The 56392-nt window shown below is 71.2% G+C and carries 51 protein-coding genes and 2 tRNA genes (1 of these 53 cut by a window edge); 32 read left to right on the top strand and 21 right to left on the bottom strand.

Features of this window, described 5'->3' with window-relative positions:
• From AC3RX1_RS00265 to AC3RX1_RS00250, 4 genes are all read right to left on the bottom strand, one after another.
• Positions 1-295: the 5' portion of a Fe-S oxidoreductase gene (locus AC3RX1_RS00265; RefSeq protein WP_491499226.1), read on the bottom strand. Its footprint begins 164 nt before the window's first position; the window shows 295 of its 459 coding nt (coding positions 1-295); its start codon is at positions 293-295; the stop codon falls past the left edge of the window.
• Entirely contained in the window at positions 292-1110 is an 819-nt protein-coding gene (locus tag AC3RX1_RS00260) for an arginase family protein (RefSeq protein WP_491499225.1), read from the bottom strand. The genes AC3RX1_RS00265 and AC3RX1_RS00260 overlap by 4 nt, the downstream gene beginning before the upstream one ends.
• A gap of 90 nt (positions 1111-1200) precedes the next feature.
• Positions 1201-1986: a PspA/IM30 family protein gene (locus tag AC3RX1_RS00255; protein WP_491499224.1), complete on the bottom strand. Its 786-nt coding sequence runs from the start codon at positions 1984-1986 to the stop codon at positions 1201-1203.
• Between the two features lie 56 nt (positions 1987-2042).
• Positions 2043-4034: a TPM domain-containing protein gene (locus AC3RX1_RS00250; protein WP_491499223.1), complete on the bottom strand. Its 1992-nt coding sequence runs from the start codon at positions 4032-4034 to the stop codon at positions 2043-2045.
• A 132-nt stretch (positions 4035-4166) separates the two neighbouring features.
• Between AC3RX1_RS00250 and AC3RX1_RS00245 the strand changes: the two genes are divergently transcribed.
• The 5 genes from AC3RX1_RS00245 (at position 4167) to AC3RX1_RS00225 (ending at position 8428) form a co-directional block, all read left to right on the top strand.
• Complete coding sequence (locus AC3RX1_RS00245) at positions 4167-5000, top strand: DUF3097 family protein (protein ID WP_491499222.1); 834 nt, start codon at positions 4167-4169, stop codon at positions 4998-5000.
• Positions 5001-5106: 106 nt separating this feature from the next.
• On the top strand, positions 5107-5832 hold the full coding sequence (gene trmB / locus AC3RX1_RS00240; RefSeq protein WP_491499221.1) for a tRNA (guanosine(46)-N7)-methyltransferase TrmB: 726 nt from the start codon (positions 5107-5109) through the stop codon (positions 5830-5832).
• A 42-nt stretch (positions 5833-5874) separates the two neighbouring features.
• A tRNA-Arg gene (locus AC3RX1_RS00235) sits at positions 5875-5947 on the top strand.
• A gap of 143 nt (positions 5948-6090) precedes the next feature.
• On the top strand, positions 6091-6678 hold the full coding sequence (locus AC3RX1_RS00230) for a PadR family transcriptional regulator (protein ID WP_491499220.1): 588 nt from the start codon (positions 6091-6093) through the stop codon (positions 6676-6678).
• A gap of 109 nt (positions 6679-6787) precedes the next feature.
• Positions 6788-8428 (top strand): ABC1 kinase family protein, encoded by a 1641-nt coding sequence (locus AC3RX1_RS00225; RefSeq protein ID WP_491499611.1) that lies wholly within the window; start codon positions 6788-6790, stop codon positions 8426-8428.
• 1 nt (position 8429) lies between these two features.
• Here AC3RX1_RS00225 and AC3RX1_RS00220 read toward each other — a convergent pair whose 3' ends face one another.
• On the bottom strand, positions 8430-8993 hold the full coding sequence (locus AC3RX1_RS00220; protein WP_491499219.1) for an NADPH-dependent FMN reductase: 564 nt from the start codon (positions 8991-8993) through the stop codon (positions 8430-8432).
• Between the two features lie 79 nt (positions 8994-9072).
• Here AC3RX1_RS00220 and argS point away from each other — a divergent pair, with 79 nt between their 5' ends.
• From argS to AC3RX1_RS00175, 9 genes are all read left to right on the top strand, one after another.
• On the top strand, positions 9073-10737 hold the full coding sequence (gene argS / locus AC3RX1_RS00215) for an arginine--tRNA ligase (RefSeq protein WP_491499218.1): 1665 nt from the start codon (positions 9073-9075) through the stop codon (positions 10735-10737).
• A 39-nt stretch (positions 10738-10776) separates the two neighbouring features.
• The gene (locus tag AC3RX1_RS00210; RefSeq protein ID WP_491499217.1) at positions 10777-11835 is read left to right on the top strand and encodes an LmeA family phospholipid-binding protein; all 1059 of its coding nucleotides are present in this window, start codon (positions 10777-10779) and stop codon (positions 11833-11835) included.
• A 156-nt stretch (positions 11836-11991) separates the two neighbouring features.
• Positions 11992-13413 carry a diaminopimelate decarboxylase gene (gene lysA, locus AC3RX1_RS00205; protein WP_491499610.1) on the top strand — a complete coding sequence of 474 codons (1422 nt, stop codon included), beginning with the start codon at positions 11992-11994 and terminating at the stop codon, positions 13411-13413.
• Complete coding sequence (locus AC3RX1_RS00200; RefSeq protein ID WP_491499216.1) at positions 13410-14726, top strand: homoserine dehydrogenase; 1317 nt, start codon at positions 13410-13412, stop codon at positions 14724-14726. Before lysA ends, AC3RX1_RS00200 begins: the two co-directional genes overlap by 4 nt.
• Position 14727: 1 nt before the next feature.
• On the top strand, positions 14728-15816 hold the full coding sequence (thrC, locus tag AC3RX1_RS00195) for a threonine synthase (protein ID WP_491499215.1): 1089 nt from the start codon (positions 14728-14730) through the stop codon (positions 15814-15816).
• Positions 15813-16781, top strand: coding sequence for a homoserine kinase (gene thrB / locus AC3RX1_RS00190; RefSeq protein ID WP_491499214.1), 969 nt, complete (start codon positions 15813-15815; stop codon positions 16779-16781). The genes thrC and thrB overlap by 4 nt, the downstream gene beginning before the upstream one ends.
• Positions 16782-16965: 184 nt before the next feature.
• Entirely contained in the window at positions 16966-19137 is a 2172-nt protein-coding gene (gene rho, locus AC3RX1_RS00185; RefSeq protein WP_491499213.1) for a transcription termination factor Rho, read from the top strand.
• Between the two features lie 22 nt (positions 19138-19159).
• Positions 19160-20239, top strand: coding sequence for a peptide chain release factor 1 (prfA, locus tag AC3RX1_RS00180; RefSeq protein ID WP_491499609.1), 1080 nt, complete (start codon positions 19160-19162; stop codon positions 20237-20239).
• Between the two features lie 637 nt (positions 20240-20876).
• Positions 20877-21443, top strand: coding sequence for an endonuclease domain-containing protein (locus AC3RX1_RS00175; protein ID WP_491499212.1), 567 nt, complete (start codon positions 20877-20879; stop codon positions 21441-21443).
• A gap of 136 nt (positions 21444-21579) precedes the next feature.
• On the opposite strand, the gene epsC is transcribed toward AC3RX1_RS00175, so the two are convergent.
• From epsC to AC3RX1_RS00155, 4 genes are all read right to left on the bottom strand, one after another.
• Positions 21580-22149, bottom strand: a complete 570-nt coding sequence (gene epsC, locus AC3RX1_RS00170; protein ID WP_491499211.1) for a serine O-acetyltransferase EpsC — start codon at positions 22147-22149, stop codon at positions 21580-21582.
• Position 22150: 1 nt separating this feature from the next.
• The gene (cysK, locus tag AC3RX1_RS00165; protein WP_491499210.1) at positions 22151-23089 is read right to left on the bottom strand and encodes a cysteine synthase A; all 939 of its coding nucleotides are present in this window, start codon (positions 23087-23089) and stop codon (positions 22151-22153) included.
• A 191-nt stretch (positions 23090-23280) separates the two neighbouring features.
• Positions 23281-23637 carry a histone-like nucleoid-structuring protein Lsr2 gene (locus tag AC3RX1_RS00160; protein WP_491499209.1) on the bottom strand — a complete coding sequence of 119 codons (357 nt, stop codon included), beginning with the start codon at positions 23635-23637 and terminating at the stop codon, positions 23281-23283.
• Positions 23638-23670: 33 nt separating this feature from the next.
• Positions 23671-24543 (bottom strand): LuxR C-terminal-related transcriptional regulator, encoded by an 873-nt coding sequence (locus tag AC3RX1_RS00155; RefSeq protein ID WP_491499208.1) that lies wholly within the window; start codon positions 24541-24543, stop codon positions 23671-23673.
• Positions 24544-24622: 79 nt separating this feature from the next.
• Here AC3RX1_RS00155 and AC3RX1_RS00150 point away from each other — a divergent pair, with 79 nt between their 5' ends.
• A complete protein-coding gene (locus AC3RX1_RS00150; RefSeq protein WP_491499207.1) occupies positions 24623-24976 on the top strand; it encodes a DUF485 domain-containing protein in 354 nt (117 codons plus the stop codon).
• Entirely contained in the window at positions 24973-26586 is a 1614-nt protein-coding gene (locus tag AC3RX1_RS00145; RefSeq protein WP_491499206.1) for a monocarboxylic acid transporter, read from the top strand. The genes AC3RX1_RS00150 and AC3RX1_RS00145 overlap by 4 nt, the downstream gene beginning before the upstream one ends.
• A gap of 71 nt (positions 26587-26657) precedes the next feature.
• Here the strand turns inward: AC3RX1_RS00145 and AC3RX1_RS00140 are convergent, their stop codons facing one another.
• Positions 26658-27194 carry a methylated-DNA--[protein]-cysteine S-methyltransferase gene (locus AC3RX1_RS00140; RefSeq protein WP_491499205.1) on the bottom strand — a complete coding sequence of 179 codons (537 nt, stop codon included), beginning with the start codon at positions 27192-27194 and terminating at the stop codon, positions 26658-26660.
• Between the two features lie 217 nt (positions 27195-27411).
• Here AC3RX1_RS00140 and AC3RX1_RS00135 point away from each other — a divergent pair, with 217 nt between their 5' ends.
• Both AC3RX1_RS00135 and AC3RX1_RS00130 read left to right on the top strand, forming a co-directional pair.
• Positions 27412-31116, top strand: a complete 3705-nt coding sequence (locus AC3RX1_RS00135; protein ID WP_491499204.1) for an AAA family ATPase — start codon at positions 27412-27414, stop codon at positions 31114-31116.
• Positions 31106-31282, top strand: coding sequence for a hypothetical protein (locus AC3RX1_RS00130; protein ID WP_491499203.1), 177 nt, complete (start codon positions 31106-31108; stop codon positions 31280-31282). Before AC3RX1_RS00135 ends, AC3RX1_RS00130 begins: the two co-directional genes overlap by 11 nt.
• Positions 31283-31288: 6 nt before the next feature.
• Here the strand turns inward: AC3RX1_RS00130 and mscL are convergent, their stop codons facing one another.
• Genes mscL through AC3RX1_RS00115 form a run of 3 tightly spaced genes read right to left on the bottom strand, consistent with a single transcriptional unit; the run spans position 31289 to position 32695 of the window.
• Positions 31289-31729, bottom strand: a complete 441-nt coding sequence (mscL, locus tag AC3RX1_RS00125; RefSeq protein ID WP_491499202.1) for a large conductance mechanosensitive channel protein MscL — start codon at positions 31727-31729, stop codon at positions 31289-31291.
• A 34-nt stretch (positions 31730-31763) separates the two neighbouring features.
• Entirely contained in the window at positions 31764-32087 is a 324-nt protein-coding gene (locus AC3RX1_RS00120; RefSeq protein ID WP_491499201.1) for an FmdB family zinc ribbon protein, read from the bottom strand.
• A gap of 11 nt (positions 32088-32098) precedes the next feature.
• The gene (locus tag AC3RX1_RS00115) at positions 32099-32695 is read right to left on the bottom strand and encodes a 5-formyltetrahydrofolate cyclo-ligase (RefSeq protein ID WP_491499200.1); all 597 of its coding nucleotides are present in this window, start codon (positions 32693-32695) and stop codon (positions 32099-32101) included.
• 32 nt (positions 32696-32727) lie between these two features.
• On the opposite strand from AC3RX1_RS00115, the gene galU reads away from it, so the two are divergent.
• From galU to AC3RX1_RS00095, 4 genes are all read left to right on the top strand, one after another.
• Positions 32728-33612, top strand: a complete 885-nt coding sequence (galU, locus tag AC3RX1_RS00110; protein ID WP_491499199.1) for a UTP--glucose-1-phosphate uridylyltransferase GalU — start codon at positions 32728-32730, stop codon at positions 33610-33612.
• A 45-nt stretch (positions 33613-33657) separates the two neighbouring features.
• Positions 33658-34287: a GNAT family N-acetyltransferase gene (locus AC3RX1_RS00105; protein WP_491499198.1), complete on the top strand. Its 630-nt coding sequence runs from the start codon at positions 33658-33660 to the stop codon at positions 34285-34287.
• Positions 34288-34345: 58 nt separating this feature from the next.
• Positions 34346-35452 (top strand): SepX/GlpR family protein, encoded by a 1107-nt coding sequence (locus AC3RX1_RS00100; protein WP_491499197.1) that lies wholly within the window; start codon positions 34346-34348, stop codon positions 35450-35452.
• Between the two features lie 91 nt (positions 35453-35543).
• Positions 35544-35619, top strand: a tRNA-Ala gene (locus tag AC3RX1_RS00095).
• A 101-nt stretch (positions 35620-35720) separates the two neighbouring features.
• On the opposite strand, the gene AC3RX1_RS00090 is transcribed toward AC3RX1_RS00095, so the two are convergent.
• On the bottom strand, positions 35721-36269 hold the full coding sequence (locus AC3RX1_RS00090; protein ID WP_491499196.1) for a helix-turn-helix domain-containing protein: 549 nt from the start codon (positions 36267-36269) through the stop codon (positions 35721-35723).
• Between the two features lie 36 nt (positions 36270-36305).
• Between AC3RX1_RS00090 and AC3RX1_RS00085 the strand changes: the two genes are divergently transcribed.
• Complete coding sequence (locus AC3RX1_RS00085) at positions 36306-37214, top strand: alpha/beta fold hydrolase (RefSeq protein WP_491499195.1); 909 nt, start codon at positions 36306-36308, stop codon at positions 37212-37214.
• Here AC3RX1_RS00085 and AC3RX1_RS00080 read toward each other — a convergent pair.
• The 3 genes from AC3RX1_RS00080 to tdh are packed head-to-tail and all read right to left on the bottom strand — an operon-like array spanning position 37198 to position 40294.
• A complete protein-coding gene (locus tag AC3RX1_RS00080) occupies positions 37198-38019 on the bottom strand; it encodes an MBL fold metallo-hydrolase (RefSeq protein WP_491499194.1) in 822 nt (273 codons plus the stop codon). The genes AC3RX1_RS00085 and AC3RX1_RS00080 overlap by 17 nt on opposite strands.
• On the bottom strand, positions 38016-39254 hold the full coding sequence (locus AC3RX1_RS00075) for a glycine C-acetyltransferase (RefSeq protein ID WP_491499193.1): 1239 nt from the start codon (positions 39252-39254) through the stop codon (positions 38016-38018). The genes AC3RX1_RS00080 and AC3RX1_RS00075 overlap by 4 nt, the downstream gene beginning before the upstream one ends.
• Entirely contained in the window at positions 39251-40294 is a 1044-nt protein-coding gene (gene tdh / locus AC3RX1_RS00070) for an L-threonine 3-dehydrogenase (RefSeq protein ID WP_491499192.1), read from the bottom strand. The genes AC3RX1_RS00075 and tdh overlap by 4 nt, the downstream gene beginning before the upstream one ends.
• 178 nt (positions 40295-40472) lie before the next feature.
• Here tdh and AC3RX1_RS00065 point away from each other — a divergent pair, with 178 nt between their 5' ends.
• The gene (locus AC3RX1_RS00065; protein WP_491499191.1) at positions 40473-41867 is read left to right on the top strand and encodes an APC family permease; all 1395 of its coding nucleotides are present in this window, start codon (positions 40473-40475) and stop codon (positions 41865-41867) included.
• Positions 41868-41911: 44 nt separating this feature from the next.
• On the opposite strand, the gene AC3RX1_RS00060 is transcribed toward AC3RX1_RS00065, so the two are convergent.
• From AC3RX1_RS00060 to AC3RX1_RS00050, 3 genes are all read right to left on the bottom strand, one after another.
• Positions 41912-42865 carry an alcohol dehydrogenase catalytic domain-containing protein gene (locus tag AC3RX1_RS00060; protein ID WP_491499190.1) on the bottom strand — a complete coding sequence of 318 codons (954 nt, stop codon included), beginning with the start codon at positions 42863-42865 and terminating at the stop codon, positions 41912-41914.
• A gap of 71 nt (positions 42866-42936) precedes the next feature.
• Entirely contained in the window at positions 42937-44529 is a 1593-nt protein-coding gene (locus tag AC3RX1_RS00055; protein WP_491499189.1) for an AMP-binding protein, read from the bottom strand.
• Positions 44530-44669: 140 nt separating this feature from the next.
• Entirely contained in the window at positions 44670-45737 is a 1068-nt protein-coding gene (locus tag AC3RX1_RS00050; protein ID WP_491499188.1) for a Glu/Leu/Phe/Val dehydrogenase family protein, read from the bottom strand.
• Between the two features lie 177 nt (positions 45738-45914).
• On the opposite strand from AC3RX1_RS00050, the gene AC3RX1_RS00045 reads away from it, so the two are divergent.
• The 3 genes from AC3RX1_RS00045 (at position 45915) to AC3RX1_RS00035 (ending at position 48417) form a co-directional block, all read left to right on the top strand.
• Positions 45915-46955: a putative endonuclease domain-containing protein gene (locus tag AC3RX1_RS00045; RefSeq protein WP_498238917.1), complete on the top strand. Its 1041-nt coding sequence runs from the start codon at positions 45915-45917 to the stop codon at positions 46953-46955.
• 144 nt (positions 46956-47099) lie between these two features.
• The gene (locus AC3RX1_RS00040) at positions 47100-47900 is read left to right on the top strand and encodes a methyltransferase domain-containing protein (protein ID WP_491499186.1); all 801 of its coding nucleotides are present in this window, start codon (positions 47100-47102) and stop codon (positions 47898-47900) included.
• Between the two features lie 40 nt (positions 47901-47940).
• Positions 47941-48417: a YbaK/EbsC family protein gene (locus tag AC3RX1_RS00035; protein WP_491499185.1), complete on the top strand. Its 477-nt coding sequence runs from the start codon at positions 47941-47943 to the stop codon at positions 48415-48417.
• A 75-nt stretch (positions 48418-48492) separates the two neighbouring features.
• On the opposite strand, the gene AC3RX1_RS00030 is transcribed toward AC3RX1_RS00035, so the two are convergent.
• Positions 48493-49278 carry an IclR family transcriptional regulator gene (locus AC3RX1_RS00030; protein WP_491499184.1) on the bottom strand — a complete coding sequence of 262 codons (786 nt, stop codon included), beginning with the start codon at positions 49276-49278 and terminating at the stop codon, positions 48493-48495.
• A gap of 52 nt (positions 49279-49330) precedes the next feature.
• Between AC3RX1_RS00030 and hutH the strand changes: the two genes are divergently transcribed.
• Genes hutH through hutI form a run of 5 tightly spaced genes read left to right on the top strand, consistent with a single transcriptional unit; the run spans position 49331 to position 56263 of the window.
• Positions 49331-50872 (top strand): histidine ammonia-lyase, encoded by a 1542-nt coding sequence (gene hutH / locus AC3RX1_RS00025; protein ID WP_491499183.1) that lies wholly within the window; start codon positions 49331-49333, stop codon positions 50870-50872.
• A 19-nt stretch (positions 50873-50891) separates the two neighbouring features.
• Positions 50892-52550, top strand: a complete 1659-nt coding sequence (hutU, locus tag AC3RX1_RS00020) for a urocanate hydratase (protein WP_491499182.1) — start codon at positions 50892-50894, stop codon at positions 52548-52550.
• Between the two features lies 1 nt (position 52551).
• Positions 52552-53787: an allantoate amidohydrolase gene (locus AC3RX1_RS00015; RefSeq protein WP_491499181.1), complete on the top strand. Its 1236-nt coding sequence runs from the start codon at positions 52552-52554 to the stop codon at positions 53785-53787.
• Positions 53784-55073 (top strand): formimidoylglutamate deiminase, encoded by a 1290-nt coding sequence (locus AC3RX1_RS00010; protein ID WP_491499180.1) that lies wholly within the window; start codon positions 53784-53786, stop codon positions 55071-55073. Before AC3RX1_RS00015 ends, AC3RX1_RS00010 begins: the two co-directional genes overlap by 4 nt.
• Entirely contained in the window at positions 55070-56263 is a 1194-nt protein-coding gene (gene hutI, locus AC3RX1_RS00005; protein ID WP_491499179.1) for an imidazolonepropionase, read from the top strand. Before AC3RX1_RS00010 ends, hutI begins: the two co-directional genes overlap by 4 nt.
• Positions 56264-56392: the final 129 nt, after the last annotated feature.

Below are 56392 nucleotides of genomic sequence, written 5' to 3'. Positions count from 1 at the left end.
GTGTCGGATCGTCGTCCCCGGTGAGGAAGCACGAGCCCACGCACACGCCGCCGCGGCGGAAGGTGAGTGACGGCATCCCGCGGAAGACCCAGAGTCCCTCGCGTCGCTCGATGCGGCCCGTGCTCCACAGCGCGCCCCACGCCCACCCCAGCGCCGTGCCGTACCAGGCGCCGGCGCGGCTGACGGGGGAGTCGAGCAGGAACGGGGGGATCGCGCGGTCCCACCGGCGGCCGCTGGAGACGCGCCGCTGCGCGCGCTCGCGCCAGCCTGCGGGCGGTTCGGGGATCGGGCTCATGCCAGCGCCCCGACGACGCGGAGGATCGCCCCGAGATCATCGATCGCGGCGGCCGGTGAGCCGGGCGCGAATCCGGCGATGCTCGCGCCGGCCAACGGCACGTCGGCGCGCAGCCGCTTGAGCGCGGCGACGAGTTCGGCCACCTGCACCCCGAACGGGACGGCAGCGGTGACGCCGGTCATCGCCGACGGGTCGAGCACGTCCAGGTCGACGTGGACGTACACCGCGTCGGCGCCCGTGGCGGTCACGGCGTCGACGAGGGCGGATGCGTCGGCCAGGGCGGTCGCCTCGACGGCGGTGAGGCCCAGCCGGGCCGCGGCATCCTCCTCCGCGTCGTCGTAGTCGCGGGCGCCTGCGAGCACCACCCGCTCCGCCGGCACGGGTGTGCTCAGGACGAGGTCGTGCGATCCCTCGCCGAGCACGGCGCGCAGGGCCATCCCGGCGAAGGCGCCGGACGGCGAGGAGTCGGGGGTGTGCAGGTCGGGATGAGCGTCGAGCCACAGCACAGCGAGGTTCGCATGGCGCGACGCGGCGTGCTCAACGGCGCCCACCGCCGCGCCGCAGTCACCGCCGACGACGAGCGCCGGTCCGTCGTGCGCGGCGAGCTCGGTCCGGAGTGCGTCGCGGACGCGGCGCAGCGCGCTGTAGCGATGGATGCCGGTGCCCGCCGCGTCGCCCGCTTCGAGCGGCACCTCGAGGGTCGTGCACGACGCGCGGGGAAGGTCTCCCTGGATCGCGAGCGCGCCGTCGACGAGGAGCATCGCCCGCGGCGACGGTGAGCCCTGCCACTGCGGGACGACGAGAAAGCGGGTCATCGTGATCTCCTCCGCTGCTGACCAGGACTCTACCCGTGCGGCACCGCTGCGGAGCCGGGCACCGCCACGATGTCCGGCTCCGCATCCGGCTCAGGAGCCGGGCGTGTACGGCGCCGAGGGCGCGTCGATCGCGCTCTGCTGCGCGGACGCGCCGACGGCGGGCTTGCCGCCGGCCTTCAAGGCAGCCAGGCGGGCTTCCACCTCGGTCAGCTCGCCCATGTCCTCGAGCTGGTTGAACTGCGCGTCGAGGGTCGACGCCGCGAGCTCCTGCTTGCCGGCGGCCAGAGCCTCTTCGCGACGGATCTTGTCCTCGAAGCGGCCGAGCTCGCTCGTCGGGTCCATCACGTCGATCGACTTGACGGCGTCGGCGACCTTGTTCTGCGCCTCGGCGGTCTTCTGCCGGGCGACGAGCTCGGCCGACTTGGCCTTCAGCTGCTCGAGCTTCTGCTTCATGCCGTTCAGGCCGTCCTTGAGCTGCTGGACGGTCTTGTTCTGCGCGGCGATCTGCGGCTCGGCGGTGCGCGCCTCGTTCTCCGAGGAGATCTGGCGCTGCAGGGCGACCTTCGCCAGGTTGTCGAACTTGTCGGCCTCCTCGGTGTGGCCGGCACCGCGGAGCTCGTCGGCCTTCCGGCTGGCGGCCAGCGCCTTGCTTCCCCACTGCGACGCGGCCTGCACGTCCTCTTCGTGGTCGCGCTCGAGCAGGCGCAGGTTGCCGATCGTCTCGGCGATCGCCGACTCGGCGTCGGCGATGTTGTTCGTGTAATCGCGCACCAGCTGGTCGAGCATCTTCTGCGGGTCTTCCGCCGAGTCGAGCATCGCGTTGATGTTCGCGCGCACGAGTGTCGTGATCCGGCCGAAAATGGACTGCTTTACCATCAGGGGTTCCTTCCTGTCAGGGTGTGATGAGTCGAAGGGTCAAGTCGTCAGGCGGGTCAGAACCGTCCACCCCCTCGTCGGCTGCGGGTCCCGCCTCCACCGAAGCTGCCCGGGCTCATGCCACCGCCGAAGCCGCCTCCGCCGAAGCCGCCGCCCCCGCCGAACATGCCGCCGAAGCCGCCGCTCGAGCGCGAGCCGCCGCCGCTCAGCAGCGAGTTGATGAGGATGCCGCCGAGGACGGCGCCCATCATGTTGCCGCCCGATCCGCCGCCGGCCGCCGGCACGCCGAACTGCCCGACATCGGACTGCGCCGCGCTCAGCGCCTGGCCGGCCAGCTGGTCGGCGCGCTGAGCGTGCTGGAGAGCCTCGTCGGGACTGCTCGCCTGCAGCTGCTGTGCGCGCGCGAGCTCGGCTCCCGCCTGAGCCAGCCGAGTGCGGGCGTCGCTGCCGATCGCGCCGCGTCGTGAGGAGATGAAGTCCTCGGCGGCCGACACCTGTGCCTGCGCCTGCATCAGCGTCTGCCCCAGGATCTGGGTGGCACGTGCGGCCCGCTGCTGGGCGTCGCGGACGCCCTGCACGACCTGGTCGATCTGCGCGTTCACCGCCTGCAGCGCCTTGAGGGTCGCAAGCGGATGCCGCTGCGTGCCGGCGATGTCGGCCTTCGCCGCGGAGATCTGCGCCTTCGTGGCGGCGATCACGCGGGCGACGGCACCGTCGGAATCGGGGAGGGCGGTGGCGGTGGCGACGTCGCCTTCGAGCTCCTGGATGAGTGCCGCGGCCTCCTTCTCTCCCGCGGCGAGGTCGCCCCCCAGCTTTCCGATGGCGTCTTCGAGTTGCCGCGCCTGCGCGGCCGACTGCTCCGCAGCCTGGATCGCGACGGCAGCGGCCCCGCTGTCGCCTGCCGTGATCGACGTCTGGGCCGCGGTGAGCTGCTCGTCGGTGAAGGCCAGTCGCTGTCGCGCCTGATCGACGTTGTCCGCGATCGTCGCGAGCGCTTCGGGGGCGTACTCGGTCGTCAGCTGTCGGAGGCGGGCGGCAGCGTCGTCGAGGCCGGCCGCGGCATCCTGACTCTCCTTCTTCACCCGCCCGAGCGCCTCGGGTGCGTTCTGCTCGAGCCCCCGCAGTTCGTCGAACTCCGCCGCCTTCGCGTCGAGGTCCTTGTTCGACGCGGTGCACAGCTCGATGATCTGGGAGTTCCAGGCCCGCTTCTCGTCTTCGGTGTCCTCGACGGCGTCGTCGAGCTGCTGCTTGAGGGCGAACGCCTTGTCGAGGTTGGCCTTCGCAGCGGTGAGTGCGGCGGCGAAGGAGCCGGTCGCGTCGTCGCCGAACTGCGCACGGGCGAATCCGAGCTCCTGCTCGCTGGTGCGGATCGCGTCGTCGGTCTCGACGAGCGCCGATCCGGCGCGCCGCGCGAGCTCCTTCGCGTCGAGCTGCTGCAGCCCCGGCCCGGCCGCGGTGGTGCTCTTCCTGCGCCGACGTGCGCGGACGACGAGCAGGATCACCACGACGATCGCGGCGATCACCAGCACGGCGATGAGGATGCCCCCGAAGCCGCCGCCGGAGGTGCCGTTCGATCCCTTGAGGGCCGCCTGGAACCCCCCGGCGGCGGCGGTGACCGCACCGAGGTAGTCGCCGTCGCTGAGCTCCGGCTTGATCTGAGCCTCGATGCTCCGCAGCTGCTCCTCGCTCACCGGGCCGGTGTCGAGGGCGGAGATCGTGTACTGGCGCGACTGCGTGGCGACGGCGAGCAGGTACTGCGTGCGTCCGAGGCCATTGCTGTCGGCGACGGTGTCGGCCCACTCCTGCCGGTCGGACGGGTTCGTGAACGTGTCGACGAACACGACGTACAGGTCGACGCCCGTGGAGTCATACAGGTCGCCGAGTTTCGCCTCCGCCGCCGCCGTCTGGCCGGAGTCGAGCACACCGGCGTCGTCGACGACATAACCGGCCCCCAGCTGCACCGGGTCGGTGGCGATGGCCGCGCCCGCGGTTCCGATGATCAGGGCGGCGCTCGCCGCCACGACGGCCACGAGTCGACTCAGCCTCATCGATCCCCCTGTTCGGCGGGCGCCAAAGCCCTTCCCGTGAGTCTATTCAGCGCGGCCGACGCTGGGTACCCGGCGCGTCACGCGGCTGAGGGGGCCGCGCCGACGGGTAGGATCGCCCCTTCGGGAGGCGGCATGGAAGACCGATACGGCACCGATGTGCTGGCAGCGGGATGGCGCGACCGGCACCGCCGCGAGCTCGCCCGCGTGCCGGCCGAGCGCGACACGGTGATCGAGGTGGCCGAGGACGGCTTCTGCGGAGCTGTCACGTCGTGCGCGGGGGGCCTTGTCGAGCTCGAGGACCGCAAGGGCCGCCGCCGGATGTTCTCGCTCGGGCCGGGGTTCCTCGTCGACGGCGAGCCGGTGATCCTCGTGGCGCCGAGCGCCAGGCCCGCGACCGGGCCGAAGCGCACCGCATCCGGTTCCTTCGCCGCCGACGACGCTCGGGCGCGGGTGGCCCGTGCGAGCCGGATCTTCGTGGAGGGGCGGCACGATGCCGAACTCGTCGAGAAGGTGTGGGGCGACGACCTCCGCGCCGAGGGCGTCGTCGTGGAGTACCTGCAGGGCGTGGATCTGCTCGAGGCGGTGCTGCGCGACGATCCGCCGTCGGCGTCGCGGCGCTACGGAGTGCTGGTCGACCACCTCGTGCCCGGGTCGAAGGAGGCGCGCATCGCGCAGCAGATCGAGCGCGGTCCGCACGGCGCGCATCTGCGAATCGTGGGGCACCCCTTCGTCGATGTGTGGCAGTGCGTGACGCCGGCGGCGCTCGGCGTCCCCGCGTGGCCGACGGTGCCGCGGGGGATCGAGTGGAAGGTCGGCATCTGCCGGGCGTTCGGGTGGCCGGCGCGCGACCAGGCCGACATCGCGCGGGCGTGGCAGCACATCCTCTCGAAGGTTCGCACGTACCGCGACCTCGAACCGGCGCTGCTCGGACGGGTCGAGGAGCTCATCGACTTCGTGACGGTCTGACGCGCGTTCGGGGCGCGTGCCTGCGTGTGGGGCGCGTTCTTGCGCGTCGATCCGCAGAAACGCGCCCCACATCGGCCGGACGCCACGGCGCGGCTACCCTTGGGAGGTGCCCGAGAACGACCAGCCCCGCACCTTCCGTGACAAGCCCGTCTCGTTCGTCCGGCGCAGCGGCCGGATGTCCGACGCGCAGGAGCGCGCGTGGACCGAGCTCGCCGGGCGGTACGTCATCGAGGTGCCGCGGGATGTGGCCTCCACGAGTGTGGCGCGCGACGCGAGAATCGACCCGGCCGCCGTCTGGGGGCGACAGGCGCCGCTCGTCGTCGAGATCGGCTCGGGGCAGGGGCATGCGATCGTGTACGCGGCGTCGACGCATCCCGGTCTCGACTTCCTCGCCGTCGAGGTGTTCAAGGCCGGGCTCGCGCGAACGATGCGGGATGCGGATGCCGCCGGAGTGGGGAATCTGCGTCTCGTCGAAGCCAACGCCCCGGAGGTGCTGGAGCATCTGCTGCCGGCAGGCTCGGTCGACGAGCTGTGGGTGTTCTTCCCCGATCCGTGGCACAAGAAGCGGCACACGAAGCGGCGGCTGGTGACGGAGGAGTTCGCCCGGATCGCGCATGCCGCTCTGCGCCCGGGCGGGATGCTGCGGCTCGCGACCGACTGGGAGGATTACGCGCTGCAGATGGTCGAGGTGATGGACGCCGCGGCAGGGTTCCGCCGTGCGTTCGAGGGAGAGTGGGCGCCGCGCTTCGACGGCCGCGTCATGACGGCGTTCGAGCGGAAGGGCATCGCCAAGGGGCGGGACATCCGCGACCTCGCATACGAGCGGGTGTGATGTCTGAGATGTCTTCCGCTCACTGATAGTCTTACTCGGTACGCCTCCGTAGCTCAGGGGATAGAGCGTTGGTTTCCGGTACCAAAGGTCGCAGGTTCGATTCCTGTCGGGGGCACGAGAATCCGAAGAGGGCCGATCCGTCAGGGTCGGCCTTCTTCGCGTCTGCAGGCGGAACTCACCCCTGTCCAAACTGGTCGTAACGATATATCGTTATATATCGTCAGGACCCGATCGGGGCCCTTCGTCAAGGAGGTCGACATGAACGGTTCACAGTCAAGCGGCGGCGAGAGCGGGCACGGCGGCGGGTTCGGCGGATTCGCCTCCCAGGCCTTCGGCGGCGGGCGCCCGGGTGCCGGGCTCTTCGAAGCCTTCGATCAGCTGCGCTCGATGTTCGAGCAGCGCGTGAACACGCGGATGTCGCGGGGCGACGTGCGCGCGGCGGTGCTCGCGCTCCTCGCCGAGCAGCCGATGCACGGCTACCAGATCATCACCGAGATCGAACAGCGCAGCGGCGGGATGTGGAAGCCCAGCGCGGGCTCCGTCTATCCGACGCTGCAGCTCCTCGCCGACGAGGGCCTCATCGAGGCCGCCGAGGCGAACGGCCGGAAGACCTATTCGCTCACCGAAGCCGGCCGCGCCGAGGTCGGCGACGCCGACCGGGCCGCACCGTGGGAGGCGTTCGGCTCGGGACGCGGCCCCATGGGTGCGCTGCCCAAGGCCGGCATCGACCTCGCTCAGGCCGCCGCCCAGGTGCAGCGCACCGGCACGAAGGAGCAGATCGGCGCCGCCGTCGCGGCGCTCGACGACGCACGCCGTCGCCTCTACGCGATCCTTGCGGGAGACTGAACGGGTGACGCATGCGACCGGCGGGGACCCGCACGCCTCGCCCGCCGTGCACCGTGATCCGCACGACCGGCCGGCGCCGCTTGCGGGCTCTGCCCGGTACCGCCGCATCATGCGGTTCGCGATGCGCTACATCGCGCAGATGTGGTGGTACGAACTCGTCCTGCCCCGCACCGGGTTCGCCCGGGTCGCCGACCGCACGCGCACCGACCGCCTGATCACCCTCGCGCGGCAGTTCCACGCGCTCGCGGTCGAGCTCGGCGGCCTCATGATCAAGGTCGGCCAGTTCCTCTCGTCGCGTCTGGACGTGCTGCCGCCCGAGATCACGTCGGAGCTCGCCGGGCTCCAGGACGAGGTGCCCCCCGAGGCGTTCCCCGCGATCAAGCGGCTCGCCGAGGACGAACTCGGCATGCCGCTGCACCGTGCCTTCGCCTCCTTCGACGAGGTGCCCGTGGCTGCCGCATCCCTCGGCCAGGCCCACCGCGCGACGCTCCCGCCCGCGCTCGCCGACGACGCGGGGTTCACCGACGTCGTCGTGAAGGTGCAACGGCCCGGCATCGAGGCGATCGTCCACATCGACCTGTCGGCGCTGCGCCGCGTCGCACGCATCCTCAGTCGCGTGCGCGTCGTCGCCGAGCACGTCGACCTGCCCGGGCTCGTCGAGGAGTTCGCCCGCTCGTGCCGCGAAGAGATCGACTACCTGCATGAAGCGGCGAACGCGGAGCGGTTCGCGGCGGATTTCGACGGCGATCCCGGCGTGCGCACTCCCCGGATCGCGTGGGAGCGCACGACCCGCCGGGTGCTGACGCTCTCCGACGTCACCGCGATCAAGATCACCGACATCGCGGGCCTGCGCGCGGCGGGCGTCGACCCCGCCGAGGTGGCCCAGCGTTTCGCGCAGGTGATGTTCATCCAGCTGTTCGAGAACGGGTACTTCCACGCCGACCCCCACCCGGGCAACATGTTCGTCACGCCGGCGATCGATGGGGGCGCCGCCGGATGGCGCCTCACGTTCATCGACTTCGGGATGATGGGCCAGGTCGACGACACGCTCCGCGCGGGCCTGCGGCGCCTCCTCATCGCCGTCGCCGCGCGCGACGGCGAGGGACTGATCGCGGACATCCGCGAGGTCGGCGTGCTGCTGCCGTCAGCCGACACCGTCGAGCTGGAACGCGCGATGTCGCAGCTGTTCGCACGGTTCGGCGGCATGGGCTTCGCCCAGCTGCGCGAGCTCGACCCGCGCGAGTTCCGCGAGTTCGGCGAGGAGTTCGGCTCGGTCGTGCGCTCGCTGCCGTTCCAGCTGCCGGAGAACTTCCTCTTCGTCATCCGTTCGATGTCGCTGACGTCGGGGGTGTGCAGCACACTCGACCCGGAGTTCAACATCTGGGAGGCCGTGGAGCCGTTCGCCGCGCGGCTGCTGCGCGCCGAGAGCGGCAGGGCCGCGAAGGCGCTCGCCGGTCAGGCCCTGGAGGTCGCGGCGGCCGCGGTGCGGCTGCCGCAGCGGTTCGACGGACTCGTCTCGCGCATCGAGCAGGGGCGCGTCACGGTGTCGACGCCGGCGATCGACCGTCGCCTCGCGCGTCTCGAGCGCCTCGTGCGGCGCGCCGTGTCGGCCGTGCTGTTCGCCGGCCTTCTCGTGGGCGGGGCGCTGCTGCTCCCGCTGAACGAGCCGTTGGGCATCGTCGTGATGTCGGTCTCGGCCATCCCGCTCGTGCATGCCGTGCTCGCCGGCCGGTTCGGCCGCCGCGACTGAGTCAGCGGCGCAGCGGTCGCAGCACGCCGTCGAGCTCGGCGATCTCGTCGAGCATCGTCGCGAGGGTTCGCTCCTGGCTGTCGCGGGGCACGAAATCGCCCTCGTCGTCGATCTGCTGGGCCGCCCAGGCGAGCTCCACGTTCACCGTCGTGGGCGAGAGTCCGAGCACGAGCTCGGTGGGACGGATCGCAGTGGTGCCGCGTGTGCCGCCCGAGATCCCGCCGTAGCTCACCGTGCCGACGGCCTTGCGCCGCCACTCGCGGTGCAGGTAGTCGAGCGCGTTCTTCAGGCTCGGCGCGAAGCTGTAGTTGTACTCAGGCTGCACGAAGACGAATGCATCCGCGGCCTCGACCCGCGCACTCCACGCCTTCGTGTGCTCCTTCGTGTACTCGTGCAGCTTCGGGTGGTTCGGCTCGTCCATGAGGGGCAGACCGATCTGCTTGAGGTCGGCCCAGTCCACCTCGAACCTGTCGTCGCGCTCGACCGCCGATCGCACCCACTGGGCGATCGGCAGGCCGATGCGTCCCTCTCGGATGCTGGCGACGACGATCATGAGTCGGATCATGTGAATTCCCTCCCGCCTCCATTCAACCCCTCCGGGCGTCCAGGTCACGCGCGGGGTGTCCCCGTAGAATCGAAGGTCTATGGATCCCGAAGCCCTCTCCTCAGCCCTCCTCGACGTCATCCGTCCGCTCGCCGAGGCGCGCCGACCCGAGTCGACGGCGGGGCTGACTGCGGCCGACTTGCCGCTCGAGCGGCCCAAGAACCGGGATCACGGCGACTGGGCCTCGAACGCCGCCCTCAAGCTCGCCAAGAAGGTCGGGGTGAACCCGCGCGAGCTCGCGGCCGACATCGCCGCGGGGCTCGGTGAGATCGACGGCATCGCGTCGGTCGAGGTCGCCGGCCCGGGGTTCATCAACATTCGCCTGGATGCGGCGGCCGCCGGCTCTCTCGCGAAGACGATCGTCGAGGCCGGCGCCGCCTACGGCACCGGCGATTCCCGTCGGGGCGAGGTCATCAACCTCGAGTTCGTGAGCGCGAACCCGACCGGCCCGATCCATCTCGCCGGGGCGCGCTGGGCGGCCGTCGGCGATGCTCTCGCGCGCATCCTCGCCTCGCAGGGCGCTCAGGTCACGCGGGAGTACTACTTCAACGACCACGGCGCGCAGATCGACCGGTTCGCGCGGAGTCTCGTCGCCGCCCACGAGGGGCGTCCGACGCCGGAGGACGGCTATGGCGGCGCCTACATCTCCGACATCGCCCGTCGGGTGGCGCTCGCCTACACCGGCGACATCGACGCCCTCGAGCCCGGCGCCAAGCAGGAGGCGTTCCGCGAGATCGGCGTCGGGTTCATGTTCGACGAGATCAAGCAGAGCCTGCACGAGTTCGGCGTCGACTTCGACGTGTACTTCCACGAGAACAACCTGCACTCCGGCGGCGCCGTCGATCGCGCGATCGCCCGTCTGCGGGAGCTCGGGCACATCTTCGAGCAGGACGGCGCGACGTGGCTGCGGTCCACCGAGTTCGGCGACGACAAGGACCGCGTGCTCATCAAGAGCGACGGCAACGCCGCCTACTTCTCCGGCGATCTCGCCTACTACCTCGACAAGCGCGAACGCGGCTTCAACCGCTGCGTCATCATGCTGGGCGCCGACCATCACGGGTACGTGCGACGGATGATGGCGATGACGGCAGCGTTCGGCGACGAGCCCGGGGTGAACCTCCAGATCCTCATCGGGCAGATGGTGAACCTCGTCAAGGACGGGCAGCCGGTGCGGATGTCCAAGCGCGCGGGCACCGTCGTCACGCTCGAAGACCTCGTGGAGATCGTCGGGAAGGATGCCGCGCGGTACGCGCTCGCCCGCAGCTCCGCCGATTCGAACCTCGACGTCGACCTCGACGTGCTGCGCAAGCGCACGAACGACAATCCGGTGTTCTACGTGCAGTACGCGCACGCCCGCACGCACAACGTCGCACGCAACGCGGCGGACGCCGGCGTCGACCGCAGCGCCTTCGCACCCGAGACGCTCACGCACGAGACCGAGGCGGCGCTCCTCGGCGCGCTGCAGGAGTTCCCCCGCATCGTCGCGTTCGCCGCCGAGGTGCGTGAGCCGCACCGCATCGCGCGCTACCTCGAGGAGCTCGCCGGCCTCTACCACCGGTGGTACGACAACTGCCGCGTGATCCCGCTCGGCGACGACGCGATCGAAGACGTGCACCGCACGCGCCTGTGGCTGAACGACGCGATGGGACAGGTGCTGCGCAACGGCCTCACACTGCTCGGAGTGAGCGCCCCCGAACGCATGTAGCACCGCGCGCATGCCGGAGACGAGACAGGGAGACGGGTGATGGTCGACAGCGGCCCGCAGGAACCGACCGAGCCGATCGGCGTTCCCCCGAAGCCGCCCCTGCCGGCGACGCAGGCATGGCAGGCGGCGCAGGAGACGCAGCCCATCGAGGCGGCGCAGCCGACCGAGCCGGTGCAGGCGGCGCAACCGACCGCGCCAGCGCCCGTCGAGCCGGAGGCGACGACTCTCCCGCTGCCGATCCAGCCCGACGCACCCGCTCAGCCGGCCACCGACGCATACGCGCCGCACCAGGAGTACACGCCCCAGCCGCAGTACGCCCGGGCACCGGCCCCACGCCGCAAGCGACGGGGCACCGGCGTCATCATCACGCTGAGCGTGCTCGTGGTGCTGGTCGCGCTCGGCGTGGTCGGCTGGTTCGCCGGCAACGCCTGGGCGAAGCAGACGGTCATCGAGACCGCGCAGCAGCAGACACGGCAGGCGCTCGGCCTCGATGCGGGCGCGCGCGTCGACGTCAGCATCGACGAACCCGTGCTTCCCCAGGTGATCGGCGGTTCCCTGACCCGGCTCGACATCGCCGTCCCCGACGCGCCGCTCGGCTCGACGCGGGGCGATCTCGCCCTGCATGCGACGGGCGTCCCGACCAGCGGCAACGGTACGGCGTCCTCGGCGGAGGCGACGGTCAGCATCGCGCCCGACCAGATCCCGAAGCTCGTCGGCGACATCGGCAACACGGTGCCGGGAACCCTGCACGTCACCGGCGACAACGTCGCGGTGAGCCTGAACCCGGCGCAGTTCCTCTCCGGGGTGTCGTTCACGCTCACCCTGCACCCGAGCGCGAAGGATGGGAAGCTCGTGCTCACGCCGGTCGCGTTCACCGTCGGCGGTGCCGAGATGTCGGCCGACATCATCCGGGAGCGCTTCGGCACACTCGCCCCGGGGATCCTCGCCCCGCGCGACGTGTGCGTGGCCGACAAGTTCCCGAAGGGACTGACGCTGGAGGGGATCGCGGTCGACAAGTCAGCCGTCACCGCCTCGTTCACCGTCGACCCGCACATCACACGGGACGCGTCGCTGCAGAAGCCCGGAACGTGCGGCTGAGCCGCCGTCCGTCACGTCGCGCGGCGGCCGCGCGACCGTGCCATAGACTTCTGGGAACCCCCGGAGCATGGGCGGTTCCCGGCCGCCCACGCGCGGCGTGAACGCACGTCCCGTCCCGAAACACCGCGCCGAAGCATCCACTGATTGGTCCGATCCTTGTCCGCCTCGCCCTCCCATCCCGACGCCGCGCTCGTGCTCAGCCCCCCGGATGACGCGAACGCGCTCGACGCGAAGATCTGGCCCGCCTCGGCCGAGCGCGACGACGACGGCCAGCTGCTGATCGGCGGGGTCGGCGTGCAGGACCTCCGCGAGCGGTACGGCACGCCCCTGTACGTCCTCGATGAGGACGAAGTGCGTGCGCACGCGCGCCGCACCGTCGCCGCGTTCGCCGCCGCCGCGCGCGCCCACGGCATCACGACCCGCGTGTACTACGCCGGAAAGGCGTTCCTGTGCACCGAAGTCGTGCGCTGGGTGACCGACGAGGGCATGAACGTCGACGTCTGCAGCGGGGGCGAGCTCGCGTTGGCGCTCGCAGCCGGTGCCGACCCGGCACGCATCGGCTTCCACGGCAACAACAAGAGCACCGCCGAGATCGAGCAGGCCGTCGTCGCCGGCGTCGGCTCGATCATCGTCGACAGCCTCATCGAGATCGAGCGGATCGCCGCCATCGCCGACCGCCTCGGGGCCGTGCAGCCGGTGCTCATCCGCGTCAACACCGGCGTGCACGCAGAGACCCACGATTTCCTCGCGACGGCGCATGAGGACCAGAAGTTCGGCATCGCGATGGAGGATGCGCCGGCCGCCGCCGCGCGCATCCGCGAGGTCGCCGCCCTCGAGCTGCGCGGCCTGCACTGCCACATCGGATCGCAGATCTTCGGCGTCGCCGGGTTCGCCGAATCCGCCGCGCGCCTCGTCGACCTGCACGCACGGCTGGCGGAGAAGGGGGAGCTTCCCCTGCTCAACCTCGGCGGCGGCTTCGGCATCGCCTACACCGGTGCGGACGATCCGAGCCCGATCGAGGAGCTCGCGAGCGGCATCGTCGACGCCGTGTGGCGCGAGTGCGATGTGCGCGGCATCCCGATGCCCGACCTCGCGTTCGAGCCCGGACGCGCGATCGTCGGGCAGGCGGGCGTCACGCTGTACGAGGTCGGCACGACCAAGCCAGTCACGATCCACGACGGCTCCGGCGCCGAGCGGCAGCGCCTCTACGTCAGCGTCGACGGCGGCATGAGCGACAACGCCCGGCCGGCGCTGTACGGTGCGCAGTACTCCGCCCGCATCGCATCGCGCACCTCCGACGCCGATCCCGCCCTCGTGCGGGTGGTCGGCAAGCACTGCGAGTCGGGCGACATCGTCGTCGACCACGAGTTCCTGCCGGAGGATGTCGCGCCCGGCGACCTGCTCGCGGTGCCCGCCACGGGCGCCTACTGCTACGCCCTGTCGAGCAACTACAACCACGTCCCGCGCCCCGCGGTGGTCGCCGTGACGAACGGCGCCGCGCGCGTGATCGTGCGCGGCGAGACGATCGCCGACCTCCTCGCACGGGACGCCGGCATCGCACGAGAAGGGAACGCATGACCGATTACCGTCGCCTGCGCGTCGCGCTCCTGGGAGCCGGCGCCGTCGGATCCCAGGTCGCCGATCTGCTGCTCACCCACGCCGACGAGCTCTCCGACCGATCGGGGGCCCACCTGGAGCTGGCGGGCATCGCCGTGCGCGACGTCGACGCACCCCGCGACGCGGAGCTGCCGCGCGAGCTGCTGACCAGCGACGCCGAGACGCTCATCGTCGGCAGCGACATCGTGATCGAGGTCATGGGCGGCATCGAGCCGGCCCGCACCCACATTCTGCAGGCGCTGAACTCCGGCGCCGACGTCGTGACCGCCAACAAGGCCCTGCTCGCGACGCACGGACCGGAGATCTTCGACACCGCCGACCAGGTGGGCGCCACCGTCTCCTACGAGGCGGCCGTCGCCGGCGCGATCCCCATCATCCGTCCCCTGCGCGACTCGCTCGCCGGCGATCGCGTGCACCGCATCGTCGGCATCGTCAACGGCACGACGAACTACATCCTCGACCGGATGGACAACGAGGGCGCCGAGATGGCCGAGGTGCTCGCCGACGCCCAGCGGCTCGGCTACGCCGAGGCCGATCCGACAGCCGACATCGAAGGCTACGACGCCGCGCAGAAGGCAGCGATCCTCGCGAGCCTCGCCTTCCACACCACGGTGCCGCTCGACGCAGTCCACCGCGAGGGCATCACGGGCGTCACGAAGCAGATGATGGATGCCGCGCGGCACGCCGGCTACGTCATCAAGCTCGTCGCCGTGTGCGAGCGACTGAACGGTCGCACGGGTCGGGCGTCCGAGGCCATCTCCGTGCGGGTGTACCCGGCGCTCATCCGCCGCGACCACCCGCTGGCGAGCGTGCACGGCGTGAACAACGCGGTGTTCGTGCAGGCGGAGGCGGCCGGCAACCTCATGTTCTACGGCGCCGGGGCCGGCGGGGTGCAGACCGCATCCGCCGTGCTCGGCGACGTCGTCTCGGCCGCGCGGCGTCACATCGCCGGCGGCGTGGGAGTGGGCGAATCGACGCGGGCGAACCTGCCCACAGTCGACATCGGCCAGGTGATCACGCGGTATCAGATCTCGCTCGAGGTGGACGACCGCCCAGGCGTGCTGGCGCGGGTCGCCGGCATCCTGTCCGACGGACGGGTGTCGATCGCGACGATCGAGCAGACGGTCCCGGATGCCGCCGAGTCCGGCTCGGCCCGCATCGTGATCGGAACGCACAAGGCTTTGGAGCAGGACCTCAGCGAGACGGTCGCCCGGCTCGCCGACGACGTCGTGGTCGAACGCGTCGTCTCGGTCCTGCGTGTAGAAGGAGACTGACATGGCACATGTCTGGCGCGGAGTCCTCCGCGAATTCGCCGACCGGCTCGGCGTCACCGAGAACTCGACGATCGTCACGCTGGGGGAGGGCGGCACGCCGCTGATCCCCGCGCCCGCGCTGTCGCGCCGCACCGGCGCCGACGTGTGGGTGAAGTTCGAGGGGATGAACCCCACCGGCTCGTTCAAGGACCGGGGCATGACGGTCGCGCTCTCGCGCGCCGTCGAGCAGGGCGCGAAGGCCGTCGTCTGCGCCTCGACCGGCAACACCTCGGCCTCCGCCGCCGCGTACGCGGCGCACGCCGGCATCACCGCCGCGGTGCTGGTGCCGGAGGGGAAGATCGCGATGGGCAAGCTCAGCCAGGCCGTGATCCACGGCGGCCGGCTCATCCAGGTGCGCGGGAACTTCGACGACTGCCTCGAGATCGCGCGGGAGCTCGCGGATTCCTATCCCGTGCACCTCGTGAACTCGGTGAACCCCGACCGCATCGAGGGCCAGAAGACGGCCGCCTACGAAGTGGTCGAGCAGCTCGGCGACGCGCCCGACTTCCACTTCATCCCGGTGGGCAACGCCGGCAACTACACCGCCTACAGCCGCGGCTACCGCGAGGAGGCGGCGCGCGGCGTCGCGACCCGCGTGCCCCGCATGTTCGGTTTCCAGGCCGAGGGATCGGCGCCGATCGTTCGCGGTGAGGTGGTCCGCCACCCCGAGACGGTGGCCACCGCCATCCGCATCGGCAACCCCGCGTCGTGGCACCTCGCGCTGGAGGCGCGCGATGCCACGAACGGCTGGTTCGGGGCCATCGACGACGCGCGCATCCTGGCGGCGCAGAAGATGCTCGCCGGCGAGGTCGGAGTCTTCGTCGAGCCGGGCTCCGCGATCAGCGTCGCGGGGCTCCTCGACCGCGCCGAGGCCGGCGCGATCCCGGCCGGCTCGCGCGTCGTGCTGACGGTCACCGGGCACGGGCTCAAGGACCCGCAGTGGGCCCTGCGCAACGCCGACGGCACCGATGTGACGCCCACAGTCGTCGACGCCGACACGCGCACCGTCGCCGAGGTGCTCGACCTCAGCCCCGCGGAGGCGACCGCGTGAGCCCAGCACCGTCGGTGGCGCCGGGTCGCGCCGTCGCGGTGCGGGTGCCCGCCACCACCGCGAACCTGGGCCCCGGCTTCGACACTCTCGGTCTCGCGCTGAGCGTGTACGACGAGCTCGTCGTGCGGTCGCTTCCGGCCGGCGAGCTGCAGATCGATGTCACGGGGGCAGGCAGCGATCAGGTGCCGCGCGACGCGTCGAACCTGGTGGTGCGCGCGATGGCGTACGCGTTCGAGGCCGTGGGCAGACGGATGCCGGGCATCGCGCTGTCCACCCGCATCGTGATCCCGCACGGGCGGGGCATGGGCTCGTCGGGCGCGGCGGTGGTCGCGGGGCTCCTCGCGGCCCAGGGACTCCTGGCGGGCGACGTGGAGTTCGGGCCCTCGCTGCTGCTGCGGCTGGCGACAGAGCTCGAGGGGCACCCCGACAACGTCGCGCCGGCGCTGTTCGGCGGCCTGACGATCGCGTGGGTCGACGATCACGGGCCGCAGCACAAGAAGCTCCTCGTCCATCGCGGCGTCGCTCCGCTCGTGTTCGTGCCCGAGTTCACGATGGCCACGAATGTGGCACGCACTCTCGCACCGCTGCAGGTGCCGCGCGAGGACGCCGTGTTCAACGTGTCGCGCTCGGCGCTTCTGATCGCGGCCCTCATGCAGAGCCCCGAGCTGCTGCTGGCCGCCACCGACGACAAGCTGCACCAGAACTACCGCGCGCAGGCGATGCCCGAGACCGACCGGCTCGTGCGCGCGCTGCGGGCGGAGGGGTTCGCCGCGGTGCTGTCCGGCTCCGGCCCGAGCGTGCTGGTCCTCGCCGACGGACCGGGGCGGCGCCTGGAGGCGGCGCGGCTTGCGGCATCCGTCACCGACACACCCTGGGAGGCGCTGATGCTCGCCGTCGACGTCAGGGGTGGTACAGTGAGGGACTATACGGAGGAACCTTCGCAGCCCGCGTCGTCCGCGACATAGGGCCACGAGAATCCCATCCTCCTTCGCATTCTGCGAACACCCGCACTGACCCCGCACGCCGGCTGTACACCGGTCGGGCCTGTCGGCCCGCGCCCGGTCCTCATCCGACCCAAGGGTCTCGCGGCGCGTCCTTCGATCGCGCCGGCTGCGGTCATGCATATCCACTTTTCACAAGGGAGAACTCGTGGAGTCAATCTCCGAGATCCACACCACCGACGCTGCCGCCGACGGTCGCACCGATGCGGCCCCGAGCGCGGAGGCGGCACCGAACACTGCGCAGAACGCTGCACAGACGGATGCGTCACCGCGCGGCGCCGAGACGCTGATCGACGTTCCCGCGGAGGAGGCGCCCGCCAAGACGCCGCGCAAGCGTGCGCCGCGCCGCGCCAAGACCGAGGTCGTCACGCCGGAGACCGCTGCCGCGACCGACGCGCCGCGCGAGTCCGCCTCGGCTGACGCCGCACCGACGGGCGAGGCCGCACAGGCGGGCGCGGCCGAGGCCGACACCGCCGAGGCTCCGAAGAAGGCGGCCGCGCGCCGCCGCACGGCGACCAAGAAGAAGGCCGACGAGTCCGGCGAGAGCGCCTCGAACGACGCCGCCCAGAGCGACGCCGCGAACGGTGCCGAGAGCGCCGGCGGGGCCGAGAACGCCGAGTCCGGCCAGGCCGCCGAGGCCGAGGCGCCCGCGCAGAAGTCCGGACGGGGCCGCCGGTCGGTCAAGGCGGCCAACGCCGAGGACGCGGCTCCCGCGGCCGACAGCACGCAGGAGCAGGGTGGCCAGGCATCCGCCGAGCAGGGGGACAAGGCGCGCGCCGAGCAGGGCGAGAAGCCCCGCGGCCAGCAGGCTGAGAAGCCCCGCGGCGAGCAGGGTGAGAAGCCCCGCGGCGAGCAGGGTGAGAAGCCCCGCGGCGAGCAGGGTGAGAAGACGGTCAAGAGCGAGAGCGACCGGGCCGACAAGGCGCAGGGCGACGACCAGGGCGAGGGCGGCGAGCAGTCCGGCCGTGGCCGCAACCGCAACCGGAGCCGCAACCGCAACCGCAACGGGAACGGCAACGGCCAGCAGGGCGGCTCCGACAGCGATGACGACCAGTCGGGCTCTGCGAACCGCAACCGCCAGCGCGGCAAGCGCCGCGGGCAGAACGGCGACGAGTTCGAGACGGAGATCAGCGAGGACGACGTCCTCATCCCGATCGCCGGCATCCTCGACGTGCTCGACAACTACGCGTTCGTGCGCACCACCGGCTACCTTCCCGGCGCGACCGACGTGTACGTCTCCCTCGGCCAGGTGAAGAAGTACAACCTGCGCAAGGGCGACGCCATCGTCGGCGCGATCAAGCAGCCGCGCGAGGGCGAGCAGTCGAGCCGCCAGAAGTACCACGCGCTCGTCAAGGTCGACTCCGTCAACGGCCTCTCGGTCGATGATGCCGCGACCCGCGTCGAGTTCGGCAAGCTCACCCCGCTGTACCCGCAGGAGCGCCTGCGCCTGGAGACGGCACCCGAGAAGCTCACGCAGCGCATCATCGACCTCGTCGCACCGATCGGCAAGGGCCAGCGCGGTCTCATCGTCGCACCGCCGAAGGCCGGCAAGACGATCGTGCTGCAGCAGATCGCGAACGCGATCGCGCAGAACAACCCCGAGGTGCACCTCATGGTCGTGCTCGTCGACGAGCGGCCGGAAGAGGTCACCGACATGCAGCGCACCGTGAAGGGCGAGGTCATCGCCTCGACCTTCGACCGCCCCGCCGAGGACCACACGACGGTCGCCGAGCTCGCCATCGAGCGGGCGAAGCGCCTCGTCGAGCTGGGCCGCGACGTCGTCGTGCTGCTCGACTCGATCACGCGACTCGGTCGTGCGTACAACGTGTCGGCCCCGACCAGCGGCCGCGTGCTCACCGGCGGCGTCGACGCATCCGCTCTCTACCCGCCCAAGCGCTTCTTCGGCGCCGCGCGCAACATCGAGAACGGCGGATCGCTCACGATCCTTGCGACCGCGCTCGTGGAGACCGGTTCGAAGATGGACGAGGTGATCTTCGAGGAGTTCAAGGGCACCGGCAACAGCGAGCTGCGCCTGAACCGCCAGCTCGCCGACAAGCGCATCTTCCCGGCGGTCGACGTCAACGCGTCGTCGACGCGCCGCGAGGAGATGCTGCTGAGCCCCGACGAGGTGAAGATCACCTGGAAGCTGCGTCGCGCCCTCGCGGGCCTCGACCCGCAGCAGGCGCTGGAGGTCGTCCTGGGCAAGCTGAAGGAGACGACGTCGAACGTCGAGTTCCTCGTGCAGATGCAGAAGTCGATCCCCGCGCCCACCGCGCACGGCGGCGGCCACAGCCACGGGCACGAGAACAGCATCCGCTGATCACGCCGTGTCCCAGCCCGCCATCTTCGACTCCGTGCGGGGTCTGATCGAAGAGCACAAGGCCGTCCAGGCCGAGCTCTCCGACCCGGCCGTGCACGCCGACGCCGCGCGCGCGAAGCGCGTGAACCGGCGCTACGCGGAGTTGTCGAAGATCGTCGCGGCGTACGAGACATGGCGGAGCGCCCAGGACGATCTCGAGGCCGCGCGAGAGCTGGCGGGGGAGGACGAGGCGTTCGCCGCCGAGGTCCCCGAGCTCGAGGAGCAGGCGGCCGCAGCCCAGGAGCGGCTGCGGCGCCTGCTCATCCCACGCGACCCCGACGACGCCCGTGACGTGATCATGGAGATCAAGGCGGGGGAGGGCGGCGCCGAGTCGGCCCTGTTCGCGGCCGACCTGCTGCGCATGTATCTGCAGTACGCCGCCTCGCAGGGCTGGAGGACCGAGCTGCTCGAGCGCAACGAGTCAGACCTCGGCGGCTTCAAGGACGTCCAGGTGGCGATCAAGGGATCGTCCACCGACCCGGCGCAGGGGGTCTGGGCGCACCTGAAGTACGAGGGCGGCGTGCACCGCGTGCAGCGCGTGCCGGCGACCGAGTCGCAGGGGCGCATCCACACCTCGACGACCGGAGTGCTGGTGTTTCCCGAGGTGGACGAGCCCGACGAGATCGAGATCAACCCGAACGACCTGAAGATCGACGTGTACCGGTCGTCCGGGCCCGGCGGTCAGTCGGTGAACACGACCGACTCCGCCGTGCGGATCACGCACGTCCCGACGGGGATCGTGGTCTCGATGCAGAACGAGAAGAGCCAGCTGCAGAACCGCGAGGCGGGGATGCGCGTGCTGCGCGCGCGGCTGCTCGCGCGACAGCAGGAGGAGCTCGCGGCCGCGGCATCCGACGCCCGGCACTCGCAGATCCGCGGGATGGACCGCTCCGAGCGCATCCGCACGTACAACTTCCCCGAGAACCGGATCGCCGACCACCGCACCGGTTACAAGGCCTACAACCTCGACCAGGTGATGGACGGCGCGCTCGCCCCGATCATCGAGTCGTGCATCTCCGCCGACGAGGAGGCCCGCCTGGCCGCCCTCGCCGACGAGTCCTGACCCGCCACGGCGCCGGTGTACCCGCGCGCGTTCGGACGTTCCCGTGCGCGTGCGGACCATTCACCTGTCGCAAATCGACCTTCATTTCGGCCTGGAAGGTCGATTTGCGACAGGGGAACGGTTCATCGGCGCCTCCACAGGTGGATAACTTCCGGGGCGCGGTTCGTGAACAGGACAGGGTGGGGGGATGTCGCGAATCGACCTCCCCGACGAGCTCGGCCCGGTGTTCCGTACGCGTGATGCACGCCGCATCGGAATCGGCGAGGGCCGGCTTCGTGCGGGCGACCTCGAGCGCCCCTTCCACGGTGTGCGTGCCGTCGCCGAGCGCGAGGAGCCGGAGGAGCTTGACGGTCCCGCTACGCCGGAGGAGGAGAGCGGGCCGAGCATCCGGCTTGCGCGGAACCAGCGGCGTCGGATTCTCCGTGCCGTACGTCGGTACACCCCGAGGATGACGAGACACGAGTTCTTCAGTCATTCCACGGCGGCCGTCATCTGGGGCGTCCCCCTTCCGCTCGCGGTTCTTCTGGACGACGAGCTCCACGTCTCGGTCCTTGCGCCCGTGCGGGCAGGACGTGCGGCGGGAGTGCACGGTCATGAGGCGCAGCCGGCGCTCACCCGCGTGGTGCAGCATCCGGTGATGCGCGTCGCGGTGACATCGCCCGCCACGACGTGGGCGATGCTCGGCGCCCAGCTTCGGCATCCCTACGACATCGTTGCGGCAGCAGATCACCTCGTGCGCGTTCCGCGGATGCCTGGCGAGTTCGACAAACCGATGCCGCCCGCTATCGCGACGATGCGTGAACTGGAGGCGGCACTGTTCGCGGGCCGCCGTGTGGGCAAACCGCTCCTGCGCACGGCGTTGCCGTTGGCGAGGCAAGGTTCCTCGTCGCGCCCCGAGACGTGGACCCGGCTGATCATCATCGATGCCGGCCTGCCCGAACCGGTGCTCGACCACGATGTCTACGCTTCGGACGGCAGCTTCATCGGATGCGTCGACCTGGCCTATCCGGAGTTGAAGATCGCGATCGAATATGAGGGCGATCATCACCGCACCGACACCGAGACGTGGAATCGCGACATCCTCAAGCACGATCGGCTCGCCGCGGAGGGATGGCGGGTGATCCGCGTGACCCGCGACATGGTCTTCGCGCACCCCGAGACGCTCGCCGCGCGGGTCCGCGAGGCGATACGTACCCGCGGGTAGTCGCGGTCCGGCACCGCCGCGATCGGACCCGCCCCTCTTGCACCGCGGGCACCGTCCCCGCGCAGACCCGTTCGCCTGTCGCAAATCGACCCTCCGTATCGGCGGGCAGGTCGATTTGCGACAGGTGAGCGGTCCCTCAGATGTAGTACTCGGGGGCGGTGAGCACGGCGCGAGTGTCTTCGCCGGGGCGACGGGTGCGCGGCTTCGCCGGCACTCCGACGAGGATGCTGTCGGCCGGCGCGTCCTTCGTCACGACGGCGTTCGCGCCGATCACGCTTCCGGCGCCGATCGTGATCGGGCCGAGAACCTTCGCTCCCGCCCCGATGGCGACGCGGTCCCCGATCGTGGGATGCCGCTTGCCGCCGCCGCGCTGCCGTCCGCCGAGCGTCACGCCATGGTAGATCAGCACGTCGTCGCCCACTTCAACCGTCTCGCCGATCACGACGCCGGCGCCGTGATCGATGAACAGCCGCCGGCCGATCACCGCGCCGGGGTGGATCTCGATCCCGGTGAGCGCACGCGTCAGCTGCGAACCGGCGCGCGCGAGGAACCGCGCGCGCCGGACCCACAGGACATGCCAGGCGCGGTGCGCCCACACGGCGTGGAGCCCGGGGTAGAGCAGCGCGATCTCGATCGCACTGCGTGCCGCCGGGTCGCGCAGACGCGCGGCGGCGACATCCTCTCGGAACCGGCTGACGAACGACATCTCAGTCTTCGCGCAGGTCCTCGAACAGCGCGGTGCTGAGGTAGCGCTCACCCGTGTCGGGGACGATGACGACGATCTTCTTGCCGGCGTTCTCCGGCCGCGCGGCGACCTCGAGGGCCGCCCAGACCGCGGCGCCCGACGACATGCCGGCGAGGATCCCCTCGTGGGTCGCGAGCTTGCGGGCGGTGGCGAGGGCGTCGTCGAACTCCACGGTCACGACCTCGTCGTACACCTCGGTGTCGAGCACCGGCGGCACGAAGTTCGGACCGATGCCCTGGATCTTCGCCGGCCCTGCCTGCCCGGTGCTCAGCAGCGGCGAGGCAGAGGGCTCGACTGCGATGACGGCCACGTCCGGCTTGCGCTCCTTGAGCACCTGTCCGACGCCGGTGATCGTGCCGCCGGTCCCGACCCCGGCGACGAAGATGTCGATGTCGCCGTCGGTGTCGCGCCAGATCTCCTCGGCCGTGGTCTTGCGGTGGATCGCGGCGTTCGCGGGACTGGAGAACTGCTCGGCGAGGATGGCGCCCGGCGTGTCGGCGACGATCTGCTCCGCCTCGGCCAGAGCGCCCTTCATCCCCTTCGTCGGATCCGTGAGCACGATCTCGGCGCCGAACGCCTTCAGCAGCACGCGACGCTCCTTCGACATCGACGCGGGCATCGTGAGGATGACGCGGTACCCGCGCGCCGCGCCGACCAGGGCGAGCGCGATGCCGGTGTTGCCGCTCGTGGACTCGACGATCGTGCCGCCGGGCTGCAGGGCGCCGGACTCCTCGGCCGCGTCGACCAGGGCGATCCCCAGACGATCCTTGACGCTCGATCCGGGGTTGAAGTACTCGAGCTTCGCGTACACCGTCGCGTCGAGCCCGTCGGTGAGGCGGTTCAGTCGGACGAGCGGCGTGTCGCCGAATGCTGACGTGATGTCGTTGTGGATGCCGGGCATCGGGGTGCCTTTCGGATCGGGACGGTGCGGCTCAGCCTAGAGGGGCGCATGACGACGCGCCTGTGAAGTGCCGTCATATTGCGACACCGGCGGCTGCCGGGCGCGACGCCGCGGCTGCGGCCGGCGGCGGAGCGTCGCCTGTCACACGCGAGAGGAGGCGCCGCCGATCGGCGGGCGCCTCCTCCGTGGAATCAATGCGCGGCGTCGTAAGCCTCGAGAACCGCGGCCGGAACCCGGCCCCGCTCCGAGACGGGGTAGCCGTTCTCGGCGGCCCAGGCGCGGATCGGTCCGTAATCGCGCTGACCGGCGCGCTGGCGCCCGGCGCCGCGGCCCGCCGAGCCGCCACGCCGTGCGCGCTGGCCGGATACGGCGCGTGCCGCGTCGACGTACTTCGACAGCGCGTCGCGAAGTTCTTCCGCGTGCGATTCGGTGAGGTCGATCTCATAAGCGACGCCGTCGAGAGAGAAGAGGACTGTCTGCCCTTCTCCGGCTTCGAGAACAGTGCCGTCGAGGTCGTCGACGAGCTGGTGAACGATTTTGCGAGCCATAGCGGCGACTTTATCGGATGCTGCTGGGCGACGCTATGGAAGAATTCCGGCTCGACGCGCTTTCGCCACCGCCGAATGCCGGGTCGAGACATCCAATTTCGCCATTGCCGACGCGAGATACGATTTCACCGTCGCCTCTTTCACTCCGAGCGCCGATCCGATCTCGGAATTCGTCGAGCCCAATGCGGCGCACGCGAGCACGTCGATCTCGCGCGGGGAGAGCGGGATGTCGAGTTCGACGGTCGCCTCTTCACGCGAGAGCGCGGCAAGACGGTGCTCCACATTGTGCAGCTGAGCGCGCAGTCCGGAATCTTCGACGGATGCCGCGATTCGGCGCAACTCCGCATACGTCTCGCGAATCTGCTCCTGCAGGGCGGGGGCGATTCCCGCCGCGGGCGCCGCGTCGGGAAGGCGCGAGAGCCGGCGACGCACCTCGTCGCGGATGCGCAGTTCGGCGGCGACTTCGTCGGCGATCGCGAACGCGGGCTGCGCCGCGACCTCGCCGACGCGCCGCTGGCCCCAGGAGCCGCAGTACAGCACGCCACGGGCGGTGCCCGAGACCATGACGGGAACCGCGAAGAGGGTCGCGATTCCCTCGCCGAGGATGACGCTGTCGTAATCGTGCGTGATGCTCTTGGCCGTGCGGTAGTCCAGCGTCACGCGCGGCCGCGTCTCGATCACCGCGCGACCGCCGAGACCCCGGCCGGGGCGCACCACGAGGCCGTCGATACGGCGCGTGCGCGCACCGGCGACGGCGCTCACACGGACGGCGCCCTCGTGGAGCATGCCGCCGAACGCCACGGGGAAGCGCGTGCGCCGGGCGAGGTCGCCGACCGCGCGCTCGATGAGATCGGAGTCGGGATCCTTCCCGCTCACGCCGGGTGCCATGCCCGCAGGTGCTGCCACGCACTACCTACTTCCGGGGGTGACGGCGTCGCTGCCGATTTTCGTAGCGTCGACCCTATCACCGAGGCAAGGAGGCCCCGTGTCAGAATCCACCACCGATGTCACCCCGACGGGTGACATCGACTATGTCGCCGTGCAGCAGTCGGCGCCATTCCGGCAATTGCGCAAGACGCAGCGCAGTTTCGTCTTTCCTTTGTCGGTGGCGTTCCTGCTCTGGTATTTCGTCTACGTCCTGCTCTCCTCGTTCGCGACCGACTTCATGTCGCAGCGCGTGTGGGGAGACATCACCGTCGGTCTGCTGTTCGGTCTCGGGCAATTCGTCACGACGTTCGCCATCACGATGTGGTACGTGTCCTATGCGAATCGCCGGCTCGATCCGAAGGCTGAAGTCATCCGCGCCGAACTCGAGGCGCGGCAGGGGGCCGCATCATGAACGCATTGTCCTTCGCGGCCGAGAAGGCCACGAAAGTGGAGAACGACCCCATCCTGAACATGACGATCTTCGCGCTGTTCGTCGCGGTGACGCTGTTCATCGTGATCCGCGCGAGTCGCAACAACAAGACCGCGGCCGATTATTACGCCGCCGGTCGATCCTTCAGCGGGCCTCAGAACGGCTTCGCGATCTCGGGTGACTATCTCTCCGCGGCCTCGTTCCTCGGCATCTGCGGGGCGATCGCCGTCAACGGCTATGACGGATTCCTCTACTCGATCGGATTCCTCGTCGCGTGGCTCGTCGCGCTCCTGCTCGTCGCGGAGCTGATGCGCAACACCGGAAAGTTCACGATGGCCGACGTGCTGTCGTTCCGGCTCAAGCAGCGCCCCGTACGGATGGCGGCGGCGATCACGACGCTCGTGGTGTGCCTCTTCTATCTGCTCGCGCAGATGGCGGGCGCCGGCGGACTCGTGTCGCTGCTGCTCGGCATCGACGGCGAGGTCGGCCAGTCGGTCGTGATCGCCGTGGTCGGCGTGCTCATGATCGTCTACGTGCTCGTCGGCGGAATGAAGGGCACCACATGGGTGCAGATCGTGAAGGCGTTCCTGCTCATCATCGGCGCCGTCGTGATGGCGGTGTGGGTGCTCGCGCTGCACGGCTTCAGCCTCGACGTGCTCCTCGAGCACGCCGTGGCGACGTCACCGGCGGGGGAGTCGGTGCTCGGCCCCGGCCTGCAGTACGGCGCCAACCCCTGGGACTTCGTGTCGCTCGCGCTCGCTCTCGTGCTCGGCACGGCGGGCCTTCCGCACGTGCTGATGCGCTTCTACACGGTGCCCACCGCGAAGGAGGCCCGTCGTTCCGTGGTCTGGGCGATCTGGCTCATCGGCATCTTCTACCTGCTCACGCTGGTGCTCGGCTACGGCGCCGGTGCCCTCGTCGGGCCCGACGCGATCAAGGCGGCTCCCGGCGGGGTGAACTCGGCGGCGCCGCTCCTCGCGGCATACCTCGGTGGACCGGTGCTGCTCGGCATCATCTCCGCCGTCGCATTCGCCACGATCCTCGCCGTCGTCGCCGGGCTCACGATCACGGCCGCCGCCTCGTTCTCCCACGACATCTATGCGAACGTCGTGAAGAAGGGGAACGTGCCCGCGGGCGGCGAGGTCAAGGTCGCCCGACGCACGGTCGTCGTGATCGGCATCCTCGCGATCGTCGGCGGGATCGGCGTGCAGCACCAGAACGTGGCGTTCCTCGTCGCGCTGGCGTTCGCCGTCGCGGCCTCGGCCAACCTGCCGACGATCCTCTACTCGCTGTTCTGGAAGAACTTCACCACGCGCGGGGCGGTGTGGAGCATGTACGGCGGCCTGGCTGCCGCGATCATCCTCATCTTCCTCTCCCCGGTCTTCTGGGGCGGCGAGACGAGCGTCTTCAAGAATGTGGGCACGGCGATCTGGCCGCTGAACAATCCGGGTATCGTCTCGATCCCCGTCGGGTTCGTGCTGGGATGGCTCGGCTCGGTCCTGTCGCGCAAGGACGAGGACCCGGAACGCGCCGCCGAGATGGAGGTGCGCTCGCTCACCGGCTTCGGCGCGGAGAAGGCGACCTCGCACTGATCGGCCCACTCGTCTGACGTCGAGGTGGAACGGCCCTGGGGAACTCCGGGGCCGTTCCCGCGTCGGGCGGCCTACTCGCCCGACGCGTGCTCGCCGGCCTGCTCGTGGTCGAGCAGGAACTTCTTGACCTCGGCGCGTCCGCCGTACCCGCCGATCGAGCCGTCCGACCGCACCACCCGGTGCACCGGGACGACGATCGAGAACGGCGAGTTCGCGCACGCGTTGCCGACTGCCCGGGCCGCGCGGGGTCGTCCGGCCATCACGGCGACCTCGCCGTAGCCGGCCGTCTGCGCATACGGGATGTCGCACGCCGCCTGCAGCGCCTCGCGGGCGAATCCGCCCACGAGGCGCCAGTCGAGCGGGAGGTCGAACACCGTCCGTGCTCCGTCGAAGTACTCGTCGAGCTGACGCGTGACCTCGGTGTGCGCGTCGTCGTCGCGGTCGGGGAGCGTGCGCAGCGCCAGCGTGAGCCGTGCGAGCTGGATGCCGAGGTCGCGCTCGTCGTCGTCCCCCCGCAGCACGTGCAGGATGACGAGGCCCTCCTCGGTCGAGACGAGCAGGATGTCGCCGACCGGCGAGGGATGGACGGTGAACGTGGCGTGCGTCATGTCACCATCCTGACAACCTCTGCCGGCCGATGGCGGCGGTCCTGACCGATCCGTGGACGGTCGCCCGGCGACCGTGCATCGGACACGGTTGGGGAGGAACCGCCGATCAGCGCGGCAAGTCTCGCGGCAATCCCGCGAAACTCGCGCCGCGCTGCCGGACGCGGGAGCGGCGGGAGCTTAGGGTGTGTCTGTGTGGCGAGCTGAGGGAAGCGCTGTGATGAGCGCCAAGAGGGATCCGGATGAGGCGGACGTGACCCCGGCGACCCTCACGCTCTCGGATCCCGGGGTGACAGTGATGCACGTGGCAGAGCCGGAACGGGAGCGCATCCGTGCACAGGCGGCTCGTCTCGGAGGCCGCTCCACCCTGCTGCATTTCGTGGACGGCGCCGACGCGGCGATCGAGATCACCAAGGCGCATCCCGGCAGTCTGCCGCAGTTCATCACCGGCCGTTCCACGCTGCTGTCCAACCTCTTCCGCGACGAGGTCGGGCTGCGCACGGCGCGGGTCGCCGCCGGACAGGTCGCGTCGAAGAACGTCGAGCTGCGCACGGCGCGCGGCCTCGATGTCGTGCGTCTCGCCGTGGGCCTCGCCGCCTGGACGAACGGCGACGCCGAATACTGCGCGCCGGTGCTGCTGCGGCCGACCGCGATCCGTCGCCACCACACCGATTTCGAGGTCAAGCTGCACGGCGCCTTCGCCGTCAACAGTGAGCTCGTCCGCGCCCTCGCCACGCAGTTCGGCGTCCAGCTCGACGGCGCCCACCTCGCCTCGCTCGCCACCGCCGGCGGCGTCTTCAACCCGCAGCCCGTGATCGACCGGCTCCGTCAGCTCACCGCCCACATCCCGTCGTTCAGCGTGCGTCCGCGCCTCGTCGTGTCGACCTTCGGCGACATCGGCGCGCGCATGGCACGCGACCTGACGAACCTCGACCACCCGGTGCTCAACGGCCTCGCCGGCCACACCGACGACCGGGAGCTGCTCGCGCTCCACCGCGACCGCCCGGCGGTGACCGACCCCGACGAGCGGCCGCCGGCATCCGACACCCTTCTGCTCGATGCCGACGCGGAGCAGGAGGACGTGCTCGCCCGGGTGACCGACGGCCAGTCCCTCGTCGTGCACACGCTGCCCGGCACCGGCGGCATGCAGACGGTGATCAACGCGCTCGGCGCTCTGCTCGACGACGGCAAGCGGGTGCTCGTGGTGAGCGCGCGCCGCTCGACGCTCGAAGGCGTCCGCCATCGCCTGGCGGGCATCGGTCTGGCCGGACTCGCCGTGTCGCCCACGCATCTGCGGCGCGACCTCATCCGCGCCATCGGCCGCAACGAGAAGGCCGAGCAGCCGCGCATCAGCGACATCGACGATGCGCTCGTGCGCCTGCGCACTGTGCTGCGCGACTACCGCGGCGCCCTGACGGAGCCCCGCCCAGAACTCGGCGTGTCGGTGCTCGACATCGTGCGCGAGCTCACGGCGCTCGCCGCGACCCACCGCCCGGCGGGCTCCGCGCGGTTCGACGCAGCGACGCTGCAGCGGCTGAAGAACATCCGCAGCCAGGCCGCCGACAAGCTCGTGGCGGCGGCGCGGCTGGGCGAGTTCCGCTTCGGCCCCGACGACTCGCCGTGGTACGGCGTCACGTTCACCTCGACCGGCGACGCCCGCGCGGCGCATGCGCTCGCCCGGCGCCTGCACCGTGACGACGCCCCCGCTCTGCTCGAACGCGGCTATGAGCTCATCGCGCAGACGCACATGCGGCCGTTCCGGACCGTCTCCGAGCTCGGCGAATACCTCCGGCTCCTCCAGGGCATCCGCGACTCGCTCGACAGGTTCAGCCCGACCGTCTTCGAGCGGCCGCTCACCGAGCTCATCCACGCACACGGGCCGCGGCGGGATGCGCCGCAGCTGTCCGGCGCCGACCGGCGGCGGCTGCGCAGCCTGGCGCGGGAGTACGTGCGGCCGGGTGTGCACGTGCCGGACATGTACGAGGCGCTCGTGCGCATCCAGCGCCAGCGCACGCAGTGGGAGTCGCACGCCGAGGCAGCGAGCGCGGCGCCCGAGGTGCCGGTGGGTCTCGCCGACGTGCACGCGCTGTGGCTGCGCACCCAGTCGGGCCTCGACGACCTCGATCGCGTCCTGGGTCAGACGGATGCCGCGCGCCTGAGCGCGCTGCCCGCGCAGCGGCTCGTGCGCGAGCTGGCCGGCCTCGCCGCCGACTCCGCGTACTTCGAGAACCTCATCGAGCGGGCGACGCTGCGCGCGGAGCTCGAGCGGATGGGTCTGGAGCCGCTGCTGCTCGAGCTGAGCGTGCGGCACGTCACCGAGGACCAGGTGCGCGCGGAGCTCGAGTACACGTGGTGGCAGTCGGCGCTCGAGCACCTGCTGCGCACCGACAGGGCGCTGCTGGGCGCGAACACCTCCGTCGTCGACCGCCTGGAGCGTGACTACCGGCTCGTCGACGAAGCCCATGTCGCCGCATCCGGCCCGCTGCTGGCGGCGCGCCTCGCGACGCAGTGGCGCATCGGGATCGTGGACCACGCCGATGAGGCGTCGGGCCTGAAGCACGCGCTGAAGTCGGGGGAGATCACCGCCGACCAGCTCGTGCGCACGGCGCCGAACCTCGCCGACACCCTCGCCCCCGCCTGGATCGCGTCGCCGTACGACGTCACTCTCATCCCCGACTCGGTCACGTTCGACGTCGTGCTGCTCGCCGACGCCGGTGCGCTCTCGCTTGCCGAGGCCGCCCCGGCGCTCCGCCGCGCGCGCCAGGTGGTCGCGTTCGGCGACCCGGTGACCCAGCAGCCGACGCCGTTCCGCATCGCTGTGGGGCGCCCGCGCGCCGAGGAGGAGCTGTCCGACGAGCAGGACCAGTTCGACGGCACGAGCGTGTTCGAGCGTCTCGCCGAACTCGTCCCGGTCGAGACGCTCACGCGCAGCTACCGCGCGGGCGGCGAGGACCTGGCCGAGCTCGTCAACGATGCGTTCTACGGCGGCGAGCTCGCGTCGCTGCCGTGGGCGGGCTCCTACCTCGGCCGCGGCAGCCTGTCCGTCGACTACGTCGAGGGTGGAGTGGGGGTGCCCGACCCGCACACCGGCGCCGTGGAGAGCCCCGACGCCGAGGTGGCGCGCGTCGTGACGCTCGTGGTCGAGCATGCGGTGAACCGCGGCAAGGAATCGCTCATGGTGGTCACCGCCAGCGCCCGGCACGCCGAGCGCGTGCGGGCCGCCGTCGACGCGGCGTTCGCGGGCCGTTCCGATGTGGCGGACTTCGTCTCCCGCGACACCGCGGAGCCGTTCGCGGTGCTCACCCTCGAAGAATCGGTCGCCGAGAGCCGCGACCGCGTGATCTTCTCGCTCGGCTACGGGCTCACGCGGCACGGGCGTGTGCTCAGCGACTTCGGCGACCTCTCCACGCCCGACGGCGAACGGCTGCTCACCGTCGGGATGACGCGTGCCCGCCGTTCGATGGTCATCGTGTCGTGCATCCGTCCCTCGGCGTTCGACGACGGCCGCCTCGAGCACGGCGCGGCGACCCTGATGACGGTGCTCGGCGGCATCGCCGCACGGGCGCGCGACGCGCGACTCGAAGACCTCGCCGACCCGCTCACCCTCGCGCTCGCGCGGGAGCTGCGCCGCCTCGGCGTCTCGGTCGACGTGCACTACCGCGGACTGCTGCCGCTCGTCGCCCAGTACGGCGGCAAGGCCGTCGTGGCAGAGTCCGACCCCGAGACGGCGGCCGGGTCGCTGCGCGAGACGCTGCGCCTGCGGCCCCAGGTGCTGCGCCGCCTCGGCTGGCACTACGTCCGCGTGCACGCGTTCGATCTGTACAGCGACCCGGCCGGCGTCGCACAGCGCATCGCGGGGATCCTCGGCGTGCATCCCGAGACGCCGACGGCGGATGCCGACACCCAGCCTATCGATGTCGAGTGACGACTCCGAGCGGCAGCGCATCGTGCACGTGCGCGGCTCCCGCCGCGCGAAGCTGACGCCCGCTCCCGGAACGACGCAGGAGCCGGTCGCCGCCGACGAGTCGTCGGACGCGGAGACCGGCCCCAATGACGAGCGGATGCGGCGCGAGAAGCCGCCGCACTACTGAATCGGCCTACTGCACCCGTCCAGCCGAGACAGTGCCGTCGGCCTGCTGCTTCTCGAGGAGGTCGCGGATCTGCACGAGCAGCTCCTGCTCCGAGGGAAGGGCCTCCGGCTCTTCGGTGACGCCGGCGGCGATCTTGGCCGCGCGGTGCTCCTTGTACCTGTTCATCGGGTAGACGAAGACGAAGTACACCACGACCGCGATCGCGAGGAAGCTGATCACCGCCGTGATGAGGTTCCCGATCGGGAAGATCACGGGACCGTACAGGCCGTGGATCGTGAAGCCGATCTTGCCGCTGGCGTCGGACTTCCAGACCAGCGCGATCAGCGGGTTGATGATGCTTTCGACGATCGCCGTGACGATGGCGCCAAACGCAGCGCCGATGACCACGGCCACCGCGAGGTCGATGACATTGCCGCGAGCGATGAATTCCTTGAAGCCTTTGATCACGTCAGTCTCCCGAGTGTTCGCCGGCCTACGCCGGTTACGACCCCGCGGATGCGGGGGAGGCCTTTGCCTCCGACTTCGATGATGGCGAAGACGATCCCGACGCGCCACCCGAATCGCCGGTGGACGCCGCCTTGCCGGAATCGCCGGACGACGCGGCCTTGCCCGAACCGCCCGACGGCGACGTGCGCGAGTCGGTGCGGTAGAAGCCCGAGCCGTTGAACGTCACGCCGATCGACCCGTACTGCTTGCGCAGCGGGCCGCCGCACTCGGGGCAGACGGTGAGGGCCGGGTCGGCGAAGGACTGCACGGCGTCGAAGGCGTGGCCGCACTGCTTGCAGGCGTAGGCGTAGGTGGGCATCGTTCTCCGGTTCAGCGCCCGGCGGGCGCAAGGGTGAGGGTGCGGGTCGGCGTGACGACCCCGGTGACGGGCTGGTCGTGCAGATCGCGGGGGACCTCGTCGATCAGCTCGCTGTCGTAGACGACCGCGTACACGGGCGGGCACCGCTCCATCGAGCCGATCGTCTTGTCGAAGTAGCCGCGGCCCCAGCCCAGACGCATCCCGCTCTTGTCCACGGCGGCGGCGGGGATGATCATGAGGTCGACGTCGTTGACGGCGATCGGGCCGAGCAGCTCGCCGACGGGCTCCGGGATGCCGAGGAGCCCGTCGGCGACGGCCCCTTCCGGATCTGCCACGACCCAGTCGAGCAGACCGTCGACCCGGGTGATGGGCAGCAGCACACGGATGCCGCGGTTCACGGCGGCGGTGACGAAGCTGCGGGTTCCCGGCTCGGTGGTCGTGGCGAGATAGCACGAGACGGAGCGGGCGCCGAGCGACTCGACGAGAGCGTCGAGCTGGGCCGCGATGCCCGCCTCGGCGGCCCGGCGGGCGGTCTGGGAGACCTGTTGACGCCGCTCACGCAGCTCGGCGCGCAGTGCGCGTTTGGCGTGGTCGATCGCGTCGGGCATGTCCCCGATTCTACGGTCGCTAGCATAGGGAGATGCCGCATAAGCCCTTCAAAGCCGTGATCCCTGCCGCCGGACTGGGAACGCGGTTCCTCCCCGCCACGAAGGCGATGCCCAAGGAGATGCTGCCGGTGGTCGACAAGCCGGCCATCCAGTACGTCGTCGAGGAGGCCGTGGATTCGGGCATCCGCGACGTGCTCATCATCATCGGGCGCAACAAGAACCCCATCGCGGATCACTTCGACTCGGTGCCCGAGCTGGAGTCGCGGCTCGAGCTCAAGGGCGACAGCGACCGCCTCGCGCGGGTTCAGCACTCGAGCGACCTTGCCGACATCCACCTCGTGCGGCAGGGCGAGCCGCGCGGACTCGGGCACGCGGTTGCCCGGGCGCGCGGACACGTCGGCGACCACCCGTTCGCGGTGCTGCTGGGTGACGACCTCATCGACGAGCGCGACCCGCTGCTGCCGAAGATGCTGGGGGAGTACGACAAGCGCGGCGCCACGGTGATCGCCCTCATGGAGGTCGAACCGTCGCAGATCCACATGTACGGCGCGGCCGCCGTCGAGCCGACCGACGACCCCGACGTCGTGAAGGTCCTGGGGCTCGTCGAGAAGCCGAGTGCGGAAGACGCGCCGTCGAACCTCGCCGTGATCGGCCGGTACGTGCTGCCGCCCGAGGTCTTCGAGATCCTCGAGCGCACCGAGCCGGGCAAGGGCGGAGAGATCCAGCTGACGGATGCGTTGCAGGAGCTCGCGTCCGATGCCGGCGCCGGCGTGTACGGCGTCGTCTTCCGGGGACGCCGGTACGACACCGGCGATAGAGTTGACTACATCAAGGCCATCGTTCAGCTGGCCGCCGACCGTGAGGATCTCGGACCGCAGCTGCGCCCCTGGTTCAAGGATTTCGCACAGACGCTGTAGCCGACTGCCCGATCGCCTCCTCCACGAGGCAGAACGGAGGGCGACATGGATCTCACCGACCCGCATCGACACGGCGCCGTCTCGATCCGCCTCGTGCGGCAGAAGGATGCGCGCACGTTGCAGCACGAGCTGCTGAGCAATCGCGCCTGGCTGCGGCCCTGGGAGGCGACGAGTCCCGACGGCCCCGTCTCGCTCGACATGCGTGTCGGCATCCGGCGCCTGCTGCAGCAGTACCGTGACGGCGCCGGCGTGCCGTTCGTGATGGAGTGGGACGGCCAGATCGCCGGGCAGCTGAACGTGTGGGGCATCGCCCGCGGTTCGCTCGCCTCGGCGACGATCGGCTACTGGGTGAGCGAGCGGTATGCGGGCCGCGACATCACCCCGATATCGGTGGCGCTGGCGACCGACATCTGCTTCACCGAGCTGCGTCTGCACCGCATGGAGATCTGCATCCGGCCCGAGAACAAGGCGAGCCTGCGCGTCGTCGAGAAGCTGGGCTTCCGCTACGAGGGTCTGCGGCGCCGCTACATCCACATCAACGGCGACTGGCGCGACCACTACTGCTTCGCGCTCACCCGCGAAGACGTCCCGGAGGGAGTGCTCGCCCGGTGGGCGGCGGGACGTGCTCCGCAGGATGCGGCGGCGATCCCGCCGACCGACCGGCTGCCCGCGTAGCTCACGACACGCGAGCCGTTGCGGGGTGCGGGCGTCCCGGTCGCATACCGTTGTCTGCATGGGTGGGCAGGTGCTGAGCGGGGGGATCGTCGTTCTCGTGGCGGTCGTGCTGTGGCTCGTGTATCTGCTGCCCAGCTGGTACCAGCGTCACCAGTTCGACGCCGCCGAGCGCAACGCCGTGCGCCTGAACCAGGCCCTGCGCGTCCTGGCCGAGACGAGCGAGACGCCCGACGAGGTGCGCCTGGAGCTGAGCGCTCGCACCGCGGCTGCTCAGCAGAAGCTCGCACGCCGTGCGCAGGCGGAGCGCGAAGAGGTGGCGCGAAAGGCGCAGGCCGAGCGGGATGAGCTCGCCCGCGCCGCACAGCTCGAGCGCGAGGCACTCGCCCGCGACGCGCAGATCGCCCGCGACGCGCTCGCGCGCCGCGATCTCATCGAGCAGGAGCAGGCGGCCCTGCGGCGTGCGGAGGCTGAGCGCGCCGCGCAGCGCGCGGCCGCGGCGCGCGAGGCGGCGCTCGCGGCGGCGGCGGAGCGCGAGGCCGCACAACGACTCGTGACGATGCACGCCGCTGCGCAGTCCGCCCGGCAGGAAGCGGCGGCACGTGCAGGCCGGACCGGCTCCACGCCGGCATCCGTCTCTCCTGTGGCACGTGCGCGGCGCCGCGCGAGGCTGACGGTGACCGTGATCGGGATGCTGGCACTGGGTGTGAGCGGGTGGGGCGTGTTCGCGCTCCTGCAGTCCGGGAGCGCGGTGCCCCTCGCAATCGGCGCCGGCGTCGTGGGGGCGTGCGTGCTTCTGCTGACGCGGATGGCGCGGGTGAGTGCGCATGCCGGCGTCGCCGCACCCCGGACCGAGGTGCCCGTGCGGGCTCGCGTTGCGCGCGAGCCGCAGGATCTCTCGCTTGAGGACGAGCGTGCGTGGCAGCCGCGCGAGCTGCCCCGACCGCTCACCGCGTCGGCCGGTTCCCGTGCCGCCGCAGTGCTCGCGGGAGCCGCCGAGCGGGAGCAGCTGCGGCAGGCGGCGCTGGACGAGCCGCTGCGCGAGCGCGCGGAGCGCGAGCGCCCCGCCGAGCTGGACACGGCGCGTCTTGCCCGGATGGGCCACGTCGACGACGCCGAGATCGAGGCGCACGTGCGGGCGCTGCTGCGCGAGCGCGCGGTCGGCTGACCGTCGTCCACCGACGTGGGCAGAGGCGGATGCGTCGGTCCGTCGGCGTTCGAAGCGCCCCGTGAGTCGTGATAGTGTTGCTGAGGTTCTTGGGCCTGTGGCGCAGTTGGTAGCGCGCTTCGTTCGCAATGAAGAGGTCAGGGGTTCGAATCCCCTCAGGTCCACCAAATGTCGAAGCGCCTCCTTGCGGGGCGCTTCGTCTTTCCCAGGTCGGGTGCCGGCGGGCGCCGCGGCTCGTGAAGGAACTCGCGACGGCCGCCGGATGAGCTCAGCCTGACGCGTCTTGCTGCGGCGCTGGTGCGGGAAAGAAGACCGGGCTGAGCCGATAGGCGCGCCGGCCGGGGCCGGGCTCCCCGCGGGCGAGCGAGCCGAACAGCGTCTGGAGCTCCTCGCCGAGCTCGGCAAGCTCGCCATCGGTCAGCCACACCGTTGCCTGCCGATAGGAGACGGAGTCGGCCACCGGGTCGGCGCCGTCGCGGTCGAGGTAGTTCTCGAACTCGGCGAGCAGCACGAGCATCGCAGCGGCGAAGCCGCGCCGATGATCGTCGAGCGACATCGCCGCAGCGTTCTCCACCGTGACGGAGGGGCGATCGCTGCGGAGCCGGTACCGCCGCTCGACGGCCCCGCGCACCTTCTGCTCGGCGGCGACCTCGATGAAGGCCCCCGCCGCAAGCGCGGCGACGTGCCGGTAGATCGTGACCTTCGACGCACCGGTCAGGAGCTCGCCCAGTTCGCCGACCGTCAGTTCGCGGCCACCCGCCAGCGCATGCACGATCTGCAGTCGCACGGGGTGGAGAAGAAGCTCCGTGACATCCATGGCCTCACTCTTTCACAAGTGATACCGTTTGCAGATATGAAATCGGATGGCGCGGGCGAGCGAGGCGTCGTCGGCCGGCGCCTCGATGTCAACGGGCGGACGATCTACGTCGAGGAGCGCGGAACCGGATCGGACTGGATCGTCTTCGAAGCGGGATCGGGGCTCGGGCGCACCTCGTGGGATGCCGTCGTGCCGCTCCTGACGGAGCGCGCGCATGTGATCGCCTACGACCGCGCGGGATTCGGCCGCAGCGGACGCACCGCGGCACGGCTCGGCATCCGGGAGATGGGTGACGACCTCGCCGCACTCGTCGAGACGCTCGTTCCGCGCGGGGCGCGGCTCGTCGTCGTCGCCCACAGCATGGGCGGACTCGTCGTGCGCAACGCGCTCGAGCGCCTGGAGTCGCGACTGGCGGCGCTGCTGCTGATCGACACGACGCCGGAACGCGCACCGACCTACGACGGCTTCGACAGGGTTGCCCGCATCGTGAACGTCTCCCTCGCCGTGAGCGGCGCACTCGTCTGGTTCCGTCCGTTCGCGCGCAGGCTTACGCGGAAGCTCCGACCGATCTTCCCGCCCGCGACGTACCGGACGATGCTCGCCGAAGACTTCACCCGGCCCGGACTCGCTCAGACGCGCAAGGAACTCGCGGCCGTCGCGGCCGCGGTTCGCGACTTCCGTACGGCCCCGCCCCGGCTGCCGCGGTGCCCGACGGTGCTGCTGTCCGCCGACCGGCCGTTCCGACGGGGCAGCGACCAAGAGACGATCTCGGACCACCAGCAGCGCTACGTCGCCGAGCTGCCGGACGGCCGCTTCGAGCGCGTCCCTTCGGCGCACCTCATCCAGGCGGAGCAGCCCGAACTCGTCGCATCCACGATCACCGCGCTTCTCGACGGCCGGGCCGGCGAAGCTGCGCCCGGCAGTCGCGTCAGCCGGGACCGGTGAGGTGGTCGAACTCTCCGCGCACCCACGCCGCATGCCGGTCCGCCGACACCTGCACCGCGGACTTCCCATCGTGGTCGATGCGCAGACCGAAATTGCTGTAGACGCGGTCGAACTCGTACCGGTCGACGTGGGCGGCGATGCGCTCCACGACGGCGGCCGAGAGCGGAAGCCGGTTCGGATACGACCGCAGGAACGACACGGTGTGGCGGTCGGGATTGACCATGATCGTGTCGCCGCACAGCAGCACGCCGGCGTCGTCGGCGCCCGACCAGTGCACGACGCAACTGCCGGGGAAGTGTCCGCCGGGCTGTGACGCGACCACTCCGGGCGCCGGCTCGATCACGTCATCCCACAGCCGCAGCGCGTCGGGACGGCGCCCGAGCCACTCCGCGTCGACGGCGGCCACGTACACCGGCGCGTCGTCCAGCGCCCGCGACCAGAGCGACTGCACGCCGAACATATGCGGATGCGACGGGATGATGGCGAGCGTCGGGCCCAGCGCTCGGACGGCGGCCACCGCATCCGTCGTGATGGCACCCGGGACGTCCACCATCACGGTGCCGCTCGGCGTGACGATCACCTTCGCCTGCTGGCCGATGCCCACGCCGTCGGCGATATCGAGTCCCCACAGGCCCGGCTCGTGCTCGGTCAGCGAGATGCGACCGTCGAAAGCCCCGGGGTCGACCCAGTGCTGGCCGTCGGGGTCGGGATACTGGCGCTCATCGGCGCAGATCGGGCACAGCTCCGGAAGGTCGGCGGCATGCCGCTCCACTCCGCACGTGCGGCACTGCACGACATCCGTCATGCTCGCTCTCCCCGGCCCTGCGTCGCCGAGGCCTCGACCGATGCCTCGGCGTCCTCGGCCACGGCGGCTCGCGCCGCGATGAACGCGTCGACGCAGCGCCGGATCTGGTCTTCCGTGTGCGCTGCCGACAGCTGCACGCGGATGCGTGCCTTCTCGCGCGGCACCACCGGGAAGCTGAACGCGGTCACGTAGATGCCGCGCCGCCCCATCTCATCCGCGATGCGGGCGGTGCGTGCGGCGTCGCCGAACATCACGGGCACGATCGGGTGCTCGCCCTCCAGCAGGTCGAATCCCGCCTCGGTCATGAGCCGGCGGAAGAGGGAGGCGTTCGCCTTGAGCTTCTCGCGCAATTCGCCGGAGCCCTCGAGCATGTCGAGGGCCTGCAGCGTGCCGGCGACGATCGCCGGCGCCACGGTGTTCGAGAACAGGTAGGGACGCGCCTTCTGGCGCAGCACGTCGACGATCTCGCGCCGCGACGACACGTAACCGCCGGAGGCGCCGCCCAGCGCCTTGCCGAAGGTGCCGGTGTAGATGTCGACCCGGCCCTCGACGCCGCACAGCTCGGGCGTGCCGCGGCCGTTCTCGCCCACGAAGCCCACGGCATGCGAATCGTCGACGAAGACGAGCGCATCGAACTCCTCGGCGAGATCGCAGATCTCGCGCAGCGGGGCGATGTAGCCGTCCATGGAGAAGACGCCATCGGTCACGACGACGCGGAACCGGGCGTCGGCGGACGCCTCCAGCTGCGCGCGCAGATCGGCCATGTCGCGATTGCGGTAGCGCAGCCGCCGCGCCTTGCACAGCCGGATGCCGTCGATGAGCGACGCGTGGTTCAGCTCGTCGGAGATGATCGCGTCCTCGTCCGTGAACAGCGCCTCGAACACGCCGCCGTTCGCGTCGAAGCACGATGAGAAGAGGATCGTCGCCTCGGTGCCGAGGAACTGCGAGACGCGCTGCTCGAGCTCGAGATGCTGCTCCTGGGTTCCGCAGATGAACCGCACCGACGCGAGCCCGTAGCCCCAGTCGTCGAGCGCCCGCTTGGCGGCATCCACCAGCCTGGGGTCGTCGGCGAGGCCGAGGTAGTTGTTGGCGCAGAAGTTCAGCACCTCGGCGCCGTCGGCGATGATCTCGGCCTGCTGGGGGCCGGCGATGCCGCGCTCGTGCTTCGTGAGGCCGGCCCGATCGATGTCGGCGAGGACGGATGCGGCGTGCTCGAGGTAGCGGGTGGCGGTCATGACTGCGTCCAATCCAGGATGATCTTGCCGGTCGCGCCGCCGGCTGCGGCGTCGAAGGCCTTCTCCCACTCGCGGGCGGGGAAGCGGTCGGAGATGATCGAGGCGATGGATGCGCGCAGCGCGGCGCTCGTCTGCAGCATCGCGCCCATCGCGTTCCACGTCTCGAACATCTCCCGGCCGTAGATGCCCTTGAGGGTGAGCATGTGGGTGACGACCTTGCCCCAGTCGATCGCGAACGGGGCGGACGGGAGGCCCAGCATCGCGATGCGGCCGCCGTGGTTCATGTTCTCGATCATCTGCGGCAGCGCAGTGGCGGCGCCGCTCATCTCGAACCCGACGTCGAATCCCTCCCGCATGCCGAGCGCGCGCTGTGCGGCGGCGATGTCCTCGCGCGAGACGTCGACCACCTCGTCGGCTCCCATCTGCCGCGCCATCTCGAGCCGCTGCGAGCTCACGTCGGTGCCGACGATGAACCGTGCGCCGACGTGACGGGCGACGGCGATCGCCATGAGGCCGATGGGGCCGCAGCCGGTGACGAGCACGTCCTCACCGACGACGGGGAACGCGAGGGCGGTGTGCACGGCGTTGCCGAGCGGGTCGAAGATCGCCCCCACGTCGGGTTCGATCGACTCGTGGTGCACCCACACGTTGCTGGCGGGGAGGGAGAGGTACTCCGCGAACGCGCCGTCGCGCTGCACGCCGACGCCCTGGGTGCGGATGCACATCTGGCGGCGGCCGGCCCGGCAGTTGCGGCACGTGCCGCAGACGATGTGACCCTCGCCCGAGACCTGGTCGCCGACCGCGACGTCGTGCACCATGTCGCCGATCTCGACGACCTCGCCGAAGAACTCGTGGCCCGGGATCAGGGGGGTCTTCACGGCGGATGCCGCCCAGTCGTCCCAGCGCCGGATGTGAAGGTCGGTGCCGCAGATCCCGGTGCGCAGGATTCGGATGATGACCTCGCCCGGACCGGCGACGGGATCGGGTCGTTCGACCAGCTGAAGGCCGGGTCCCGGCTCGGATTTGTACAGTGCCTTCACGGCGCCTCCTTGTCTGCAGGCAATGCCGCAGGCACAGCGCTCGTGGCGCCGGTGCCCGCGAGATCAATCTAGTCGACCGGCGCCGGCCGCCCGGCCGTGCCCCCGCGGCCATCGCAGATCGCCACGGTGAGTGTCAAGGCCTCGCCGCGTCGAAGGGGCGGCCGATAGCTTCGGGAGGGTGAGCCAGAAGAGCACTCCTGACCGAACGAGCACGTCGGAGCAGACGACACCCGACCGGCTGCGCCGCGCGATCAGCGGGCCGCTGCTGTACGCGTTCATCCTCGGCGACGTGCTCGGCGCCGGAATCTACGCCCTCATGGGCGTGCTCGCAGGCAAGGTGGGCGGGCTGCTCTGGGCGCCGCTGCTGCTCGCCCTCCTGATGGCGCTGCTGACGGCCGGATCGTACGCCGAGCTCGTCACGAAGTACCCGCGCGCCGGTGGGGCGGCGGTGTTCGCCGAGCGGGCGTTCCACGCCCCGCTGATCTCCTTCCTGGTCGGCTTCAGCATGCTCGCCGCCGGCGTCACGAGCGCCGCAGGGCTCGCGGTCGCCTTCGCCGGCGACTACCTCGGCACCTTCATCGACCTTCCCGTCCCGCTCGTCGCCATCGTCTTCCTCGCTCTCGTCGGTGCGCTCAACGCCCGCGGCATCCGTGAATCCATGCGCGTCAACCTCGTGATGACGGCCATCGAACTCAGCGGGCTCGTCATCGTGATCGTCGTCGTGGCAGTGTTCCTCACCGGCGGCGGCGGCGACATGTCGCGTGTCGCGCAGGCCCCCGACGGCACCGGCGTCGCCACCGCGGTCCTTGCCGGCGCGATCATCGCCTACTACTCGTTCGTCGGATTCGAGACATCGGCCAACGTCATCGAAGAGGTGAAGAACCCGACGAGGGTCTACCCCCGCGCGCTGTTCGGCGCGCTCATCACCGCCGGCATCGTCTACCTGCTGGTCGGTGTCGCGAGCGCCGCCGCCCTCCCCGCGGACGAGCTCGAGAAGTCGACCGGTCCGCTGCTCGCCGTCGTCGAGGCGACGGGCCTCAGCGTGCCGTCGTGGCTGTTCAGCCTCATCGCCCTCGTCGCGGTCGCCAACGGCGCGCTGCTGACGATGATCATGTCGAGCCGGCTCGTCTACGGGATGGCGGAGCAGCGGCTTCTTCCGGCCGTGCTCGCACGCGTGCTCCCGCGCCGCCGCACGCCGTGGGTCGCGATCCTCGCCACCACGCTCGTCGCGATGCTGCTCACGCTCGTCGGCGACCTCACGACGCTCGCCGAGACCGTCGTCCTCCTGCTGCTGTTCGTGTTCCTCAGCGCGAACGTGTCGGTGCTCGTGCTGCGCCGCGACCGCGTCGAACACGACCACTTCCGCGTGTGGACGTTGGTGCCGGTGCTCGGGATCGCCTCCTGCCTGCTCCTGCTCTCGCAGCAGCGTCCGCTCGTCTGGCTGTTCGGCGCGATCCTGCTCGCGATCGGCGCTGTGCTCCACCTCATCGCGCGCTTCAGCAGTCGCGGGAGTCGGCCCGACGACGCGACTGACGACGTGGCGGCGGACGACGGACCGCGCGAGCCGTCCTGACCGGGCGCCGCTCGGCCGACGGCCCGCGAGCCCGCGACATCCCGCTACGGCGTCAGCAGCACCCGCGCGCCCTGCAGAGCGCCTGCCTCGACCAGCTCATGCGCCCGCGCCGTCTGCGACAGCGGCATGCGCTCGACGCGTCGCGACGCCAGCACACCCTCCGAGAGCAGCGCATCGACGGTGGCCGATGCCTGCGACAGCTCGGCGGCGGTCGCGCGCGAGATGGTGAAGCCCGTCACCGTCGCGTCCTTCAGGTACAGCTGACCGGTCGGCAGGACGGATGTCGTGTCAGGCCCCGCGAGCAGGACGATGCGCCCGCGCACGGCGAGAGCGTCGAGCGCGCGGGGCAGGTCGTTGGCCCCGGCGGCGTCGATCCACGCGTCGACCTCCGGCAGGGCGGTGCCGTCGAGGTCTTCGCGGACGACGAACTCCTGCGCGCCGAGCGAACGGCAGTACACCTCGTCCGCCGCGTCGGCGACCGCCACGACGTGCGCGCCGGCGTTCGCGGCGACGACGACGGCGGCGCTGCCGACGTTGCCGGCGGCGCCGATCACCACGACGGTCTCGCCCGCGCGGACTCCGCCGTGACGGAGCACCGCGAGCACCGCGGTGGCGCCCGGATGCAGCACCGTCACGGCTTCCGGACCGACGCCGTCGGGCAGGCGGTACAGGCGCTCCACGGGCACGATCGCGTACTCGGCGGCCGCGCCCTGCCGGCCGTCGTGGCCGAGGCTGTTCGTCCACACCCGGTCGCCGACCTCGAACCCCGTGACGTCGGCCCCGAACGCATCCACGGTGCCCACCGCGTCGCGGCCCACGATGAACGGGAACGTGACGTCGGTCGGGAAGGCGCCCGAACGGATCATGGTGTCGACGGCGTCGACGGTGGTGGCCGAGACCGCGATGCGCAGTTCGTGCGGGGCGGGCTCGGGCAGGGGAAGGTCATCGAAGATGATGTCGCCGGCCGTCCCCAGGTGCTTTACAAAAGCCGCCCGCATAGCGCCATTGTGACGTACGGCGGCCCCCGCCGCACCTGCGAGTTCTCCGGGCCCCGCGCGGGGCGATTCGATCAGACGGTCGCGGTCTCTCGGGCGCGCAGATCCTTGCGCAGGATCTTGCCCGAACTCGACTTCGGAATCGCCTCCACGAACTCCACGCGGCGCACCTTCTTGTACGGTGCGACGCGCTCCGCGACGAACGTCATGACCTCCTCGGCTGTGAGATCCCCGCCGGCCGCCGGCACGACGAACGCCTTGGGGATCTCCTGCTTCTCGTCGTCGAGCACGCCGATGACCGCGACATCCGCGACCTTCGGATGGCCGAGCAGCAGCGCCTCGAGCTCCGCGGGCGGCACCTGGTAGCCGTGGTACTTGATGAGCTCCTTCACCCGGTCGACGACCGAGAACCAACCGCCCTCGTTGTACGTGGCCACATCGCCGGTGTGGAAGAAACCGTCGGCGTCGATCGCGTTCGCTGTGGCATCCGGCTTGTTCAGATAGCCGAGCATGACCTGCGGGCCCTTGATCCACAGCTCCCCGGGGCGGGTCTCACCGTTCTCGCCGATCTCTGTGATCTCCTCGCCGGTGGCGGGGTCGACGAGCTTGCAGACCGTGTTCGGCAGGGCCACGCCGACCGAGCTGACCGGCACGTCGTCGCGCGTGTACGGCATCGCGTGCGTGACGGGGCTCGTCTCGGTGAGCCCGTACCCCTGCATCATGCGGGCGTGGATGCGTCGGCCGGCGAGTTCGGCCGTCTCGCCGTCGAGCGGGGCGGCGCCGGAGAACACCGTGTGCACCGTGGAGATGTCGAACTGGTCGACGATCGGGTGCTTGGCGAGGGCGACGGCGATCGGGGGAGCGATGTACAGGTATGTGCAGCCGAACGTCTGGATGTTCTTGAGGAACTCGACGAGGTCGAACTTCGGCATCGTCACGAGGCTGGCGCGCTGGCGCAGCGCGAGGTTCAGCAGCACCGTCATGCCGTAGATGTGGAAGAACGGCAGCACGGCCAGCACGCGGTCGCTCTCGCGCAGATCGATGTTCACGCGCGACTGCTGCACGTTGGCGACGAGGTTGCGGTGGCTGAGCATCACGCCCTTGGGGATGCCGGTGGTGCCCGACGAGTACGGCAGCACGGCGACGTGCGTGGCCGGGTCGAAGGAGACCTCGGGTGGGGTGCGCTGCTCGCCGAGCAGCTCGCGCAGGTTCGGATGACCCGGCGCGCCGTCGAGGACGATGACGTGATCGTCGGGGATGCCACACGCCGCCGCGGCCTCGGCGGCCTGCGGGAGCAGCGGGCTGACAGTCACGAGCCACGTGGCTCCGGCGTCTTCGATCTGCTTCTGGATCTCACCGGCGGTGTACAGCGAGTTGAACGTCGTGACCGCGGCGCCCGTGCGCAGGATGCCGTGGAACACCGCCGCGAACGCCGGGACGTTCGGACACAGCAGCCCCACGACCGTGTCGACGTCCGCGCCGCGAGCGGCGAGCGCGCCCGCGAAGGCGTCGACCTGCGCCTTGAGCGCGCCGTATGTCGTCTCCGCGCCGCTCGTCGGGTCGATCAGGGCGACGCGGCCGCGGTCGTCGTCGGACAGGTCGCCGAACAGGTACGCGTAGACGCTGACCGCGGGGATCTCGACATCGGGGAACGGGCTGTGGAACACGAGGTTTCTCCTTTGATTCTTCGTGCACGCGCCGGTACGGGCTCCGGCCCGGCGTCGTCGCCGGCGCCGTCCATCATGCCACCCGGACTCGGTTTCACGAATCGCGGAACCGAGTCCGGGTGCTGCACCCCGCTGTCGCCTCAGACCCTGGCTGCGTGGGCGGCCTCGAGCCGCGCCGCCGCGAGCCTCTCTGCAGCCTGCAGCGGCGTCGTGTCGTGTTCGGCGGCCTCGTCGAACACTCGACGCAGCGTGTCGCCGATCGCGCTCACGCGCTGCATGATCTCCTCACGGGTTCCGTGCTCCTTCGCCTCGAGATCGAGATAGATCACGCCGCCGGCGTTCACCACGAAGTCGGGGGCGTACAGGATGCCGCGCGCGGCGAGCCGGTCGGCGCCGGAGCGGTCGGCGAGCGGGTTGTTCGCGGGACCGCAGACGGCCTTCACGACGAGGGCGTCGATCGTCTCGTCGTCGAGCACCCCGCCGATGCCGGCCGGGACGAACACGTCGCCGGGCACGTGCTGCTCGGTGCCGGGGGTGACCCAGGTTGCGCCGAGCGCCGTGGCGACGTCCTTCTTCGCCGGGTTCACGTCGGTCACGGTCAGCACTGCGCCCTCGGCGGCGAGGCGCTGGGCGAGTCGTCCGCCGACCTGGCCGAGCCCGGAGATCGTGACGCGGCGGCCGGTGACGTCCATCGATCCCGTGACGCGTTCCAGAGTGGCACGCAGCGACTCGTAGACCCCGAGGCTCGTGGGTCCCGCGGGTTCGCCGGAGCCGCCGACGGTGTCCGGCAGGCCGACGACGTGCGCGGTGCGCTCGCTGACGGTGAGCATGTCCTCCGTCGTCGAGCCGACATCTTCGGCGGTGCGATACAGGCCGCCGAGCGACTCGACGGCGTCGCCGAGGTCGAGGAACGCGGCGCGCCGGCGATCGGCGTCGAGGGTCTCGCCGGGCGCCAGGCGGATGACGGACTTGCCACCGCCGGCGTCGAGGCCGGCCGCGGCGTTCTTCAGGGTCATCGCGGCCGAGAGGCGCAGCGCGTCGCCGAGGGCGTCGCTCCAGTGCGGGTACGTCCACAGCCGGGCGCCGCCGAGGGCCGACCCGAGGGCGGAGGAGTGGAGGGCGACGGCGATGAACAGGCCGCTGCGCGGGCCCCTGATCACCTCCACGCGCTCGTGCGTGAAATCGGGCAGGGGCAGGGTGTGCGTCATCGCGACCTCTTTCGGCTGGCCTTGTGGGCTGTGCGTGCGGTGCCGCGGCTTCGCGGCATCCCCGCCATTCTGCCCTGTCGCCGCCAACCACGCTCGGCCGCGGGGAAGACCGCGCAATCCCGGCCGAACGCCGTTGCCGCGGGGCCGCGTGGCCTCCGTGCGGTTTGGCGCCGAGTGGTGGGGCTTTTCAGCCGTCCACGTGACAGAAGCAGGCTGGATCTGGCTCTTGCGGCGCCTCCGGCCGACGTGGTGCACATCCGGCCTGCTTCTGCGACGCGCGCGGAGGTTCACAGCCGCCTCCACAACCCGGTCGTGCGCGCCGGTTCTCCACCGATCGTCCGTGCCCGCCTCCGGGCGCCACCACGAAGTGTCACCCTGCGGTCTATGACTGAACCCGATCTGGGCCCCGCTCCGCGCCTCCACCGCACCAAGTCACTCAAGGACGCGGGCTGGACCGACCGCGCGATCCATGCCGCCGTCGCGGAGGGGAGGCTCGTGAAGCTCCGGGACGGCGCATATTGCGATCCGGGCACCGACCCCGATTGCGTGACGGCGGGGAGACTCCGCGGCAGGCTCACCTGCGTGTCGGAGATGCGGCGCAGAGGCGTCTTCGTGCTCGATCGGTCCGTTCCGCACGTCCACATCGATCCCACCGTTTCACGACGAAGGTCGCTTCCCGGGAGCGAGACCGTCCACCGGCAACGGCTTCGGCGCACGCCGGATCCGGACGCGCTGAGCATCGACCCGTTCGACGCGCTGCTCGACGCCGTCGCGTGTCAGTCCCCGCGCGCCGCGATCGCGACGATCGACTCCGCCTTCCACCACGGCCTCCTCCGGCTCGACGAACTGGACGAGTTCTTCCTTGCCCTGCCGCGCCGCTTCCGTCGCCTGAAGCGCCTCATCGACGTCCGAGCCGAATCTGGCCCCGAGTCGTTCGTGCGACTGATCCTGCGGACGTTGAAGTGCTCCTTTGAGACCCAGGTCTTCATCCCCGGCGTCGGACGTGTCGACTTCCTCGTCGACGGCTGGCTCATCATCGAGTGTGACAGCCGTGAGTTCCATTCGTCGTGGGAGGCGCAGCGGGAGGATCGGCGACGCGATCGCGCCGCCGCCGAACGCGGCCACGCAACACTGCGCCTGGTGGCATCGGAGATCCTCGGGAGTCCCGATGCCGTACGGCGGGCGATCGACGGGCCACTGAGCGCGCGGCCGTGCTGAGGCCACAGACGGAAGACGCGGGGGTGCAGAGCCCGCTGACGTCACAGAAGCAGGCCAGATCGTCATACTCCGGCTCTCGCCCGCGTGCTCCGGCCCGAACGGGCCTGCTTTTGTGACGCTCACACGCCGCGATAGCGTCGCACCATGCCCGATGTCTACGCCCACGGCCACCACGAGAGCGTGCTGCGCTCGCACGAATGGCGCACCCTCGACAATTCCGCCGCGTACCTGAAGCCGCACCTGCGGCCGGGGCTGAGCGTCCTCGACGTGGGCGCAGGACCGGGAACGATCACCGTCGAGATCGCCCACGCCGTCGCCCCTGGCCGGGTGAAGGGGGTGGATGCGTCGGCCGACGTGGTGGCGAAGGCCGCCGCGCTCGCCGCTGAGCGCGCAGCGACGAACGTGACGTTCCGCACCGGTGACGCCTATGCCCTCGACGCCGCCGACGGCGAGTTCGACGTCGTGCACACCCACCAGGTGCTGCATCACCTCGCCCGGCCCGTGGACGCGCTGCGCGAGTTCCGCCGGGTCGCCGGCCGAGACGGCCTCGTGGCCGCCCGGGAGGTCGACTACGAGGGCACGATCTGGTATCCGCTCCTTCCCGCCCTCGACGAGTGGCTCGATGTCTTCTGTCGCATGCACCGTGGGCTCGGCGGCGAGCCGTCGGCCGGGCGGCGGTTGAAGGCGTGGGCGCGGGAGGCGGGATTCGCCGACGTGACGGCGACCGCTACGACGTGGCTGTTCACGACGCCCGAGGACCGTGCCTGGTGGGGCGGCATGTGGGCCGACCGGGCGCTGCAGTCGTCGTTCGCCGAGCACGCCCTCGCGCAGGGCGTGACGGACCGGGCCGGGCTGCAGCGGATCTCGGACGGATGGCGCGAATGGGCGGCCAGCGACGACGGCTGGCTCCTCATGCCGCACGCCGAGATCCTCGCCCGCGGGTGACCCGACGGGAGCCGTCGGGCCGGCGCCCTATGCTGGCCGGATGACCGACCAGCTCCCCGCCCGCAGCCGTCTCGTCCACGATGCGATCCGCGCCGCCGGGATCGCCGGCGACATCGTCGTGCTGCCCGATTCCGCCGCGACGGCGGCTCTCGCCGCGGCAGCGCTCGGTGTGGAGGTCGGCGCCATCGCCAACAGTCTCGTCTTCTTCAGCGACGGTGCGCCGCTGCTCGTGATGACCAGCGGCGCCCACCGCGTGGACACGAAGGCGCTCGCGCACCGGCTCGGCCGAGACGAGATCCGGCGCGCCACTCCCGACGAGGTGCGCGACGCCACCGGGCAGGCCATCGGCGGCGTCGCACCCGCGGGCCACCCGTCACCCGTCGTCACCGTGGTCGACGAGGCGCTCGCCGCGTACCCCGAGATCTGGGCCGCCGCCGGCACACCGCACACCGTGTTCCCGCTGACGTTCGCCGAGCTCGTGCACCTCACCCGGGGAACCGTCGAGCGCGTCGACTAGCGTCAGCCGAGGATCCCCCGAGCCGGCATCTCGCATGACGCACATCGGCAGGCCCGTCGTCCGCTGACGCCGGGTCTAGCGTCCCGAGATCCGGCGGGAGAGCTCGGCCGCTGCGGCGGCGACGAGCGGGGCCATGGATGCGGCGTCCCGGCCGGCATCATCGGGCCACGTCACCGCCATCGCCGCCGCGGGCCACCCGGCGTGGTCGGTGACAGCGACGCCGACCGACCGCAGGCCGAGCGTCACTTCGCCGTCCTCGGTCGCGAAACCGGCGGCCCGCACTTCGCGCAGCACCTCGCGCAGCTGCGCAGGGGTGGACGGCCCCCGACCCGTGCGGTCGGCGAAGGCAGACGCATCCGGGTACAGCGCACGCACCTGCTCGCGGGGGAGCGCTGCGAGCATGGCACGGCCGGTCGCGGTGAGGTGACCGGGCAGGCGCACGCCGACATCGGTGACGAGAGCCGGCCGGCGCGGCGCGCGCTCCTCGACGATGTAGAGCACGTCGCGGCCGGTCATCACCGCCAGATGCGCGCTCTCTCCGGCCCGATCGGCGAGGCCCGCGACGAGAGGACGACCGAGCCGCGCGAGCGGCTCCTGCCGGGCGTACCCGCCGGCGAGCTCGAACGCCGCCGTTCCGAGCCCCCAGCGCTGCTCGCGCTCGAGGTGCACGGCGAACCCGTGCTCGGCCATCGCCCGGAGCAGGAAGTACACCGTCGAGCGGGGCAGCTCCAGCTGTGTCGCGATCGTCCGCGCCGCGACGGGGCCGCGCTGCCGCGCGAGGAAGCCCAGGATGCGGAGCGTCTGATCGGCCGCGGGCACCTGCGGACCGCCCCGGCGCGAGCTGTCTGGGATCACAGACATAGGATGGCACATCCCCCTCCCCTCGAGGGCAGCGACAGTGTGGAATCGGGGCATGGCCACACCCGTTCCCTCCTCCGTCGTCCTCGGCGAGGCCCCGCTCACCCCCGCAGAGGTCGTCGCCGTCGCCCGCCACCGCGCACGCGTCGAGATCGCTCCCGTCGCGCTCGAGCGGGTCGCCGCCGCGCGCGCCCTCGTGGAGCGTCTCGCCGACGACCCCGTGCCGCACTACGGCATCTCCACCGGCTTCGGCGCCCTTGCGACGACGTTCATCGCGCCCGACCGCCGCCGTCAGCTGCAGGAGAGCCTCATCCGCTCGCACGCCGCCGGCACGGGCGCCGAGGTGGAGGCCGAGGTCGTGCGGGCGCTGCAGGTGCTGCGCCTGCAGACGCTCGCGACCGGGCACACCGGCGTGCGCCCGGTCGTCGTCGAGACCTACGCGGCGCTGCTGAACGCCGGCATCGTCCCGGTCGTGCGCGAGTACGGCTCGCTCGGCTGCTCGGGCGACCTCGCGCCGCTGGCCCACGTCGCCCTCGCCGCGATGGGCGAGGGCGAGGTGCGCGTGGACGGCGAGCCCCTGAGCGCCGCCGACGCGCTGGCCGCGGCATCCATCACCCCTCTCGTGCTCGCCGAGAAGGAGGGGCTCGCGCTCATCAACGGCACGGACGGCATGCTCGGGATGCTCCTGATGGCCGTCGCCGACCTCGACCTCCTGCTCGACACCGCCGACGCCGCCGCCGCGTTGTCCATCGAGAGCCAGCTCGGCACCGACGCCGTGTTCGCGGCCGACCTCATGGCGCTGCGCCCGCAGGTCGGGCAGACCACGAGCGCCGCGAACCTGCGCGCACTGCTGAATCCGTCGCCCATGGTCGCGAGCCACAAGGGCCCCGAGGACAAGCGGGTGCAGGATGCGTATTCGCTGCGCTGCTCCCCTCAGGTGCACGGCGCCGCCCGCGACACCCTCGAGCACGCCCGCCTCGTCGCGTCTCGCGAGCTCGAGGCGGCGGTCGACAATCCCGTGATCACGTCGGACGGGCGGGTCGAATCGAACGGCAACTTCCACGGCGCTCCCGTCGCGTACGTGCTCGACTTCCTCGCCATCGCCGCGGCCGACGTCGCGAGCATCTCCGAGCGCCGCACCGACCGTGCCCTGGATCCGGCTCGCAGCCATGGGCTCCCGCCGTTCCTCGCCGACGAGGTCGGCGTGGACTCGGGCCTGATGATCGCGCAGTACGCGGCGGCGGGCATCGTCTCCGAGCTCAAGCGCCTCGCCGTGCCGGCGTCGGTCGACTCGATCCCGTCGTCGGCGATGCAGGAGGACCACGTCTCGATGGGGTGGGCAGCGGCTCGCAAGCTGCGCCGCGCGGTCGACGGTCTCGCGCGCGTGCTCGCCGTCGAGCTCATCACGGGCTCCCGCGCGCTCGACCTGCGCGCGCCGCTGCAGGCAGGTCCCGGCACGGGGGCCGTGCGCGACCTGCTGCGCGAGAACGGCGTCGCCGGCCCCGGTCATGACCGGTTCGTCAGCCCGGACATCGAGACGGTGACCGACCTGGTCCTCTCCGGCGCCGTGCGCGACGCCGCCTACACCGAGAACTGATTCGAGCAAGGAGAACACGATGAGCGAAGCACGCACCGTGCGCGCGACGCGCGGCAACGAGCGCACCGCCAAGAGCTGGGGCGCCGAAGCCGCCAAGCGCATGCTGATGAACAACCTCGACCCCGAGGTCGCCGAGCACCCCGAAGACCTCGTGGTCTACGGCGGCACGGGGCGGGCCGCCCGCAGCTGGGAGGCGTACGACGCGATCGTGCGCACCCTCGACGAGCTCGAGCCCGACGAGACCCTGCTCGTGCAATCGGGCAAGCCGGTCGGCGTGTTCCGCACGCACGAGTGGGCGCCGCGCGTGCTGATCGCGAACTCGAACCTCGTCGGCGACTGGGCGACGTGGCCCGAGTTCCGCCGGCTGGAAGAGCTCGGCCTGATCATGTACGGACAGATGACCGCGGGCTCGTGGATCTACATCGGCACGCAGGGCATCCTGCAGGGCACGTACGAGACGTTCGCGGCCGTGGCCCGCTCGCTCGGCAAGGACTCGCTGGCCGGCACCCTCACCCTCACCGCGGGCGCGGGCGGGATGGGCGGCGCGCAGCCGCTCGCCGTCACGCTCAACGAGGGCGCGGTGCTGATCGTCGACGTCGACGAGTCGCGCCTGGCCCGCCGCGTGGAGCACGGGTACCTCGACGAGTACACGACCGACCTGGACGCGGCCGTCGAGCGCGTCGTCGCGGCGAAGAACGCCGGCGAGGCGCTGTCGGTGGGCGTCGTGGGCAACGCCGCCGAGGTCTTCCCCGAGCTGAAGCGCCGGGGAACGCCCATCGATATCGTCACCGACCAGACCAGCGCGCACGATCCGCTGGCCTACCTGCCGATCGGCGTCGCCGTCGCCGACTGGAAGACCGAGGCCGAGCGCGACCCCGAGGGCTTCACGCGGCGCTCGCGCGAGTCGATGGCCGCGCATGTGGCGGCCATGGTGGCGTTCCAGGATGCCGGGGCCGCCGTGTTCGACTACGGCAACTCGATCCGCGCCGAGGCGAAGCTCGGCGGGTTCGACCGGGCGTTCGAGTTCCCCGGCTTCGTGCCGGCCTACATCCGTCCGCAGTTCGAGGAAGGCCGCGGCCCGTTCCGCTGGGCGGCGCTGTCGGGCGACCCGGAGGACATCTACAAGACCGACCGCGCGATCGCCGAGCTGTTCCCCGAGGACACCGCCTTGCATCGGTGGCTCGAGAAGGCGGGCTCGACCGTGCATTTCGAGGGGCTGCCCGCCCGCATCTGCTGGCTCGGCTACAAGGAGCGGCACCTGGCCGGGCTGAAGTTCAACGAGATGGTCGCCTCGGGCGAGCTGTCCGCTCCGATCGTGATCGGCCGCGACCACCTCGACTCCGGCTCTGTCGCCTCGCCCTACCGCGAGACCGAGGCGATGAAGGACGGCTCCGACGCGATCGCCGACTGGCCGCTGCTGAACGCGCTGCTGAACACGGCATCGGGCGCGTCGTGGGTGTCGCTCCACCACGGCGGCGGCGTCGGCATCGGCCGCTCCATCCACGCCGGCCAGGTGACCGTCGCCGACGGGTCGGACCTCGCCGCCGAGAAGCTCGAGCGCGTGCTGACGAACGACCCGGGCACCGGGGTCATGCGGCACGTCGACGCGGGCTACGATCACGCGAAGGACATCGCCCGCGAGCGCGGGCTGAAGATCCCGATGCTCCCGGAGGACTGACATGAGCGTGGCCGGCCGCCTCGCCGAGATCGCCGACCTCGGCCGCGACGCGGAGCGCGGCGGATACTCCCGGCATCTGTTCGACGCCTCGGACGCGCCGCTGCGGGAGTGGTTCCGTCGCAGCGCCGAGCAGCTGGGGCTCGCGGTGGAAGAAGACGACGACGCGAACCTCTGGGCGTGGTGGGGGATGCCACGACCTGGCGACGCTCAGCACCGGGCGATCGCGACGGGCAGTCACCTCGACTCCGTCCCCGGCGGGGGTGCGTTCGACGGACCACTGGGGGTCGCGAGCGCCTTCGAAGCGGTCGCGCAGCTGCGCGATTCCGGTTTCGTTCCGTCGCGGCCGGTCGCGGTGTGCGCGTTCGCCGAAGAAGAGGGATCCCGGTTCGGTCTGCCGTGCCTGGGCACACGCCTACTGACCGGTTCGGCCGACGCGGCAGCCACCCTGGCCCGCACCGACGCCGACGGCATGACGCTCGCGCAGGCCTGGCGCGACTCGGGCCGTGACCCCGAGCGGGTCGGGCCCGACCCCGAGCGCCTCGGGCAGCTGAAGGCGTTCGTCGAGCTGCACGTCGAGCAGGGCCGGGACCTCGAGGACCGCGGGTTGCCGCTCTCGACGGCATCGGCCATCATCCCGCACGGCCGCTGGAGGCTGACGATCACCGGTGAGGGAAATCACGCCGGCACCACGACGATGGACCTGCGCGCCGACCCGGTGGTCGCACTCGCCGGCGCCGTGCTGGCGGTGCGCGAGGTCGCACGGTCGCGGATGCCGGGAGCGCGGGGGACGATCGGCAAGGCGCAGATCGTGCCGGGCGGCACCAATGTGATTGCCTCCCGGGTGGTCGCGTGGATGGACCTCCGCGCCGAAACCGACGACGACGTGCGCGAGCAGTACGCGCTCACGATCGAGCGGATCCGTGCGGCCGTCGAGGCCGAGGGCTGCACCCTGGAGGTGCACGAGGAGTCGTTCACCCGGCGGGTGGACTTCGATGCCGGGCTGACCGCCACGATCACTGCCGCGCTGGAGCCCGAGTTCGGATCGGTGCCGGCCATCTCCACCGGCGCCGGCCACGATGCCGGCATCCTCGCAGGCATCGTGCCCACGGCCATGATCTTCGTGCGCAACCCGACGGGGGTCTCGCACGCGCCGGCCGAGGGCGCACGCGACGAGGACTGCGAGGCGGGCGCCCGCGCGCTGGCCGCGACCCTGCGCGCGCTGGCGGGAGAGGCATGAGCGTCGTCGCCTCCGCCCACGCCGCGAAGGCTCTGATCGACGGCGCGTTCGCCACCGACGTGCGCATCACCGCCCGCGACGGGGTCATCACCGGGCTCGCCCGGGGCGCGACGGCGCAGCCGGGTGACACGGTGCTCGGCGTCGTCGCACCCGGCTTCGTCAACGCGCACTCGCATGCGTTCCACCGGCTGCTGCGCGGGCGCACGCACGGCGGCGGGGGCGACTTCTGGGTGTGGCGCGAGGAGATGTACCACGCCGCCGGCGCGCTCACGCCCGAGTCGTACCGGGCCCTCGCCGAGAGCGTCTTCACCGAGATGCGGGACGCCGGCTACACGGCGGTGGGGGAGTTCCACTATGTCCACCACCGGCCCGACGGCACGCCGTACCGCGACCATGTGATGGAGCTGGCCCTCGCGGATGCGGCCGTGGCTGCCGGAATCCGGCTCGTGCTGCTGGACACCTGTTATCTTCGCGGCGGCGTCGGTCTGGAGCTGAGTGAACGCCAGCGGCGGTTCGGCGACGGTGACGTGCACGCGTGGCTGGAACGCTGGCAGGCGCTGCGTGACGCGGTCGCCGCCGATCCGCGCCGCCGCGCGCTCGTGTCGGTCGGCGCCGCGCTGCACTCGGTGCGCGCGGTGACGCCTGGCGATCTCGCGATCGTCGGGCAGGAGTTGCCCGCCGATGTCCCGCTGCACGTGCACCTGTCGGAGCAGGTCGCCGAAAACCAGGCGTGCCAGGACGCGTATGGCATGACACCCACAGCGCTCCTGGCCGAGCACGGCCTGGTGCGCCCGACTCTCGCCGCCGTGCACGCGACGCACCTGACCGACGACGACATCTCGCTGCTGGGGGCGGCGGATGCGTCGATCGTGATGTGCCCGACCACCGAGGCCGATCTCGGCGACGGCATCGGACCGGCCCCCGAACTGCGCGCCGCCGGCGCGATCCTGTCCATCGGATCGGACCAGCATGCCGTGATCGATCCGCTCGAAGAGCTCGCCCGGCTCGAGCTCGACCAGCGCCTGCGCGCCCAGAAGCGCGGGATCTTCACCCCGGCGCAGCTCTGGCATGCCGGCAGCGTGGGCGGCGCCCGTGCGCTGGGTCTTCTGGGAGCTCGGGATGCCGCGGGCCTGCGCGTCGGCGACCCGTTCGACGCCGTCGAGCTCGACGCCGACACCACCCGCACCCGGGGCGCCGATCTGCTCCAGCTGCCGCTGGTCGCCCGCGCCGGAGACGTGACCGCGACGATCGTTGGCGGGATCCTGACCCGGAAGGACGCCTCGTGACCACCTCGGCAACCCTCATCACGAACATCGGCGAGCTCACCACGAACGTCGCGGCCGCCGACGACCTGTGCGGAACCGTCACCGATGCGGCGGTGCTCGTCGAAGGCACACGCGTCGCGTGGGCCGGGCCCGCGGCAGATCCGGTCGCCCGACGAGCGCTGCGAGACGAGACGGTCGACGTCGTCGACGTCGGCGGGCGCGCCGTCATCCCCGGGTTCGTCGACAGCCACAGTCACCTCGTGTTCGGCGGGGAGCGGTCGGCCGAATTCGCCGCGCGCATGGCGGGGGAGCCGTATGCCGCGGGCGGCATACGGACGACCGTGGCGGCCACTCGGGCAGCGAACGACGACGAACTGCGGCGGCGACTGGCGCGGTTCGTCGCCGAGCTGCACGCTCAGGGCACGACGACGGTCGAGATCAAGACCGGATACGGCCTGACCGTGCACGACGAAGCGCGCTTGGCGCGACTTGCTGCGGAGGCCACGCCGGAGGTGACCTACCTCGGCGCCCACGTCGTCCCGGTCGAGTACGCCGACGCGCGCGACGAGTATGTCGACCTCGTCTGCGGACCGATGCTGGCCGCGTGCGCGCCGCACGCGAAATGGGTGGACGTGTTCTGCGAGACCGGCGCGTTCACCGCCGATGAGTCCCGCCGCATCCTCGAGGCCGGCGTCGCGCGTGGCCTCGTGCCGCGTGTGCACGGCAATCAGATCGGCGAGGGGCCCGGCGTGCAGCTCGCCGTCGCGCTGGGCGCGGCATCCGTCGACCACTGCACCTTCCTGACCGACGACGACGTCGCGGCGCTCGCCGGGTCCGACACCGTGGCGACGCTGCTGCCCGGGGTCGAGTTCTCGACCCGCCAGCCGTATCCCGACGCGCGTCGGCTCATCGACGCGGGCGTGACCGTCGCGATCGCCTGCGACTGCAACCCGGGATCCAACTTCTCGAGCTCGATGCCGCTCATGATCGCGCTCGCCGTACGCGAGATGCGGATGACGGTGCCGGAGGCGGTGTGGGCCGCGACCGCCGGCGGCGCGCGAGCGCTGCGCCGCGACGACATCGGCGTGCTCGCGGCCGGTACACGCGCCGACCTCGTCGTGCTCGACGCCCCGAGTCGCACCTACCTCGCGTATCGGCCCGGCGTTCCGCAGATCGCTGCCGTATACAAGGACGGCGTGCAGGTCGCCTGATATGTGGTGAGTTTTGTCAAGTGGGCAGGGTGAAGCGCCGCCGGGGCTGGCTGCCGGGCGGCGCTTCGTCGTTCGCTCGATCGGTCACGGGATGCGGCGTGTCTGGTGACGCGTGGTCAGTCTGATATG

This window comes from Microbacterium altimontanum (assembly GCF_058349865.2).
The sequence above is the reverse complement of the archived record's forward strand: the minus strand, read 5'-3'. Positions and strand labels throughout refer to the sequence as shown.

Excerpts from the sequence above, each read along its gene's own strand:
- AC3RX1_RS00030 (WP_491499184.1), bottom strand. The coding sequence starts at position 49,278 with ATGTCTGTGATCCCAGACAGCTCGCGCCGGGGCGGTCCGCAGGTGCCC.
- AC3RX1_RS00220 (WP_491499219.1), bottom strand. The coding sequence starts at position 8,993 with ATGATCCGACTCATGATCGTCGTCGCCAGCATCCGAGAGGGACGCATC.
- AC3RX1_RS00245 (WP_491499222.1), top strand. The coding sequence starts at position 4,167 with ATGGAAGACCGATACGGCACCGATGTGCTGGCAGCGGGATGGCGCGAC.
- AC3RX1_RS00050 (WP_491499188.1), bottom strand. The coding sequence starts at position 45,737 with ATGACGCACACCCTGCCCCTGCCCGATTTCACGCACGAGCGCGTGGAG.
- AC3RX1_RS00015 (WP_491499181.1), top strand. The coding sequence starts at position 52,552 with ATGAGCGTGGCCGGCCGCCTCGCCGAGATCGCCGACCTCGGCCGCGAC.
- cysK (WP_491499210.1), bottom strand. The coding sequence starts at position 23,089 with ATGCCCGGCATCCACAACGACATCACGTCAGCATTCGGCGACACGCCG.
- AC3RX1_RS00175 (WP_491499212.1), top strand. The coding sequence starts at position 20,877 with ATGCGCGTCGCGGTGACATCGCCCGCCACGACGTGGGCGATGCTCGGC.
- AC3RX1_RS00040 (WP_491499186.1), top strand. The coding sequence starts at position 47,100 with ATGCCCGATGTCTACGCCCACGGCCACCACGAGAGCGTGCTGCGCTCG.
- AC3RX1_RS00035 (WP_491499185.1), top strand. The coding sequence starts at position 47,941 with ATGACCGACCAGCTCCCCGCCCGCAGCCGTCTCGTCCACGATGCGATC.
- argS (WP_491499218.1), top strand. The coding sequence starts at position 9,073 with ATGGATCCCGAAGCCCTCTCCTCAGCCCTCCTCGACGTCATCCGTCCG.
- hutH (WP_491499183.1), top strand. The coding sequence starts at position 49,331 with ATGGCCACACCCGTTCCCTCCTCCGTCGTCCTCGGCGAGGCCCCGCTC.
- AC3RX1_RS00260 (WP_491499225.1), bottom strand. The coding sequence starts at position 1,110 with ATGACCCGCTTTCTCGTCGTCCCGCAGTGGCAGGGCTCACCGTCGCCG.
- AC3RX1_RS00115 (WP_491499200.1), bottom strand. The coding sequence starts at position 32,695 with ATGCCCGACGCGATCGACCACGCCAAACGCGCACTGCGCGCCGAGCTG.
- AC3RX1_RS00160 (WP_491499209.1), bottom strand. The coding sequence starts at position 23,637 with ATGGCTCGCAAAATCGTTCACCAGCTCGTCGACGACCTCGACGGCACT.
- AC3RX1_RS00130 (WP_491499203.1), top strand. The coding sequence starts at position 31,106 with ATGTCGAGTGACGACTCCGAGCGGCAGCGCATCGTGCACGTGCGCGGC.
- AC3RX1_RS00090 (WP_491499196.1), bottom strand. The coding sequence starts at position 36,269 with ATGGATGTCACGGAGCTTCTTCTCCACCCCGTGCGACTGCAGATCGTG.
- AC3RX1_RS00225 (WP_491499611.1), top strand. The coding sequence starts at position 6,788 with ATGCGGTTCGCGATGCGCTACATCGCGCAGATGTGGTGGTACGAACTC.
- AC3RX1_RS00135 (WP_491499204.1), top strand. The coding sequence starts at position 27,412 with ATGAGCGCCAAGAGGGATCCGGATGAGGCGGACGTGACCCCGGCGACC.
- AC3RX1_RS00080 (WP_491499194.1), bottom strand. The coding sequence starts at position 38,019 with ATGACGGATGTCGTGCAGTGCCGCACGTGCGGAGTGGAGCGGCATGCC.
- AC3RX1_RS00010 (WP_491499180.1), top strand. The coding sequence starts at position 53,784 with ATGAGCGTCGTCGCCTCCGCCCACGCCGCGAAGGCTCTGATCGACGGC.
- AC3RX1_RS00140 (WP_491499205.1), bottom strand. The coding sequence starts at position 27,194 with ATGACGCACGCCACGTTCACCGTCCATCCCTCGCCGGTCGGCGACATC.
- AC3RX1_RS00105 (WP_491499198.1), top strand. The coding sequence starts at position 33,658 with ATGGATCTCACCGACCCGCATCGACACGGCGCCGTCTCGATCCGCCTC.
- AC3RX1_RS00120 (WP_491499201.1), bottom strand. The coding sequence starts at position 32,087 with ATGCCCACCTACGCCTACGCCTGCAAGCAGTGCGGCCACGCCTTCGAC.
- hutU (WP_491499182.1), top strand. The coding sequence starts at position 50,892 with ATGAGCGAAGCACGCACCGTGCGCGCGACGCGCGGCAACGAGCGCACC.
- galU (WP_491499199.1), top strand. The coding sequence starts at position 32,728 with ATGCCGCATAAGCCCTTCAAAGCCGTGATCCCTGCCGCCGGACTGGGA.
- AC3RX1_RS00100 (WP_491499197.1), top strand. The coding sequence starts at position 34,346 with ATGGGTGGGCAGGTGCTGAGCGGGGGGATCGTCGTTCTCGTGGCGGTC.
- AC3RX1_RS00255 (WP_491499224.1), bottom strand. The coding sequence starts at position 1,986 with ATGGTAAAGCAGTCCATTTTCGGCCGGATCACGACACTCGTGCGCGCG.
- AC3RX1_RS00145 (WP_491499206.1), top strand. The coding sequence starts at position 24,973 with ATGAACGCATTGTCCTTCGCGGCCGAGAAGGCCACGAAAGTGGAGAAC.
- thrC (WP_491499215.1), top strand. The coding sequence starts at position 14,728 with ATGGCACATGTCTGGCGCGGAGTCCTCCGCGAATTCGCCGACCGGCTC.
- epsC (WP_491499211.1), bottom strand. The coding sequence starts at position 22,149 with ATGTCGTTCGTCAGCCGGTTCCGAGAGGATGTCGCCGCCGCGCGTCTG.
- AC3RX1_RS00200 (WP_491499216.1), top strand. The coding sequence starts at position 13,410 with ATGACCGATTACCGTCGCCTGCGCGTCGCGCTCCTGGGAGCCGGCGCC.
- AC3RX1_RS00250 (WP_491499223.1), bottom strand. The coding sequence starts at position 4,034 with ATGAGGCTGAGTCGACTCGTGGCCGTCGTGGCGGCGAGCGCCGCCCTG.
- AC3RX1_RS00075 (WP_491499193.1), bottom strand. The coding sequence starts at position 39,254 with ATGACCGCCACCCGCTACCTCGAGCACGCCGCATCCGTCCTCGCCGAC.
- AC3RX1_RS00230 (WP_491499220.1), top strand. The coding sequence starts at position 6,091 with ATGAACGGTTCACAGTCAAGCGGCGGCGAGAGCGGGCACGGCGGCGGG.
- AC3RX1_RS00085 (WP_491499195.1), top strand. The coding sequence starts at position 36,306 with ATGAAATCGGATGGCGCGGGCGAGCGAGGCGTCGTCGGCCGGCGCCTC.
- AC3RX1_RS00060 (WP_491499190.1), bottom strand. The coding sequence starts at position 42,865 with ATGCGGGCGGCTTTTGTAAAGCACCTGGGGACGGCCGGCGACATCATC.
- AC3RX1_RS00210 (WP_491499217.1), top strand. The coding sequence starts at position 10,777 with ATGGTCGACAGCGGCCCGCAGGAACCGACCGAGCCGATCGGCGTTCCC.